The 57,671-nt window shown below is 60.8% G+C and carries 45 protein-coding genes (1 of these 45 only partly in view); 30 read left to right on the forward strand and 15 right to left on the reverse strand.

All coding sequences use genetic code 11. The annotated features are described in order from the left end of the window. From gntA to HPO_RS07575, 5 genes are all read right to left on the reverse strand, one after another. On the reverse strand, positions 1 to 435 hold the 5' portion of the coding sequence (gene gntA, locus HPO_RS20485; RefSeq protein WP_035596498.1) for a guanitoxin biosynthesis heme-dependent pre-guanitoxin N-hydroxylase GntA. 237 nt of this gene lie to the left of the window's left edge; 435 of the gene's 672 nt are visible here — the first part of the coding sequence; the start codon lies at positions 433 to 435; its stop codon lies off the left edge, out of view. A gap of 593 nt (positions 436 to 1,028) precedes the next feature. Then, on the reverse strand, positions 1,029 to 2,255 hold the full coding sequence (locus HPO_RS07560; protein ID WP_051612413.1) for an efflux RND transporter periplasmic adaptor subunit: 1,227 nt from the start codon (positions 2,253 to 2,255) through the stop codon (positions 1,029 to 1,031). An 11-nt stretch (positions 2,256 to 2,266) separates the two neighbouring features. Continuing rightward, positions 2,267 to 4,657 carry an ABC transporter permease gene (locus HPO_RS07565; RefSeq protein WP_051612414.1) on the reverse strand — a complete coding sequence of 797 codons (2,391 nt, stop codon included), beginning with the start codon at positions 4,655 to 4,657 and terminating at the stop codon, positions 2,267 to 2,269. Beyond that, positions 4,654 to 5,391, reverse strand: coding sequence for an ABC transporter ATP-binding protein (locus HPO_RS07570; RefSeq protein ID WP_035596501.1), 738 nt, complete (start codon positions 5,389 to 5,391; stop codon positions 4,654 to 4,656). Before HPO_RS07570 ends, HPO_RS07565 begins: the two co-directional genes overlap by 4 nt. 136 nt (positions 5,392 to 5,527) lie before the next feature. Continuing rightward, the gene (locus HPO_RS07575) at positions 5,528 to 8,257 is read right to left on the reverse strand and encodes a cation-transporting P-type ATPase (protein WP_051612415.1); all 2,730 of its coding nucleotides are present in this window, start codon (positions 8,255 to 8,257) and stop codon (positions 5,528 to 5,530) included. A gap of 630 nt (positions 8,258 to 8,887) precedes the next feature. Here HPO_RS07575 and HPO_RS07580 point away from each other — a divergent pair. The 7 genes from HPO_RS07580 (at position 8,888) to HPO_RS07610 (ending at position 16,447) form a co-directional block, all read left to right on the forward strand. Further along, the gene (locus HPO_RS07580) at positions 8,888 to 10,660 is read left to right on the forward strand and encodes a hypothetical protein (RefSeq protein ID WP_157532723.1); all 1,773 of its coding nucleotides are present in this window, start codon (positions 8,888 to 8,890) and stop codon (positions 10,658 to 10,660) included. Between the two features lie 77 nt (positions 10,661 to 10,737). Further along, a complete protein-coding gene (locus HPO_RS07585; protein WP_035596507.1) occupies positions 10,738 to 11,304 on the forward strand; it encodes a hypothetical protein in 567 nt (188 codons plus the stop codon). Between the two features lie 30 nt (positions 11,305 to 11,334). Then, positions 11,335 to 11,838 (forward strand): tellurite resistance TerB family protein, encoded by a 504-nt coding sequence (locus HPO_RS07590; protein WP_035596510.1) that lies wholly within the window; start codon positions 11,335 to 11,337, stop codon positions 11,836 to 11,838. Positions 11,839 to 12,059: 221 nt separating this feature from the next. Next, a complete protein-coding gene (locus tag HPO_RS07595; protein WP_035596513.1) occupies positions 12,060 to 13,007 on the forward strand; it encodes a bifunctional enoyl-CoA hydratase/phosphate acetyltransferase in 948 nt (315 codons plus the stop codon). Next, positions 13,004 to 14,215: an acetate/propionate family kinase gene (locus HPO_RS07600; RefSeq protein WP_035596518.1), complete on the forward strand. Its 1,212-nt coding sequence runs from the start codon at positions 13,004 to 13,006 to the stop codon at positions 14,213 to 14,215. Before HPO_RS07595 ends, HPO_RS07600 begins: the two co-directional genes overlap by 4 nt. A 104-nt stretch (positions 14,216 to 14,319) precedes the next feature. Further along, positions 14,320 to 14,649, forward strand: a complete 330-nt coding sequence (locus tag HPO_RS07605) for a hypothetical protein (RefSeq protein ID WP_035596521.1) — start codon at positions 14,320 to 14,322, stop codon at positions 14,647 to 14,649. Continuing rightward, positions 14,630 to 16,447 (forward strand): PHA/PHB synthase family protein, encoded by a 1,818-nt coding sequence (locus HPO_RS07610; protein WP_162174024.1) that lies wholly within the window; start codon positions 14,630 to 14,632, stop codon positions 16,445 to 16,447. Before HPO_RS07605 ends, HPO_RS07610 begins: the two co-directional genes overlap by 20 nt. 54 nt (positions 16,448 to 16,501) lie before the next feature. On the opposite strand, the gene HPO_RS07615 is transcribed toward HPO_RS07610, so the two are convergent. From HPO_RS07615 to HPO_RS07630, 4 genes are read right to left on the reverse strand one after another with little or no spacing between them, the layout of a single operon-like run. After that, positions 16,502 to 17,788: a DUF3526 domain-containing protein gene (locus tag HPO_RS07615; protein WP_035596522.1), complete on the reverse strand. Its 1,287-nt coding sequence runs from the start codon at positions 17,786 to 17,788 to the stop codon at positions 16,502 to 16,504. After that, the gene (locus HPO_RS07620; protein ID WP_035596523.1) at positions 17,785 to 19,221 is read right to left on the reverse strand and encodes a DUF3526 domain-containing protein; all 1,437 of its coding nucleotides are present in this window, start codon (positions 19,219 to 19,221) and stop codon (positions 17,785 to 17,787) included. The genes HPO_RS07615 and HPO_RS07620 overlap by 4 nt, the downstream gene beginning before the upstream one ends. After that, complete coding sequence (locus HPO_RS07625) at positions 19,218 to 19,937, reverse strand: ABC transporter ATP-binding protein (RefSeq protein ID WP_035596524.1); 720 nt, start codon at positions 19,935 to 19,937, stop codon at positions 19,218 to 19,220. The genes HPO_RS07620 and HPO_RS07625 overlap by 4 nt, the downstream gene beginning before the upstream one ends. Positions 19,938 to 19,947: 10 nt before the next feature. Then, positions 19,948 to 22,092, reverse strand: coding sequence for a TonB-dependent siderophore receptor (locus HPO_RS07630; RefSeq protein ID WP_035596527.1), 2,145 nt, complete (start codon positions 22,090 to 22,092; stop codon positions 19,948 to 19,950). Positions 22,093 to 22,405: 313 nt separating this feature from the next. On the opposite strand from HPO_RS07630, the gene HPO_RS07635 reads away from it, so the two are divergent. Then, entirely contained in the window at positions 22,406 to 23,455 is a 1,050-nt protein-coding gene (locus HPO_RS07635) for an AI-2E family transporter (RefSeq protein ID WP_035596530.1), read from the forward strand. Positions 23,456 to 23,552: 97 nt separating this feature from the next. Here HPO_RS07635 and HPO_RS07640 read toward each other — a convergent pair whose 3' ends face one another. The 4 genes from HPO_RS07640 to HPO_RS20235 all read right to left on the reverse strand — a co-directional run bounded on the left by HPO_RS07640 (position 23,553) and on the right by HPO_RS20235 (position 28,444). Beyond that, entirely contained in the window at positions 23,553 to 24,935 is a 1,383-nt protein-coding gene (locus HPO_RS07640; protein WP_035596533.1) for an aldehyde dehydrogenase family protein, read from the reverse strand. 43 nt (positions 24,936 to 24,978) lie between these two features. Beyond that, complete coding sequence (locus HPO_RS07645; protein ID WP_035596536.1) at positions 24,979 to 26,634, reverse strand: acetolactate synthase large subunit; 1,656 nt, start codon at positions 26,632 to 26,634, stop codon at positions 24,979 to 24,981. Positions 26,635 to 26,880: 246 nt separating this feature from the next. Beyond that, a complete protein-coding gene (locus HPO_RS19675) occupies positions 26,881 to 27,867 on the reverse strand; it encodes a FecR family protein (protein ID WP_051612417.1) in 987 nt (328 codons plus the stop codon). Beyond that, entirely contained in the window at positions 27,833 to 28,444 is a 612-nt protein-coding gene (locus HPO_RS20235; protein WP_084324222.1) for an RNA polymerase sigma factor, read from the reverse strand. Before HPO_RS20235 ends, HPO_RS19675 begins: the two co-directional genes overlap by 35 nt. A 349-nt stretch (positions 28,445 to 28,793) precedes the next feature. Here HPO_RS20235 and HPO_RS07655 point away from each other — a divergent pair, with 349 nt between their 5' ends. The 3 genes from HPO_RS07655 (at position 28,794) to HPO_RS07665 (ending at position 35,339) form a co-directional block, all read left to right on the forward strand. Continuing rightward, the gene (locus HPO_RS07655; protein WP_035596538.1) at positions 28,794 to 32,171 is read left to right on the forward strand and encodes a TonB-dependent receptor domain-containing protein; all 3,378 of its coding nucleotides are present in this window, start codon (positions 28,794 to 28,796) and stop codon (positions 32,169 to 32,171) included. 65 nt (positions 32,172 to 32,236) lie between these two features. Further along, complete coding sequence (locus HPO_RS07660) at positions 32,237 to 33,781, forward strand: amidohydrolase family protein (RefSeq protein WP_084324223.1); 1,545 nt, start codon at positions 32,237 to 32,239, stop codon at positions 33,779 to 33,781. Between the two features lie 82 nt (positions 33,782 to 33,863). Continuing rightward, positions 33,864 to 35,339 (forward strand): amidohydrolase family protein, encoded by a 1,476-nt coding sequence (locus HPO_RS07665; protein WP_051612419.1) that lies wholly within the window; start codon positions 33,864 to 33,866, stop codon positions 35,337 to 35,339. 107 nt (positions 35,340 to 35,446) lie between these two features. On the opposite strand, the gene HPO_RS07670 is transcribed toward HPO_RS07665, so the two are convergent. Together HPO_RS07670 and HPO_RS07675 are read right to left on the reverse strand one after the other, a co-directional pair. Then, positions 35,447 to 36,829 (reverse strand): MFS transporter, encoded by a 1,383-nt coding sequence (locus HPO_RS07670; protein WP_035596540.1) that lies wholly within the window; start codon positions 36,827 to 36,829, stop codon positions 35,447 to 35,449. After that, positions 36,826 to 39,294, reverse strand: coding sequence for a glycoside hydrolase family 3 C-terminal domain-containing protein (locus tag HPO_RS07675; protein WP_035596543.1), 2,469 nt, complete (start codon positions 39,292 to 39,294; stop codon positions 36,826 to 36,828). Before HPO_RS07675 ends, HPO_RS07670 begins: the two co-directional genes overlap by 4 nt. A 173-nt stretch (positions 39,295 to 39,467) precedes the next feature. Between HPO_RS07675 and HPO_RS07680 the strand changes: the two genes are divergently transcribed. From HPO_RS07680 to HPO_RS07770, 19 genes are all read left to right on the forward strand, one after another. After that, the gene (locus tag HPO_RS07680) at positions 39,468 to 40,136 is read left to right on the forward strand and encodes a TetR/AcrR family transcriptional regulator (RefSeq protein WP_051612420.1); all 669 of its coding nucleotides are present in this window, start codon (positions 39,468 to 39,470) and stop codon (positions 40,134 to 40,136) included. Positions 40,137 to 40,240: 104 nt separating this feature from the next. Beyond that, positions 40,241 to 42,577: a TonB-dependent receptor gene (locus tag HPO_RS07685; RefSeq protein ID WP_035596544.1), complete on the forward strand. Its 2,337-nt coding sequence runs from the start codon at positions 40,241 to 40,243 to the stop codon at positions 42,575 to 42,577. 76 nt (positions 42,578 to 42,653) lie between these two features. Continuing rightward, positions 42,654 to 44,033, forward strand: coding sequence for a sulfatase family protein (locus tag HPO_RS07690; protein WP_051612421.1), 1,380 nt, complete (start codon positions 42,654 to 42,656; stop codon positions 44,031 to 44,033). 645 nt (positions 44,034 to 44,678) lie between these two features. Continuing rightward, the gene (locus tag HPO_RS07695; RefSeq protein WP_035596547.1) at positions 44,679 to 45,134 is read left to right on the forward strand and encodes a (2Fe-2S)-binding protein; all 456 of its coding nucleotides are present in this window, start codon (positions 44,679 to 44,681) and stop codon (positions 45,132 to 45,134) included. Between the two features lie 14 nt (positions 45,135 to 45,148). Continuing rightward, positions 45,149 to 47,332, forward strand: a complete 2,184-nt coding sequence (locus HPO_RS07700; RefSeq protein WP_035596550.1) for a xanthine dehydrogenase family protein molybdopterin-binding subunit — start codon at positions 45,149 to 45,151, stop codon at positions 47,330 to 47,332. A 140-nt stretch (positions 47,333 to 47,472) separates the two neighbouring features. Next, on the forward strand, positions 47,473 to 47,676 hold the full coding sequence (locus tag HPO_RS20490; protein WP_157532725.1) for a c-type cytochrome: 204 nt from the start codon (positions 47,473 to 47,475) through the stop codon (positions 47,674 to 47,676). Beyond that, positions 47,673 to 48,950, forward strand: a complete 1,278-nt coding sequence (locus HPO_RS07710) for an NAD(P)/FAD-dependent oxidoreductase (protein WP_157532727.1) — start codon at positions 47,673 to 47,675, stop codon at positions 48,948 to 48,950. The genes HPO_RS20490 and HPO_RS07710 overlap by 4 nt, the downstream gene beginning before the upstream one ends. Then, positions 48,947 to 49,402 carry a sulfur oxidation c-type cytochrome SoxX gene (gene soxX, locus HPO_RS07715; RefSeq protein WP_035596553.1) on the forward strand — a complete coding sequence of 152 codons (456 nt, stop codon included), beginning with the start codon at positions 48,947 to 48,949 and terminating at the stop codon, positions 49,400 to 49,402. Before HPO_RS07710 ends, soxX begins: the two co-directional genes overlap by 4 nt. Before the next feature lie 7 nt (positions 49,403 to 49,409). Then, positions 49,410 to 49,883: a SoxY-related AACIE arm protein gene (locus tag HPO_RS07720; RefSeq protein ID WP_051612423.1), complete on the forward strand. Its 474-nt coding sequence runs from the start codon at positions 49,410 to 49,412 to the stop codon at positions 49,881 to 49,883. 12 nt (positions 49,884 to 49,895) lie between these two features. After that, positions 49,896 to 50,216 carry a thiosulfate oxidation carrier complex protein SoxZ gene (gene soxZ, locus HPO_RS07725; RefSeq protein WP_035596556.1) on the forward strand — a complete coding sequence of 107 codons (321 nt, stop codon included), beginning with the start codon at positions 49,896 to 49,898 and terminating at the stop codon, positions 50,214 to 50,216. Positions 50,217 to 50,278: 62 nt separating this feature from the next. Then, positions 50,279 to 51,007 carry a sulfur oxidation c-type cytochrome SoxA gene (soxA, locus tag HPO_RS07730; RefSeq protein ID WP_241767880.1) on the forward strand — a complete coding sequence of 243 codons (729 nt, stop codon included), beginning with the start codon at positions 50,279 to 50,281 and terminating at the stop codon, positions 51,005 to 51,007. Positions 51,008 to 51,038: 31 nt separating this feature from the next. After that, on the forward strand, positions 51,039 to 52,556 hold the full coding sequence (locus HPO_RS07735; protein WP_035596562.1) for an NTP transferase domain-containing protein: 1,518 nt from the start codon (positions 51,039 to 51,041) through the stop codon (positions 52,554 to 52,556). Beyond that, entirely contained in the window at positions 52,549 to 53,580 is a 1,032-nt protein-coding gene (gene moaA / locus HPO_RS07740; protein WP_035596565.1) for a GTP 3',8-cyclase MoaA, read from the forward strand. The genes HPO_RS07735 and moaA overlap by 8 nt, the downstream gene beginning before the upstream one ends. A 3-nt stretch (positions 53,581 to 53,583) precedes the next feature. Beyond that, a complete protein-coding gene (locus HPO_RS07745) occupies positions 53,584 to 53,832 on the forward strand; it encodes a MoaD/ThiS family protein (RefSeq protein ID WP_035596566.1) in 249 nt (82 codons plus the stop codon). Between the two features lie 4 nt (positions 53,833 to 53,836). Further along, positions 53,837 to 54,298, forward strand: coding sequence for a molybdenum cofactor biosynthesis protein MoaE (locus HPO_RS07750; protein ID WP_084324230.1), 462 nt, complete (start codon positions 53,837 to 53,839; stop codon positions 54,296 to 54,298). A gap of 6 nt (positions 54,299 to 54,304) precedes the next feature. Next, entirely contained in the window at positions 54,305 to 54,835 is a 531-nt protein-coding gene (gene moaB / locus HPO_RS07755) for a molybdenum cofactor biosynthesis protein B (RefSeq protein ID WP_035596572.1), read from the forward strand. 4 nt (positions 54,836 to 54,839) lie between these two features. Further along, positions 54,840 to 55,322 carry a cyclic pyranopterin monophosphate synthase MoaC gene (gene moaC / locus HPO_RS07760; RefSeq protein ID WP_035596575.1) on the forward strand — a complete coding sequence of 161 codons (483 nt, stop codon included), beginning with the start codon at positions 54,840 to 54,842 and terminating at the stop codon, positions 55,320 to 55,322. Continuing rightward, positions 55,319 to 56,512, forward strand: a complete 1,194-nt coding sequence (locus tag HPO_RS07765) for a molybdopterin molybdotransferase MoeA (RefSeq protein WP_035596578.1) — start codon at positions 55,319 to 55,321, stop codon at positions 56,510 to 56,512. The genes moaC and HPO_RS07765 overlap by 4 nt, the downstream gene beginning before the upstream one ends. Before the next feature lie 15 nt (positions 56,513 to 56,527). Next, complete coding sequence (locus tag HPO_RS07770; RefSeq protein WP_035596580.1) at positions 56,528 to 57,298, forward strand: sulfite exporter TauE/SafE family protein; 771 nt, start codon at positions 56,528 to 56,530, stop codon at positions 57,296 to 57,298. Positions 57,299 to 57,671: the final 373 nt, after the last annotated feature.

Raw genomic sequence — 57,671 nt, forward strand, 5'->3', positions numbered from 1 at the left:
CCGGGAGGCGCCGGGATGAAGACCGATTACGAAAAACGCCTCGCCACATACACTGACGGAGAAATGGGGCGAAGAGGGATCCGGTGAGGTTCCCTCCGCCCAAGGCGCTCCGGTGACAGCGTCCAGATTGTGCAGACACTGCAACCGGTTCCAGAGCGCCTTTTCGAAGGCGGCCTCGGACAATTTGTCCGGCCCTCTGAAGATCGCTGTGAAGGACTGTACAACCGGGCCGGTTTTGTCGAGTTTGCGAATGAAGCCGAGCAGATCTTCCCGCAACTCCACATCATCCGCCGGAGTAGTGATGTCTTCATAAAGGCCCACAACAAGCTCGTTTCGGGCCAGCGCGGATTTGGCGCCGACACAGGGAAAGCTGTCGGACCGGATGAATTCTGTAAGTTCGTCTTTATACTCGTTTGTGTCCGAAAGGGTTATCATGGCAAACCTGATCTGACTTTTACATTGGGTGCACAAAAACGCTGCAGCCCCAAAGAGGTTCCTGATGCTTATCAGACCAGACGATCCTTATCCTGATGAAGTATGAACAGCAGCGAGGGGCGGAGGGAACCATTCCTTCGGGTGTTCGTTGATGCGGAATGCCCAGCGCCTTTCGGCACGAAGGGCTCGTGACGCCCGCTCACCCGCTCAATTGGGATCCCGCTTCCGATCGGACCGCCGCTTCGGCCCTGAACTTTCTTCGCCCTGATCGGTAAGCGTGGGAAATTCCCCCTGGTTTTCGAGCGCCTCGATAGGCTCGGCTTCGGGCTCACTCAGGGATTGAGACAACGGAATGGTCCGGGCGTGGGGAGCTTGCTCAATTGCAACGAGTTGGGCGGCCTCTTCTTCAAAAGCCTCTGCGCCAGCGGCAGGCCGGCCAGCCTCTTCCCAAAGGTGCCGGGCCCTCTCGTGTATCTTTGCGCTTCGCTGTTGGGAACTTTGGGGCTTGGACATGGAGTCTCTCCTTCATGAGGTCCCTTTTGTACCCAAACTCCTGGTTCACCGGCGGGTTCCAGGGCTACGGATATATGTGCTTATTCGCTCTGGCTTTTGCGGGCGCGGATCGACTTCCCCGGCTCAATATCGCGGCCAGGATAGAGGATCACACGGTCACCCTCGGAAAGACCGGACGCCACAACGGCGTAACGCGTATCCTGAGGCCCGATAGCGACCGGGGTGAGCACAGCTTTGCCATTCTCCTCGCGGAAGACGGCCCAGCCGCTGCCCTGCCGCACAAGCGCGGCGACCGGCACGCGCAGCTCATCCCTGCCCGACCAGACAAGCGCGAACACCTCCATCCGGTAGCCATGGCCCAGACGCTGAACCTGCGGATCGGCGCCCGTACCGGAAAAATCGATGATCACATTGACGCGCTGCTCTTCAATGCCGAGGGCCGATACCTTACGGAAGCCAAACGGCTCCACCATCCGTACACGCCCCTCCAGAGGCGCCTCTCCGCCCCAGGCTTCGATACGCACAGGCGCGCCGGGAGCAATGCGCACGGCGTCGTCGGACAAATATTCGGCGACAATCTCAAGGCTGGCCGGGTCACCGATCTCCAGGATAGGCGCGCCTGCGGCGATGACCGCTTCACTTTCCTGCATGACCCGCAGCACCCTTCCCGTGACCGGCGCGCGGATGTCGATGACGTCGGCTGCTCGCTGCCCGTTGCGGGGCGGGGTGAGCCGCAACGCGGCGCCACTTCTCTCCGCCGCCGCACGGGTAACGCCGGCCGCCGCCGCATTGCGCCTGGTCTGCGACGCCTCCAGTTCGGCGCGCGCCCGGTCGAGCGCCGCCTGGGAAGAAATACCCCGGGCGAAAAGTGTTTCTGCGCGTTCTGCTTCCCGCCGGGCAAGCTCAAGCGCAGCTTCGGCTTCCGCCAGACCTGCTTCGGCCGCGCTGTAGGCTGCGGTCGATGCCCTGAGGGCGGCTTCTGCATCGCTCCGGCTGCGCGGGTCCAGCAATGCTGCCTCTCCTGGCAGGAGGACAGCAACAACTGCCCCGGCCTGCACGGTTTCGCCCACAGGATTTCCGATCCGGAGGAGGCGTCCGGCCTGGGGCGCGGAGACAAGATAGATATCGCGAACCCGCGTGCGCCCTTCCTCCCGAGCCTCGACATTGATCTCACCGCGCGAGATGTCGCTGAGCTGAACCTCCAGCGCGCGGGGCATGAAGGCAGAGACCAGCAGCAAGGCCAGAATGATCGCGGCACCGGCCCACAGATAATGCCGGAACACAAGTTGCGGGAGGCGGAAGGGCATTGGTGTCTCCATCACTGAAGGCCCTTGAGGGCTTCGACGAGGTCCAGCCGGTCGATCTGATGACGCACGAGCAGGCTCGACAGAGCCGCCGCGCCCAGGATGATGAGCGTGGCAAAAGCGTAGGTCGCGGGGTTGATGACGAAAGGCAGGCGGAACAGGTCCGAGGCCATGGTGTGTGAGAAGTACACCGACAATCCTGCCCCGGCGATCAGGCCCAAGGGAATGGCCGCAAGGGTCAGCAGCGCCACTTCGCCCAGCAGGATGTAGGAGACGGCGCCGCGCGAGAAACCCAGCACGCGCAAGGACGCCAGTTCCCGCTGACGCTCAATGAAGCTGATCCGCACAGTGTTGTAGACGACGCCCAGCGCAATGACGGCAGCGAAGATAACAAACACGCCGAGTGACACGCCGAGATTTTCGTCCATCAAGTCTGACAAACGGTCCCGCGCCTTATTCTGAAGGGTTACGCCGGTGACGAGCGGCGCGTCGCGAAGCTTGTTGTGGACTGCGGTTTCCTGTTCCGGATCCAGGCGAAGATAGAGCCCGGAGGCTAGCTGGCTTTCGCCCACAAGCCGGGCCAGATCGCCAGCTTCCATCTGGGCGCCTGACCCGAAATAGGTCTCCGCGATCGCAGAAACCGGCAGGGTCCGAACCGGGCGGCGCCCTTCCAGGACACTGATCCGAACCTCTTCGCCTGCCGATATGGAGAGGCGCGCGGCCAGATCAGACGAGAGGACAAGGCCGCCCGGCGGCGGTGTGACGGGGCGCCCCTGGGCGTCCAGAAGACGGGAGAGTTCAGCGCCCTCCACCACGCCCATAATCACAACCCGTTCGCTGCGCTGGGCGGCTTCCAGCTTGACCGGCACGGCCCTGAACGCCTCTGCCAGGGTCACCCCGGGGATACGGGCCACCTCCCGTTCCGCGCGGGCGTCCCGGGCTTCATTGAAGGTAACGGCCGCGTCGTAACGGTTGGCCTCGGCGAAATGGGCCGAGATCATGTAGTGCATGGCATCGGTCATGGTCATGACCGAAATCAGCAGCGCCAGCGAGGCGGTAACGCCGCTGACCGTCAGCGCGGCCCGGCCCGGCCAGCGCACGATCTGGCGCAGGATCATCCGGGTTTGCTGATCAATGAAGTCAAACTTTGTGATCAAGGTCCCGGCGCCGCGCGAAAAATCCGGTGGCGGGGGCGGGTTCATGGCCTCGGCGGGATTCAGCCGGGCGACACGGCGGACAGCGACGAGCCCGCCACCAATCACGGCGACCGCGGACACCGCGCAGACAATCACATAATCTGTCAGGCTGGCCCGGAAGATGAGATACGGAAAATCATAATAGCGGATATACATCGCGGTCAGCCGGTGACCAAACCAGGCGCCGAGCAGAATTCCCATCAGCGCCCCGATGCCGCCTATAATCATCAGCAGGCGGAAATAGTGCATCGTGACCTCAAGGTCACTGTAACCATATGCCTTCAGAAGCCCGATTGCGGGCCGCTGTATCTGAACCAGGCGAGAGACGACCACATAGACAAGGAAGGCGGCAACGGCGAGAAATACGGGCGGCACAACCCGCCCCAGTGTTCGCAGCTGGTCGATCTCGCTGGAGACGAACGCATCGGAAACCTGATCCTTGCGCCCATAGGCGCCCAGACCTCCATAGGGCGCAAGCAGCCGGTCCATCTCGGCAATCGCCGAAGCTTCCTGCGCAAGATCGCGCAGACGGAAAACGGCCTCAGTAAAGCTGCCACGGCGGTCTGTAAGCTGGGCCAGAGGAAGATGGCTCATCCAGAGCACGCCGAACTCGGCTTCATCCGGCACAAGCTGGCCCGGCGCGATGCTGTAGACATGTTCTGCCGACAGAACAAAGCCGGTGATCGTCAGACGAAACTTCGATCCTTGTACGATCACATCCAGACTGTCGCCTGGCGACAAACCGTTCGCGAGCGCAAACCCTTTCAGCACCGCCGCCTCGTTGCGGCGATGGGGATCCGGCAGCCGGCCGAGCTCCAGATACAACCTGTTGACCGATGCTTCCCGGCCTTCCGGCAGAGAGATCAGCTCTCCGGCAGCGAAACCGCTCTTGCCTGGCACCTCAATTCGCGCCGGCATGCGGATGCGGGCTTCAACCGCCTGGACCCCATCAATGGCGGCAAGGGCCGGGGCAATACGATCCGGGGCACGCACAACCGGCGCCCAGATATCCGCCATCAGCGATTGCTCGTAGTAGACACGCCGCGTTTCCTGCAGAGAGGTCATCAGGCCCGCTGACAGGAGCTGAATCGACACACCGCCGGCAATTACAAACGCAATCGCAAGCACCTGCATGCGGATGTTCCAGAGGTCGCGCAGCAGCTTACGATCAAGAATGCCAAGCCAGGCGGGCAGATGAACGAAGCTCACCAGGAAATCTCACCAGGCTCGATCCGCGTCCGGTTCTCTCTCACCTCCCGGACCAATCCATCAGAGAACTCGATCACCCTATGCGCCATTGCCGCGATACCGGCATTGTGTGTGATCAGCAGCGTCGTGGCGTTGAGATTTTCGTTCACCGTCTTGAGCGCTTCGAGCACGCGCACACCCGTCCGGGAGTCGAGCGCGCCCGTCGGTTCATCGCACAGCAGCACATTCGGCTGTTTGGCCACCGCCCGCGCGATGGCAACTCGCTGCTGTTCACCGCCCGAAAGCTGGGCTGGAAAATGGTTCGCCCTCTCTTCCAGCCCCACAAGCGCGAGCGCTTCGTGGGGCGGCATAGGATTCTCCGCGATTTCCGTTACCAGCGCCACATTTTCCCAGGCCGTCAGGCTCGGCATCAGATTGTAGAACTGGAACACGAAACCGACATGACGGCGCCTGTAATCCGTCAGCGCACGATCCGTCGCTTTTGAAATATCCTGCCCCCGGTAGAGGACCGTCCCCCCTGTCGGGCGGTCGAGGCCACCGATAATATTGAGAAACGTGGACTTCCCGCTGCCCGAGGCGCCGAGGACGACGACCAGTTCGCCCTTCGGAAGGTCAAGGTCAATTCCGCGGAGCGCATGGACCGCCGCCGCGCCGGCCCCATAGATGCGCCGAAGTCCGCGGACCTCGAAGCAACTGCCCGCATCAGGAAGGGCGGGGGCGATTGTGTGTGGCATGAAACCCTCGCTCCGGTTTCGGTGGGCGGCCTTTCATCCTGTTCATACTAGGACACAGGCCAGAGCGGCCCTAGGTAATACTCCCTAGGCGGGAAATCCCCCAAGAAAGAAGATAAGCTGTTTTGGCCCCGCGAACCTATGGCCCGGCAGCCTGCTGATGTCCGCCCGCCCGCAATTGGCCCGCGCGCAGCCGGATCTGTTTCTCCGTTTCGATAATTGCAAAGAAGGCTGCGCCCACAGCAATTATCACAGCGCCGTCGAAGAGGGAAACCGGCGCGGTGCCGAAAATCTCCTGCATCGCTGGAATGTAGGTAACGGCAAACTGCGCCGCAGTGACCGTCAGCACCGCGAACCAGACAAACCGAGCGCCCTTTACGGCAGCCCAGGTCAGTGACGTGCCGCATATGTTCCGTATAAAGAACAGATGGAATATCTCGAGTACAACGAGGGTGTTCAGCGCGATGGTACGCGCCACTTCGTTAGAATATCCCCGGTCCACCGCATAGATATACATGCCATAGACTGCCGCCAGGAACAGCATGGACACCAAAACGATATGCCAGACGAGCCCGCCGGTCAGCAGCGGTTCGTTGCGGGGGCGTGGCGGCCGGCTCATGGTGGATTTCTCGGTCGGTTCAAATGCGAGGGCAAGCCCAAGCGTCGTGGCCGTGATCAGGTTTATCCAGAGTATCTGGATCGGCGTCATCGGAAGAGCAAAGCCAAACACCAGCGCGACAAGGATCGTCGCAGCCTCGCCGGCATTGGTCGGCAGGGTCCAGCTGATCACCTTCTTGATATTGTCATAGACGGTGCGGCCTTCCTGAATGCCCGCAACGATGGAGGCGAAATTGTCGTCTGCCAGCACAAGATCGGCTGCCTCTTTGGCCGCTTCCGATCCCTTTCGTCCCATGGCGATGCCTGCATCTGCCCGTTTCAGTGCGGGCGCATCGTTCACGCCGTCGCCGGTCATGGCGACGCTGAGGCCGCGCGCTTGCAAGGCCGTTACGAGACGCAGCTTATGCTCCGGGCTGGTCCGGGCGAAAATGTTGGTGCGCTCGATCAACTCCTGCAGCTGAGCATCGCTGATCATGTCGAGATCAGCGCCGGTCAGCACCGTGTCCGGATTCAGCAAGCCGATCTGGCGTCCGATCGCGGCCGCTGTGCCAGCATGGTCGCCGGTGATCATCTTCACCGCGATGCCCGCCTTGTGACAGGAAGCAACCGCTTCAATCGCTTCGGCCCGCGGAGGATCAATCAGGCCCACCAGTCCGAGAAGAACGAGGCTTTCTCCCAGAACTGCGGGGGCAAAAACATCCGGCGCCGTATCGAGCCGCCGTTCTGCCAGCGCCAGCACCCGCATCCCCTGACCGGCTATGTCGCTGCCCACCTGTTGCCAGAACCTGGCATCGACCGGCTCAGCTGTTCCATTGGCAGCACGCTGATGGGTCGCCATCTCGACAATTCGTTCGGGCGCGCCCTTGACGCAGATCAGGGCGCCGCCACCGTCTGCCCGGTGAAGCGTTGCCATGTAACGTGTGGCAGAATCGAAAGGTATCTCGGCAATACGCGGCGAGATGGCCTCGGCAGCAGCCCGGTCAACTCCAAGCTTTCCGGCAAGCGCGATCAACGCGCCCTCCATCGGATCCCCCTCCACCTGCCAGTCGCCCTCCACCTCGACAAGGCTGGCGTCGTTACAGAGGGCAGCAACCCTGGAGAGAGCCTCCAGTGTGGACGGATCACCCCCCTCGACCTCGCCGCGCGGCGCGTAGCCTTCTCCGCCGATTTTCCAGGCGCCTGCAGAAGTGACGACAGCGCTGACCACCATTTCGTTCCGGGTCAGAGTGCCCGTCTTGTCCGTGCAGATGACCGAGACCGAGCCGACCGTCTCGATCGCGGGCAGCCGCCGGACAATCGCATTTCGCCGCGCCATTGCCTGCACGCCAACCGCCAGCGTGATCGTCAGCACTGCCGGCAAGCCTTCAGGAATGGCGGCCACTGCAAGGCTGACCACCGCCATGAACACGTCGATAAACGCGAAGTGATCGACGAAGTATCCAAAGATGAGCAGTACCAGCGATATCAGCAGGATCATGACCGTCAGCCAGCGCGCGAAACCGGCAATCTGAATCATCAGCGGGGTGCTCAGCGTCTGCACATCGCCCAGCAACCCGCTTATCCGTCCGATCTCGGTATTCTTTCCGGTTGCCGTGACGACGCCGCGCGCTGTGCCGGAGGCAACAAGCGTTCCACTGAACAGCATGGACTTCCGGTCGCCCAGCGGCACATCGGCAGCCACCGGCTCGATCTGCTTGCTCACCGGCAGAGATTCCCCGGTGAGAATCGCTTCCTGAACCTGAAGGTTGTTCGCTTGAATCACGCGCAGGTCAGCGGGCACCTTGTCGCCCGCTTCCAGCAATACAATGTCGCCCGGCACCAGCGCTTCGCCTTCCACCGTCAGCCTGTGCCCGCCGCGCAATACCGAAGCATGAGGCGAGAGCATGTTGCGGATCGCCGCCATCGCCTGTTCGGCGCGCCCTTCCTGAATGTAGCCGATCAGGGCGTTGACGATCACGACGGCAAGGATAACCGCCGTATCGATCCAATGCTGGAGCAGCGCCGTCACCAGTCCGGCGCCGATGAGGACATAGATCAGCACATTGTGGAAATGAGAAAGAAACCGGAGCACGGGATGGCGCCCTTTTGGAGCGGGCAACCGGTTCGGGCCGTACTTCTCCAAGCGGAGGGCGGCTTCTTCATCCGTTAGTCCCAGGACGGCATCGCCTTTTAAAGCTGCAAGGCTCTCTGAGGCAGGGGCGGCGTGATGCGCGGCTGCGCCAACGGTCTGTTCCAAGGACTGGCCGGTCATGGGAGCCTCCAAATTGCCTGCTATGCGCAAGCACGGGCCGCAATCTGTTCCCTTTGAACCGTAGCGAAATTGGCCCTTCGCGTCTTACGCTCTGCATGTGTCGCCAATATTCATGACGCCCCGGGGAGGAGCCCGCAAGTTCGGCTTTTACGTATTCGTTCAGGTCGCAGGCTGCCCGGCACTCACAGAACGGCTTTCGATGCAGATGCAGTTTAACTTCCGCAGACGCACAAATCCAGGTCTCGCCTCTCTGCCGAGCCGCGCAGAGCTTGAAGGCGGTTAGGTAGTTCTCCTAATGGGAAAACTGCGAAGCTGCTTCCAATAATTAACCATAAGGCGGAGACACAGGCGGACCAGAAGATGGGCGTGGGGGAAAATCAATCGAGCAATCCCAAGGGATGGGCAGTTGCCATGCTTCTTGCGTTTTCCGCTGTCGGCTGTGCATCAATGCCCGCTCCTTCAGAAACTGGCTTTGACCATTGGTCGGGCCTACAAGACTGTTTTCGCCGAGATGTGCAGCCGCAGCCTGGCACTGCAGAGCGCATGGCGCTGACCTGTTCCGGAAATCAGGCAGCAGCGGACCCCCGCAAAAGCGGCATTGATCGCGCGAGCGCCTATTTTAATGCGGCCTTGGCTTTCAATTTCCTTGCCGATCAGCAAGCCGATACCCTGGCCTGCGAGACAAGCAGCTGCACCCGTTTTGCCCTCGACCATATCGAGCGGTCTTTCATTCATCAGGAGGCACTCCCGCTTCCGGCTGCCAGCATGGCCGTTGCCGGGGCAGATCGGCGTTTTGATATCCGGCGCCGCCTGGTGCGCGCCGCGGCGCTGAGGGGATCGTCGGAAATGCTGGCCCCTGCCTGCGGCGCGCCGGAAGCGTGCCTCCTGTCCGCGAATGAAGCCCTCGGACCATATAATTGGGAGGGGCTGGCCGCCTCAGAGGACGGTGTTGTTTCCGCACTCGCCTGTCGCGCGCTCAGTCTCCGCTCTCAGGTGAATTTCCTCCGTGGTCCCGCGCAGGAACCCCTGGAGGTGACCGATCTGCGCCACATTGTTCAGCGTTGCCCGGACTTCTCCGCCGCAGCGCTAGAAAGGCTCGCACAGATCGCATTCGGAAGGGCAGAGCAACTGCGCGCGTCCATGCTGAACGCAGGCGGAACACCGCCGGGCAAAGCCGAGGCCATTTCCCTCGGAACGTCCGCCATGGCGAGCTATACGGATGCTCTACAATCTGATGACCTGAAACTGCCTGCCTATCGTAACATGGGCCTGGTCCATCTTAAGCTGGCCGAACTTGACCGGACCAGCGCCTCCTTTCATTTCGAGGCGGCCATAGACGCCTTTAACACAGCTCAGGCGCTGAGCCAGGCCGGGGGAGGCACAGACCACGCAGCCGATCTTGAGCGTCTGGGCGCGAGCTACCTGAGCCTTGCTGATGCCAGAGAGAAGATCACGCCGCTCGAAGAAGAAACGCTGATCAGCAGCGCCATTCGCGCTCTGGAAAAGGCAATCCTGCAGGCACCGGCATATAAGAGCTGGATCACGCTCGGCGGCGCCTATGCGCGCGCAGGCCGCGAAAAAGATGCAGAGGCGGCTTATCGCGCCGCGCTGGCCCTTGCGGGCACGGACAATGGCGAACAAGCGTCTCTATCGCTGGCACGCCTTCTGGAGAAAATGGGCAAACTCGGCGAGGCACTTGCCGCGCTGGAACCTCTGTATACGTCCGGAAAGGCTGGCCCTGGCCTGGAATATACGGTCGCGCGGTTGCGCTTCATCCGGGCAGACCATGCCGGCGCCCTTGAGGCACTTACGCGGGCTATCCCCTGGCTGCAAAGCCCTCTGGACGCCGAAGCGCACTATATGGCCGGTATCTCCGAATCCATCCTTCGCCGTCCCGGCTGGCAGTCCCGTATGCTTGCGCACGGTGACGCTGCGGCCCAGGCCAACAGCTTTGCGGTAAAGTACATCCGGCTCGATTGCCTTGCGCACATACTCAACGGCAGCAAGGATGTGAGAACCGCCGCGTCGCTTCAACGCTGCCCGTCAGGCACCACCCCCGAAAGATTCCTGCTCCGGGGCATGTATTTCCTGAAACAGGCCCAGCTTATGGATGTTTCCGCCTATAATGCGGCATCGCAGGATTATTGGAGAAGCGTTCTTCGTCTTGCCGAGGAATCCTTCCGGGCCGGCCAGCAGGCGGCGAAAGCACAGCCCGGCGCCAGCACCAAGGTCTGGTTCGACGATCTGCAGCGCGAGGTCAATGTCGAAGACATGCTCGCAAGCGGCCTGACCGTTATCAGCCGGTGCCGCCGGGAAGTCACGATCCCACCGGAGTCCGGCACATGGACCGGACTGGACTCCTTCTTCGGTCACTATGGAGTCCTCAAATGCTCCGCATCTTGATTATCCGGCCCGGCATTTCCTCCTCCCGCCAGAAGCAGCTCCTTCGCCCTCTCGCTCTCTTACTGGAAATCTGAACCATGCAGCCGACAAACGACCCTGACCGCACCGAAGGACTCGTCTTCCAGCCTGTGCCGACCCAAGAAGACATGCGCGCCCTTTCCGAAGAAGCCAGCAAGGCCAGAAGCGGCCGGGCGCGCCTGTTTGTTGCCGTGGTCTTCCTTACCGGCGTTATTGTCGCGGCCGGCTTTGGGATGGCGATGGTCAAGCAAAATGCCGCCGCCGCGGCCGAACAGGCAGAAGTTCAGATCAAAAAGCTGACTGAGCAGATCAAGGCGAAGGACACGCAACTCAATTCGCAAGCCGAAACCATCCGGCAGCAGAAGAAAGAAATCGACAGCTATGCGCCCTTTCAAAGCATCGTGACGCTGCAGCAGCAATCTGACCGGCTCGAAGAAGAGATTGCAGCGCTTCTTGCCCAGCCCAGCCGGGCCGGCGCGCCCAAGCATCTCACCGAACTGCCGGCCCAAGTCGAGTGGCTGGACCAGACGGTCAACGCCCTGCGCGCCCGCCGCGACCGCCTGCAGCAGATAAAGACCCAGATTGAAGCCTGGCCGCCCGCTCCGGTTGCTCCGCGTCCGGACTGATTGTCCACCTCCTTACAGGAAGCCCAAACCATGACAGACCTGATCCAAACCCCTGGCGAACTGTTCATCCCTGTTACAGTCGAGGTGAAGCCCGCTTTCAGCCTGAAGGAACTGGTATCGGAGTTTCCGGACCGTCAGACAGACTGGACCATTCCCGAAGCCTTTCTCTGCCTTGTCCTGTCGGCGGCGCTGGCAGACGGCCGTATGGCGCAGCAGGAATCAGAAGAACTGATAGCCCTTGCGCATCGCTCGCGCGTCCTGCGCAATCTTGATCCCAACGAACTCGCCGCTATCAACCGGACGGCTCTCAAGCGCCGGGCCGACCGTCCGGAATGGCAAGCGGAAGCCTGCCGGGCGCTTCCGCACGATATGCACCTATCGGTCTTTCTGCATTGCCTGGATCTCTGCCTGGCAGACGGTGTCATGGTCCCGGCAGAAGCTGAATATCTTGAAACGCTCCTGGCAAATCTCAGCATCACCCCGGAAGATGCACGCCAGGCCGCCCACATCCTGTCGGTCAAAAACCGCTACTAGAAGAAATGCGTCGGCGCTGTCCGTGGACGGCGCACACTCTGACCGGCTCCCTGCTTTCGGCCTTGGCTGAAGGGAACTTTCTGCGCTTCGGTTGCGCTCTGCGTGCTGCTGCGGGAAGGTGGTCGCATTCAACCGGTACTGGCGGTCACCGCTCAAGGCAGTGAGCCATAGGCGTCAAACCGGCCCGGCCCTGGATGCCGAAGCAGTAGGAAGGGAACACAATGCTGAAAGATGTTTCTGATTATAAAGGTGATCCCGAAAACGCTTTCTCGGCCCTTATTGCCAAAGTGGGGCGACCGGGAATCCGGACTGCGGTCGTTCATCCCGTCGATCTCCTGTCCCTTTCGGGCGCCATGGCCGGACGCGAGGCGGGCCTGATCGAACCTGTCCTGATCGGGCCCGCCGCGCGCATCACGCAGGCCGCAAAAACAGCGGGCATAGACCTTTCGGGGATCGAAACCATCAATACGCCGCACAGCCACGCTGCCGCCGCAGAGGCTGTGAGCCTCGCGGCAGCCGGAAATGTTTCGGCACTGATGAAGGGGGCACTCTCCACCAGTGAACTCATGGGGGCCTGCGTTGCGGCCGGCGCCGGCCTGCGCACCGAGCGGCGGATGAGCCATATCTTTGTCATGGAAACGCCCGCCTGGCCGACATGGCTTCTGATTTCCGATGGCGGCCTCAACATTGCGCCAGACCTCATGACAAAACGCTGGATCGTGCAGAACGCCATCGACCTTGCGCGTGCCATCGGCATCGATCCACCGCGTACGGCCATTCTGTCCGCCACCGAAGTCGTCGATCCGCACATGCCTTCGACGATAGACGCTGCCGCCTTGTGCAAAATGGCAGACCGGGGGCAGATAAGAGGTGGCCCCGTCGATGGACCGCTCGCCTTCGATCTGGCGATCTCGAAGGCATCTGCAGAGGCAAAAGGTCTTGTCTCCCCAGTCGCGGGTGCCGCCGATATCCTGATCGTCCCGACCATCGAGGCGGGCAATATGCTGGCCAAACAACTCGACTATCTCGCAGGCGCGGCGGCAGCCGGACTAGTCTTGGGCGCAAAGGTTCCCATCATCCTCACCAGCCGCTCCGACAGCGCGCAAGAGCGCGCGGCTTCCTGCGCGCTGGCAGCCGCATACCTGCATTGGTCTGAGGCGGCAAAATGAGCGGCGTTCTTATTGCTACGCTGAACTCCGGCTCTTCCAGCATCAAGATTGCCGCTTACAGCTTCGAGGGGAATAACCGGGCCGGCGTGGAGTTGTTGCGCGCCAACCTCTCCGGACTGCCCGCCGCGCCGCAGTTGTCGGCAAAATCGGCAAATCCGGAAACCGCCGAACGATTTCTCGCTGCTGCCGATATCTCGAACCTCGACCCGAAAATTTTGGCGCCGCGCCTGCTGGCGGCAACAGAAGCCGCTTTGGGCGTGCCCGTGCATGCGCTTGGTCACCGGGTCGTTCAGGGCGGGGCCGGCATTGTGGACTCGCGCCGCGCCACGCCGGACATGCTGGATCATCTCGAAACATTGTGCCCGCTTGCGCCGGATCACCAGCCCCACAATCTCAGCGCCGTGCGCGCCGTCGCTGCGAAGCGGTCTGACCTGTTCCAGACGCTATCCTTCGACACAGCCTTCCACAGGATGCAGCCGCGGCTTGCGCAACTCTATGCAATCCCGCGTGCCCTGAGCGAAACGGGCATCATTCGCTACGGCTATCATGGCCTGTCTTACGCCAACATCGCGCGGCGGCTGCGGGACCTTTTTCCCGATCGTCCCCATCGCCGGACACTCGCCCTGCACCTGGGCAGCGGTGCCAGCCTTTGCGCGATATTGGACGGCCGCAGTATAGCCACCTCCATGGGGTTCTCCGCGATCTCCGGCGTGCCCATGAGCACGCGCGCGGGCGACATTGATGCGGGCGCCATCCTTTATCTCCTGAGCGAAAGGCAGATGAGCCCGGAGGACGTCTCGATCATGCTGCGCAAGCAGTCAGGATTACTCGGCGTCTCCGGCGTGTCAGGCGATTTGCGAACGGTCGAAGCGAGCGGGACGCCGGAAGCCGAAGAAGCAATCAGCCTCTTTATCTATCGGATCGTGCGGGAATGCGGCTCCCTGATCGCAGCGCTCGGCGGGCTGGACGCCATCGTTTTCACAGCCGGCATTGGAGAAAATTCACACCGGGTGCGGGCAGGCATTGCCGACGGCCTGTCATGGGCCGGCGTCGTTATCGATCCGGCAGCGAATAGGGCCGGCGCGCCCCTCCTGTCACCTCCAGACGCACCGGTCAGTGTCGCTGTCGTGCCCGCAGATGAGGAATCGGAAATCGCTCTCGGCTGCCTGTCCGTATACGAATCTTCCTGCCCGGGATCGTCAATCTGAAGGCGTCATTGCGGCAACTACGTATAGGTTGACTGGGCCTTTGCACGCATATTGAAAAAGGGGGGCAAACTGGAATCCTGACCTGGAAGAAGGAGTGCATCATCATGGCGCGTGCATCCGCCCAAGCCGAAAACGTCAAGGCCACATCGAAAGCATTTTCCGCTGTCGATCCATTTATGTCAGCATGGCCGATGGCCAGTTCGGGCGCCAGCCCGCCAGCAGCCCTGGAAAGTTTCCGCCGGATGAGCGAGATTCAGATGGAAATGACACGGTTCTACGTCGATCGTGCCCGCAAGAATGCAAGTGCGCTTACCGCTTTCATAACCTGCCGCTCGCCGAAGGATTTCCTGGAGATCTGGCGCAATGCCGCCATTGAAGCGGTGACCGATTATGCCGACGAGGCGGCGCGTCTCCTTGACCGCACCCAGAAATAAGCGGCCACGCTCGGCGCCGTTGAAGGTGCATTCGGAAGAGGCCCTCCGGCGCCCGGCGGCGGAAGGGGATGCCGAGGGGTGCGCCCAACCTGATGCGATCCAGGACGTGTTCCGGGATCTTGACCGGCGCTTGCGCGGCCGCTTCGCGCAGGTGACAGGCGGCCAATCGCCCTGGGCGGCCCTTCAGGCATGGGAAGACTGGTATTTTCATCTTTCGGTCTCGCCCGCACGGCAGATCGAGCTTTGGTGGCGCTGGTCCGAAGCCCTTCGGGCGCTGACGCAAAGTGCGCGCGCCATCGAAGGAGAGGAGTGGGCGTTCAAGCCGGAGCCCGGAGACCGGCGGTTCCGCAGTCCCGGCTGGAACCGGGCGCCCTATCGCTTTCTGGCGCAGTCGCATCTCGCAGCCGAGGCACAGTGGCGCGCCGCGACATCGTGCCTGCGCGGTGTCGCCGATCACCATGCCCGCCGTGTGTCATTCATGGGATCTTCGTTCCTGAATGCGCTGGCGCCCGTGAATTTCCCATGGACCAATCCCGATGTGCTGGATGCGACCCTTGCAAGCCACGGGCAGAACTTCATGCGAGGCATGACACATCTCTGGCAGGACATCGGCGCGCAGAGCGGCCGCCTCCGGCGGGACGAAAAGCAAGCCTGGCGGGTTGGTGAAACCATGGCGATCACAGAAGGCCAGGTCGTTTATCGCAACCATCTGTTCGAACTCATCCAGTACGCACCCACGACCGGAAAGGTGCATCCCGAGCCGGTGCTGATCGTGCCCGCGTGGATCATGAAATATTATATCCTGGATATCACGCCGGAAGATTCCTTTGTTCGCTGGCTGGTCTCGCAGGGGTTCACCGTCTTCATGATCTCCTGGAAAAATCCGGGAGCGGATCTACGCGACACGGCTTTCGATGACTATCGCCGCAAGGGTGTGATGGAAGCTCTGGAGGTTGTCCACGCGGCGTGCGGTGGCACCCCGGTCCACGGCGTTGGTTATTGTCTCGGCGGCACGGTCCTGGCAATCGCCGCCGCTGTGATGGGACGCAACGGTGACAACCGGCTGGCCTCGCTGACGCTTCTTGCCGCCCAAACGGATTTTCGGGAAGCCGGTGAACTGCTGCTCTTCATTGATGAAAGCCAGGTCGCGCTGCTCGAAGACATGATGCACATTGACGGCACGCTGGACGCTCGGAACATGGCAGGCGCCTTCTCCGTGCTGCGCGCCCATGAACTCGTGTACTCACGGATCGTAGAGCGCTACATGCTTGGGCACAGTGCCGAGCCGGGCCCCATGGAAGCGTGGCTGGCCGATCCGACCCGTATGCCAGCCCGTATGCACAGCGAATACCTGCGCCAGCTTTTCATGGAAAACAGTTTCACGCATGGCGAACTCTCGATCGAGGGCGAGTTTGTTGCCGTCAAGGATATCCGGGCTCCCATCTTCGCTTTGGGAGCGGAGCGGGATCATATTGCCCCCTGGCGTTCCGTTCACAGGATCGGTCTCCACGGGTCCGCCGAGACGACATTCGTGCTCACCGGCGGCGGGCACAATACAAGTGTCGTCAGCCCGCCCGGAAAGGCCGGGGCCTACTATTATGCAGGTCCGGCGATCGGCGGGACGACTTACCTTGAACCTGATGCCTGGCTGGCCCGCGCCCATCGGAAGGAAGGGTCGTGGTGGCCCGAATGGCTCGGCTGGCTCAATACAAAATCAAGCACCGCGTCCCCCGTAAAACCACCGGTGCCGGGTCACGTCCTCGGCCCCGCGCCGGGGACCTATGTGCTGGAAACCTGATGATCTCCGCCCGCGCCGCTCAAGGCACCCAAGGATGGGGCGGGGACGACACCCCTACAGATCAGCCGCAGCGCTTGCGTTCGCGCCTTGCTTCCCGTCGAAGGCTGGTAATCCCCGGACGGCATCCAGGCTATAATCCTCCTCGCGGAAAAGGCGCGGATAGTAAAATGCTCGCAGCTCTGCATGGAAGTTTCGGATGGATTCCTCATACGCCAGCGTTGCGGCGACATCCGTGCCAGCAAGGGATTGCAGTGTCCTCTCCATAAGCGCAGGCGGCGCAAGCCACGAGATCAGCGAGGCAGCGCGGTCGCGCTGGTGGCGGCCTTCATCATAAGCCCTGGATATGTCCTCCGCTGTCTGATCACCCACCTGCTGGAAAGCATAATACCACTTCCATTCAAAACCTTGCTCGATCTGGCTGTAGGCAGACCATTCCGGATGCCGCTCCAGAAACGCCTTCATCGTCGCTTCTCGCGGGCGATCCCAGCCATCGTTTACCGACTCGCGCTGAACCATCATGATGTCGGCGCCGGCGGGCACGGGGATCGCGCGCTCGACAAGAACCCTGCCTGCCGCCGGAACAAGCACGGCCAGCAGCAGCCAGGTGCCCGCCATCGCGGTAAGAATGGTTGCTGGCGGCATCGCCAGCCGGCCAACGAAAGAGGTGAGCAGGCCCCAGAAAGCCAGGTGCAGAAGCACGGCGAGCCCGGCGCCGGCTATGGCCATGCCGCTGGCTTGCTCCAGAACTGCGCCGATAAGGAATGGAATGAGCAAGCACGCCGCCAAGCAAGCGATCCTGACACCGGCCCGCATCCGCCAAGGCGCTGCGTCCCGGCGTGCCGTCGCTGACAGCAGTTCATACCGGCCAGCAGCGCGCTCGGCAGCCCTGAGATCATATAGCATCAGAACGACAAACAGAGGCGCGAGGAAGGCCGCCACGAATGCAAAGTCCACCCGGCCAATCAGGGCAGCGTCCGGATGCTGCGGATCTGCTTCATGGATCTGGCCTTCGAGCGCCAACATGCGGACGCGATGCTTCCAGGATGCGACGTCGCGCTGACCGAGCGCCGCGAAGGCCAGCTCCGATGGCGGATCATAGGTGAGGTGAAAGGCGTAATATGCCGCCCCGCCCCAGTCCGACTGGTCAGCCAGGGAGGCTTCACGGTCGGCCCGGTCAGCCTCCAGCAATCGCTCAATCGTCTGGCGCTGGGCCCGCACTTCAGCAATCCCCGTCACGACCGAGAAAGCAGAAATCAGCAAGGCAAGGCTCAGCCAGATCATGGCTGCCCTGTCTTTTGACAGGAACCAGGCTTCGCGAAGAAAAGATGTTTTGAAATTCACGGCCTCAGCCTCCCGCCGGCATAGGCGAGCGCGGCTAAAAGCGCGGCAAGCCAGAACGCCAGCATGACCAGAAACGGCGCGGCCTGCAGCAGGCGCTCACCCGCTGGCGCCGGGTGAAAGCGGAACCTGTCCAGAACCTGCCAGTTGCCGGCACTTATTCTTGCCCGGTCAAAAGCCTCTACATCGCGATTGCGGTTGATGTCGTCCGTGTAGGACAGATCATGGGCATGGGCGCGGTTCAGGCCTTGCACAAATTCGTAGCGGACGGTTTCCGCCTCCCTGAGGAACCGGTGATGCGTGCCGAGATCTGTGCCGGAGAGTATCCGGGACGCGGAGCCCGCAGCGATGAAGGGGGAGGCCCAGCCGAACGATCCGATGACCTTCGCCTGGGCCTGTTCCCGCGCCATCTGCGCTTCGGCATATTCATTCAGAAGCTGCGTCAGCCGCTCCTCCGAATAGAGCGCGACCATGCCGCGGAAGTTCACCGGAAGGTCTTCGATCCGCTCGGCATTATGTTCCGAGAGAAGGTTTGCTCTCAACGTATCGTAAGCCGACGCGCCCGCATCATGGCCATCGCCGACATCGCGCATATCGATGGCGAGCGCGAGGTCTGTCTCGATCTTTCCCGGCACCGGTTCCACCATGCCGGCAATATTGACGGCGGCGCGCGGCATTATGATCGCTGCCAACAGCCAGACGGCAAACAGGATGCCGAGGGCCATACCACGTTGATTTACCAGCGCGGACACAAGCAACGCCGCCGCGCCCCAGAGACAGAGATAGAGCGCATAGGTGCCCGTCACGACAAGGCCTGAAAGCAAAGCCTCACCCTGCGCGGCAGCGAAGGCTGACAATCCGCAGATGGGCAACAGCATCACGAGTATGACGCTGCCCAGCGCCGCCGCCTTCCCGGCAATCAGCACGCCGGGGCTGAGCCCTTGCGCGAGGAGCGGCGCGAGCGTTGCGCTTTCGCGCTCACGCACAATCAGCGAATGGCCGAGCACGATCAGCAGTAGCGGCGCAAAAAGCTGGTAGACTAGTGCCGGCGTCAGATCCGCCAGACGGCCAAGGGACGCGCCCCCGCGCGCCTCGGCGAACATGGCCGAGTTCTGCCGGTGGCCTTCGAGAAAGATAGACTGGCCGGTCACCCGGTCCACACCGGGGTCGAGAATGGCGAGCTGTCCCGGAATACGGTGAACATAATGGCCGTAATGCACCATCCGGTGGGGATGGCGGTCAGGCTGGGCGAGGAAACGCTCTTCGGCGGCCTGCTGATGCTCCAGCCGCACGTCGCGCTCATGGCTGACCCGGGCTGCCGTGACAAAGCTCGTCACAACGAGCAGCACGGCCATCACGAGCAGCCCGGCAAGGGCGAGCCGGGAGCGAATCCAGAACCGCCATTCGTCGGCGGCAATTGTCAGAATATGCCTCATGCGGCTTGCCGCCCCACGAAGGCGGCATGGACTACCTCGGTATCAATGCGGCCGTTTTCCGGCGCCGTGAAACGGCCAACCAGCTCGCCCTTCCGCAGGAGTGCAATCCGGTGCGCAACCTGACACGCTCCGTATACGTCATGTGTCACCATCAGGACGGATTTGCCCGCCCCGGCCAGACGGCGCACAAGCGCGTGAAATTCATCAATCGCGACAGGATCAAGACCGGAAGTCGGTTCATCCAGGAGCAGGATCGGTGCCTCCCGAAGCAGAGCCAGCGCAATGGCCACTTTCTGGCGCATGCCCTTTGAATATTCGCTCAGCCGGTTTGCCCGCGCGGCGGTTTCAAGCGACACGCTGTCCAGCGCGGTCTCTATCGCTTCCGCGCTGGACGGCGCGCCGGCGAGCGACAGGAAGTAGCGCAGGTTCTCGCGCGCGCTCAAATGTCCGTAAAGGGCGGCGGCTTCCGGGAGATAGGCTATTGCCGCGCGCGCAGCCGCCACATCATCCTGCACCGCGCGGCCGTTCACACGAACCGTGCCGGCGGCTGGCGCGAGGAAGCCGAGCAGCGTGAGAAGCGTGGTCGACTTGCCTGCCCCGTTGCCACCGAGCAAGGCAAAGGCCTCACCGGCGCGGACATCAAACGTGATATCCTGCAGCACGCGCTTTCCGGATCGCTCCACACACAGCTTTTCAGCTTCAAGCACCAACGTCATGACGTTCTCCTTAGAAACGGTAAGCGGCAGAAACCCGGAAGCTGCGCGGCGTACCGGGCTGCACCCAGAGCTGCGAATACGAGTTCGCATACCAGGTCTCGTCCGTCAGATTGTCGACCTCTGCCCGCAAGGTCAGGCTGGGGGTCAGGTCGTATGCCGCGAAAGCGCGCAGCAGCGTATAATCCGGCAGCTCGAAATTTGTGCCAATTTCGCCAAGGCGCTCGCCTACATAAACCAGCCCGCCCCCAAAATTCAGCGGCCGCCCGGCAAGCTCAGCCTCTTGGGTAACCTGAAGACTGAAGGCATGTTCAGGCACGTTTAGAAGCCGCGAACCCGCCTCCACCGGCAAGGCAAAATCCGGATCGAGCACATCATTCTGCAGGGAAGCATCAACATAGGCATATGACATCCAGACCGACAGCGTCTGTGTCAGGCGCCCCTGGAGATCGATCTCCAGCCCCTTGCTCTCGGCCTCGCCGCCCGCAATCGAGAAGCCTGCATTGGCCGGATCGGAAACGAGGATGTTATCCTGTTCGATCTGGAAAACGCTCACCGTCCCGACAAGATCTTCCCCCGCCAGAAGGAACTTGATGCCTCCCTCGATTGATTTGGACTTGTTGGGGTCAAAAGGATTTCCGGCAAAATCAGAACCAGAGAGCGGCCGGAAGTTTTCTCCGTACACCGCATAGAGCGAGATTGCGTCGCTCGCACTGTAGACAATACCGAATTGTGGGCTGGTCCGGCTGAAAGATTGTGTGCTGATGCTATTGGAAAGGCGGTTTTCAAGCGTCTGCGAATAATCATCATAGCGCAGGCCCACCCGCACCTCGAGCCGGTCTGTCAGGGCGATCTGGTCCTGGATGAAAACACCCGTGGCCTCCTGCGTCTCGACCCGGTCGGTCAGCGGTCCCGGCACCGGCAGCGGGTACTGACCATAAACCGGATTGAAGATGTTGATGGCCTGGAGCTGCGCGAGCGTCGGATTGGAACTCAAAACCGGAGCACGCGCCCTGCCGAACACCTGATCATTCTCGAACCGGTCGGTATCAACCCCCATCAGCAAGCGGTGGCTGACCGGGCCGGTTGTCACCCGTCCGCTGACTTCGCCCCGGACGACATAATAGTTCGCGTCATAGCTGCGATAGCGCCGCTGGCGGGTCAGGGTTTCGCCATCAACCAGCAGGCGCTGGCGCGCAGCAGTCAGTTCCGGCTCGGTGGAGAAGCCCTCAAGCGCCGTATCCCGCCAGTTCGCCCCCAGCATCACGCTCCAATCATCGCTCAGATCATGCTGCAGCTCCAACTGGTGACCGAGCACATCTGCCTCCAGCGGGCCGTCACCCGGCTCGCCCAGAAAGCGGCTTTCGGGAATGCGCCCCAATTCACCCTCGACGGCGACAACGCCGCGATCAAAAGGGATTTCCTGGCGGCTGTACTCAAGCTCATAGGTCAGCAAGGTGCGATCCGTCAGCCGCAGCGCCACAGACGGGGTCGCGCCGTATTTGAGTGTCTCCACCGTGTCGCGGAAACTGCCGGCGTCCTCATAGAAACCGACGAGCCGGATGGCCGCCATATCAGACAGCGGCGCCGTCCAGTCGCCATCCACACGCCATGTGTCGAAGCTGGCCGCCGAAGCGCGCGCTTGCCCGGCAGTTTCAAAGGTGGGGCGCTTGGTAACCAGGTTCACGGTGCCGCCGGGTTCGCCCCGGCCGAACAGGGCAGCACGCGGCCCCTTGAGCACTTCGACGCTTTCGACGCCCGACAGGTCGCGCGGGCCGCCAAAGCCGCGCCCGGCATTGAACCCATTGACGAGGTAATTGCTGGGCAGGTTCTGGTCACCGATGAAACCGCGCACGGCAAAACTATTCCACAGGCCGCCAAAATTATTCTGCCGCGCGACAGAGGCAGACAGATCCAGCGCCTGAGTGAGGTCAATCGCCCCGGCATTGCGCAGCACGTCTTCGCCGATCAGCTGGTCGGCTTGCGGGATCTCCAGTGTGTCGAAATCCCCACGATAGGCCTGGCGGGCCCCCAGAACGACCACCGTCTCCTGGCGCATCGCCTGCTCTTCTGTTTCGGTCTCCGCGAGCGCCGGGGATGCGGCCAGGGCAAAGGAAGAAACCGCCGTCAGAAGCGAGCAGACGGAAAACCTGAACATAGTGAAGAACCCTCAATTCGAGACAAAACCTGGACGGTTGGATGCGAGTATTATGTTATCATATAACGCTCTTACTTCGGTGCCTTGCGCTGTCAATCCAGGCTATGCGCCGCAGGGGCAGATACGCGTCCGGCAGGCACCCCGCCCGCATCTGGCCGTTATCCCTCACCCTTTCGGAGCGCTGACGGGCTGAAGGAAATGGGCCAAGGCAGGAACAATGGGGACGCCGAGGCGTTCTGAGGAGCATCGTTCCTGAACAGGATCGGCTTGATCAACCTATTACTCAGTCAAAGCACGCAGGAGAGGCCCGGCGATGCCAGGAACGGGAAATCTCAAGGCCTTCACCTTGCGCCTCCTCCTTTTCTTCATGGTGCTTGGTTTGGCCATGGCCCTGTGGGTGATCCGCGACGCGATCCTTCTCATCTTCCTCGCGGTCCTGATCGCCACTGCGATTCACGGCATCGCCGATGCCCTCATGCGCCTTTTCCCCCTGCCAAGGCCCGGTGCGGTGGCAGGCGCAGCGCTGATCCTGGTGAGTGGCCTTGGAGGAGTGTTCTGGATTTTCGGATCACAGATCGCCGGCGAGGTGTCCGATGTCTTCAGCCGCCTTCCGGAGGCTTGGACACGCATCAAGGAAATGATGCAGGGTAATACCGTCGGCACCGCCCTGGTTGCGGAGGTCGAAGCGGTTGGTTCAGGCGCGTCGCCAGGCGCCCTTTCAGGTGTTGTCAGCAATGCCGGCGGTTATGCTCTTCCCCTGGCTTCCGGGCTTACTTCGGCCCTTCTGGTGCTCTTTATCGCAGGCTTCCTGACGCGCTCTGCAGCCTCCGTTCGCCGCGGGGTGCTTCTGCTCCTGCCGGCCGGAACGGATGAAAAAGTCGGCGAGGCGCTCGACGCCTCTGCCCGGGCCCTGAAGAAATGGCTGCTGGGCATCACGATCGATATGGTTGTCATCGCCGTGCTGATGGGAATTATTCTATGGGCATTCGGCGTGCCCGCCTTTATCGGCCTGGCTCTGATCGCCGGCCTCTCGCAATTTGTTCCAACTGTCGGCCCACTGATTTCTTCTGTTCCCGGCATCCTCCTCGCCTTCACGGTCAGCCCGATGACAGCCCTGTGGGTGGCGCTGGCCTATGTCGTCGTCTCCCAGCTTGAATCAGCCCTTATCTATCCGCTGATTCAGGAGAAGGCCGCTGCCGTTTCCCCGGCGCTCATCCTGATTTCCATTCTCTGTTTCGGAATGCTGTTCGGTATGCTCGGCGTTCTGCTCGCGACTCCCCTGCTGGTGGTGCTCTCGGTATTCATCGTAAAGCTCTATGTGCAGGACACGCTTGGCAAGCAAGCGTCCTATCCGGGACAGTAACCTCTCATCCGGAGACAGGAAGTTCTCGCCATTCACGAAGCACCTGCGGATCGCAGCAGCGACCGCGGGCGTTATGCTCCTGCGGTGACCGCTCGGTTCAGCTTCTGCGCAGCAGGATCATCTTCTCCTCGGTCATGTCACGCATGGTGTAGGGAATACCTCCGGTGCCGTACCCGGACGTTTTTCGTCCCGCGAAAGGCATCCAGTCAGTCCGGAAGGCAGTGGGATCATTGATCATCACAGCAGAGGCGTCGAGGCGGTTCGCCGCGCGCATCGCAATGTCTATATCCTGGGCAAAAATGCTCGCCTGAAAGGCAGTCGGCAGGGAATTTGACCGCGTGATCGCTTCATCAAGATCAGCATAACGATATACCGCGACCACAGGACCGAACACCTCCTGCGTGGATACTTTTGCCTCGGCAGAAGGGTCGACCAGCACCGCAGGTTCAAGCATGGTCTCCGACAGGCGCCTGCCGCCGGTCGCCAGCATGGCTCCGCCCCTGACGGCCTCGTCAATCCACTGTCCCACACGGTCAGCTTCGCGCGGCAGGATCAATGGTCCGACCTCGGTGTTATCCAGGGAGGGATCGGCGGTGCGCAGTTTTTCGACACGGGCAACCAGCCTTCGCGTAAATTCGCTGGCGATATCGCTGTGCACGAATATGCGCTGCGTCGACACGCAAACCTGCCCGGCATGGTAGTAGCCCCCCTTCACAATAGGCTCGATGACCTTGCCCAGATCGGCGCTGCGGTCGACGATGGCAGGCGCTGCACCGCCATGCTCAAGGGCAGAACGCGTGCCGGGAGCCAGCTTGCTGTGCAAATACCAGCCGACCTTTGCCGAGCCGATAAAACTGAGGAAGGCGACGCGCTGGTCCGTGGCAAGTCTTTCGGCCAGTTCATTGTCATCCGTGATGAAGGTCTGGCACCAGGGCTCCGGCAAACCCGCCTCGTGAACCAGGGCCACAAAGTCGACACAGGACAAGGGCGTTGTGGCAGCCGGCTTGATGATGACGGGGCAGCCGACCGCGATGGCGGGGGCGACCTGATGGACGATCAGGTTCAGCGGATGATTAAAGGCGGAGATCGCCGCGACGACGCCGATCGGTTCCTTCGTGGTGAAGGCCCATCGGTTTTCCGCCGCCGCCGACAGCCCCATCGGGATTTCACGGCCGGCAAAATTGCGCAATTCATCGGCCGCGTTATGAACACCGTCGATGGCGCGGCTGGTTTCGATAATGGCATCGGGCAGAGGCTTGCCGCCTTCCCGCGCAATCTGCATGGCGAAGGCGTCGCGCTTACCTTCCATCAACGTCGCCAGCTTGCGGAGCACCGCAATGCGCTGATGAGGCTGGAGCCAGCCGCCGCGATCCTTAAAAACGCGCTCGGCAGCTTGCAGCTTGCGCTCCAATGCGGCCGCATCGTCGGTCTCGACCTCCGCAATCTGCGCGCGGTCGAAGGCTTGATGGACCTTCAGCATTCTTGGTTTCCTTGCATCTTCTGGCTCGTGACGCGACATGCCCTCACCTGCAATCCACGCTAGGGATGCGATTGCGCAACTCGTCAACGAGGACCCGGGTGTTCTCGGAATAGTCGATCGGGACATCGACCAGATGGACCCCGCCGCCGGCGAAAGCGGCTTCGAGCGTTGGCACGAGGTCTTCCACTGCGGTCACCCGCGAACCCTTTGCGCCATAGGCCTGCGCGTAGGTGACGAAATCGGGATTGCCGAAGCTCATGCCGAAATCCGGAAACCCATCGACCGCCTGCTTCCACCGGATCATCCCGTAGGCGCTGTCGTTGAGAATGAGCACGACGAGGTTGAGCCCAAGACGCACCGCGGTCTCCATCTCCTGCGAGTTCATCATGAAACCGCCATCCCCACAGATCGCAATCACGCGGCGATCAGGATGAAGCATGGCCGCCATCATGGCCGAAGGCAGACCCGCGCCCATCGAAGCGAGCGCGTTGTCCAGAAGCAGCGTGTTGGCAACATGGGTGCGGTAGTTGCGCGCAAACCAGATCTTGTACATGCCGTTGTCGAGGCAGACGATCCCGTCTTCCGGCATCACCTTGCGGACATCATGAACGATGCGCTGGGGCGTGACCGGAAAGCGATCCTCCTCGGCGCGGTCGTTGAGGCGCTCCAGTATTTTCAGGCGCAGTTCCAGCATGGCCTCATTGGAGGCGGTCCGCCCTTCGAGCAGTTCACCGAGCGCTTTGGCAGAAGCGCCAATATCGCCGACCACCTCGAAATCGGGATGATAGACCTGTTCAATGACCGCTGGCTGGTAACTGATATGGATGACCTTCGGTCCTCCTGCGCTTTTCATCAGGAAGGGCGGTTTCTCCACCGTGTCGTGACCGATTGCGACGATCAGGTCGGCGCGCTCGACAGCTTCATGCACATAATCGCCCTCCGAGAGCGCCGCTGTGCCCATGTAAAGGTTGGAGCCGCCGGTGACGGCCCCTTTGCCCATTTGCGTGTTGAAGAAGGGCAGCCGGGCTCGCCGGACAAAATCCGACAATGGCTGCACAAGTGAAGGCCGGTTGCCCGCTGCGCCGATCATCACAATCGGGGACCTTGCGGCGATGATCATTTCCGCAGCTTTTTCAAGCGCCGCCAGGGGGGCAATGGCTCGCTCCGCCGTATGGACGGGAATGACTGAAGCATCTTCAGTCTCCTGGGACGCAACATCCTCAGGCAGCTCAAGGTGCACAGGGCCGGGCCGGTCCTCCATCGCAACGCGGAAAGCTTCCCGGACGGTTGCAGGAATACTCGCTGCGCTGACGATCTGGCGGGTCATCTTCGTCAGCGGTTTCATCGAGGCAACAATGTCAACGATCTGGAAACGGGCCTGCTTGGCACTCATCACCGGTTTTTGGCCCGTGATGAGGATCATCGGCATGGCGCCGAGATGAGCATAAGCAGCGCCGGTCGACAGATTCAGTGCGCCGGGACCCAACGTTGCGAGGCAGACCCCGGGCCTTCCCGTCAGCCGCCCATGCGTGGCGGCCATGAAGGCTGCGGCCTGCTCATGCCGGGTCAGCACGAGTTTGATACTGGAGGTTCGTAGCGATTCCAGAAAGTCGAGGTTCTCCTCGCCCGGCACGCCGAAGATACGCTCCACGCCTTCATTCTCGAGCGCGGCGACAAACAGGTCCGATCCCTTGGGCATTGCTTGAATTCTCCTGCTGTTTGTTTTGAGGGTCCACGAACCCTAATACACGAAAGCGGCAATCGATCCGTTGTGGACGGTTTTATGATGGGGTATTTGCGAAGGCGTGCATAGGGGCGGCCCGTGAAAGCACCGCAATGCTCCCCGACCGGACGTCGCCGGCTGCTGTCCTCAATGGCGGCAATGCATGGGCCGATCTTCGGGGAAATCGGCCGCATTCAAGCGGGATCTATGTCACCCAGCTTTTCAGAAACGATCATCTTTACACGGCTCACTACACGCAAGCGGCTTCAGAATGATGCCGTGGGCCGTAATCTCGATATCCACATCCATCGTTTCGGCAACAACCTTCGCGAACCCGACCGGATCGTTGGCGGAGTACCACCCCACCACTTCGCGCTGGGCCACCTCGGGGGTCACTTCTATCGCAATGTTATTATACCGATTAAAGGCCGCCGCCGCGGCCTCCAGCGTCTCACCCGTCAGGGCAATCTTTCCTTCGCGCCAGGCAAGTTCCTGGGTCAACTGCTCGCCGTCGAGGGTCGTTATACGCGGCGCCAAATCCCTGAGGTTGACTTCAGCCATGGCTCCCGCCTCGAGCCTCAGCGGATCGCCATTCTTCCGGCCGATTTCGACGATCCCCTCCTGCACCACCACCAGCAGGGAGTGCTCCGTCGGCTTACGCACCACAAACGCCGTGCCGATCGCTTTGACCGTGTAATCATCCGCAGAGACAACAAAGGGCCGCGCTGCATCATGCGCAACTTCAAAAAATCCCTCGCCGGAAATCAGGTGGATACTGCGCTGTCCGTTCCGGAAATCCACATCCGCCTTGCTCGCCGTATTCAGCGTCATTACCGACCCGTCTTCCAGAGGCACACGCCGCACCTCTCCCCGGGCGGTTTGGAATGCCGCGTCATCGGCTGAGGGCGATTGAAGAAGCATGAAGGCGAATACAAACGCCGCCACCAATCCGGCGAGACCTGTCAGCCAAGGAGACTTCGCTCGCGGCGAGCGCGTGGACACCACGTCTGGCGAAATATACCTGTCAACGCTCTCGCAAGGCACCAACAGGGCTTGGGCGCGGACGAGCGCCCCTTGATGACGACTGTTCCCGCTGAGCCAGCGATCAAGCGCCCTCTCTTCGGTCTGGTTTAACGGCCCACGATCAATTCGGGCCGCCCAACGAGCGGCCTCCTCATCGATGTCCCCGTACTTCCCGTCGTTTTCCATTTCTTATTTCGCCAGAATTCAATCTATCAGATGCAGCAGGTGGTTCTATTCCGCTACTCTGATAAAAGTCCATTAGCTTCTTTACACCTCGGGCGAGGTGAGTTTCTACCGTGTTTTCGGATATTCCAAGCTGCTCAGCGATCTCGCGCTGGGAATATCCATGCACTTTCCTCAGCACAAAAACGATGCGGCATTTCTTTGGCATCGAATTAATCGCCTTGGACAGAATACGCATCTCCTGCGTCATTTCCAGAACCCGGTCCGGTGACGGCTCCTGAGAGACAAGATCAAGTTCCTCCAGGGATTCTATGGATTCAATAGACACCACGCGGTTTTGCCGGATCTCCTGAAGGAGAATTGAGTAAGCAGTTCTGAAAACATAGGCCCTCGGGTCGCGTATGTGCTCGATTGAGGCCAGCCGAGTAAGCCTTGCATATGTTTCCTGAATAATATCATCCGCAGTCAAACCGATTCTATCAAGCCGTGCGCGCTTCTGAAGCCAGCTCCGCAATGCCGGTTCATGCGGAATGATACTCCGCGCCAACCAAGCAACAAACTCTCCTGATGGTGTGTGCATGGCCGCCAGCAGTATCCAGAAGACCGCGCCGCGACAAACGATTGGTCAATCCGAAAGACCAAAAAGAGCACCGGTGCAAAAAATATAACAAATTCGCCAAACTTGTGGCGGAAATACAGTCAGAGTGCATCTGTCCCCATGAAAGCTGGAGAAAAGCTCCTCCCTGAAGAGGTGCGCAGGCTTTCCGTATGAGGGGTGAAACGATCAGAACGCGTTGCAGCCAACGGGGACACCGGGGGCGCAGCGGGGATACTGGATGAACGCACAGGACACTGCAGTCCTGTGAGGCCAACTCCTCTGTGCTTGCCTGCCTCACAAGAGAGATGACGAGCATCAATTGGAGACCGCAATGAAAAAACGAGGCCTGCGCTATACAACCGTATTGGGGATGGGTGTATATCTGTCCACCCTTCTGGTTGCGCATGCGGAAGTCCGGGAGTTCAATCTTCCGGAGGGGGATGCCACCAAAACAATTCCCAGTTTCGCTCGCCAGAGCGGCGTCCAGATTGTTGTTCCCGCTGATCGGCTTCGCGGCAAAAAGACGCGCGAAATCAAAGGGAAGATGGACACCAAGATTGCGCTCGAAAAGCTGCTTGAAGGAACGGACCTGAAAGTCGTTCTAACCGAGGACGGAAAGACATTCAGCCTACGGCAGGATCTTTCCGAATTCCGCTCCCCCGCACAAACGATACAGGTCAGCAGCTTTCAGCTGGCGGATAATGCGCCGCAATCAGCCCCTTCGGCACCCGCAGCGGAACAAACTCCGGAGATCGTCCCGCAAGCGCCGGTGGAAGACGCGGTGAACACGCTCGACAAGGTCGTGATCGTTGGTTCCCAGATTGCTGGCGCGCGGCCTACCGGGGTTGTGCCCGTCACGGTGATGGGAGAAGACGAGATCGCCTCGCTCGGCATTTCTTCGGGAGAAGATCTTTTCCGCTCGCTTCCCATTGCAGGTGATGTATCTTTCAACACCCAGACGCTGAGCGGCGGCAGCCAGGGCGCAGCGCGCGGCGATGTCTCCTCGATCAATTTGCGGGGCCTGGGCTCAAGCTACACGCTCCTCCTGCTCAATGGCCGCCGGACCGTTCCCTACGGATTGACGCAGGGGCGTCAGGAATCCAGCTACAATGCCAACGCAATACCAGTGTTCGGGCTTCAGCGTCTCGAAATCCTGCGGGACGGCGCCGCTGCGCTTTACGGATCAGATGCCATCGCGGGCGTCGTCAACAATGTTCTGCTCTCGAATTATAATGGGCTGAAAGCCCAGGTGCAGTATGGCGGCGCCGAAGGCACAAACCTCCGCCAGTTTCAGGCAAACCTTCTCTGGGGGAGCGACTTCGCTGACGGGCGAGGCAACTTCACTACGTATCTGAACTATGGCGGCGACACAAAGCTCTACACATCAGATCAGGAGTTCACTGCATCACTGGATCTTCGCCCGCTGATCGCGAATACCAGCTTCGCCGGCAACACGGCGTTCGACACCCGGGGGACCTCCTCGCCCTGGGGCGGTTTTCAGGTGTTGGGGGCAAACTCAGCCATCAGAGCGAACGGCGTTGCAATCACCGACTCCGTGGGCAGGTTCCACATACAGCCTGTCACCAACGCAGGGTGCCTGTATCAACTCGGAAATGGTCTGTGCATTGACGATGGCGTGGTGACCGGCGCCGCGGACCGTAACCTGCGGTTCGATTCTGCCGCCGCCATCCCCGGCATGACGGTCACGCCGTCGATTGACCGGATCAATATCTTCAATACCCTCACCTACGAACTCCCCAACAATATGGAAATCTTCGCCGAGGCCGGCATCTACTATGCCAAATCCGAGTCGATGACGACGGCTGTCGGCCCGCTGGCCCACACACCGATCACCATTCCGGCTGACAGCTACTATAACCCCTTCGGACCGGTCGGCTCGCCCAACCGTATCGACGGGCTGGATATTCCCGCTGAAGGCGTGGATATCACGGTACTGAGTTATCTTCTGGCAGATGTCGGCGGGCGTCTTGCTCAGGTGGAGAGCAAACAGCACCGGCTGCTACTGGGGCTGAAAGGTGAGACCGCCGGCTGGAACTGGGAAACTGCGGGTCTCTATTCAGACTCGTCGGCAGAAGACATCGCCACCAATGTTCAAAACTCGCTGTGGCATGCGTCCCTCGCCGGAACAACGCCAGCCGCCTACAATCCCTTCAATGGCGGCAATGTCGCCAACCCAAATCTTGCTGACACAACGCTGAGCACAGATCTCAGTTCCTTCCTGATTGATGCCCGCCGGTATGGCCGCGCTTCTTTGGGTCTTGTGGACTTCAAACTTTCCCGCGGGGATATCCTCAATTTGCCCGCCGGCGGTCTTGGCGTTGCCGCCGGCGTCGAAGTTCGTTGGGAAACCTCCGAAGATGACCGCGACTCCACCGGCGATTTCACGACCAATTACTACGACACAGTAACCGGTATTACCTATCCCAGCGATACGCTCGGCGCTTCCGCGGCCTGGGATGTCAGGGGCAACCGCACGGTTTATTCGGCATTCGCCGAACTGGCTGTGCCGATCATCTCGCCGGAAATGAACATCCCCCTGGCTCGCGCGATCGACCTGCAGTTTGCCGGACGGTATGAAGACTATAGCGATGTGGGCAGCGTTGCTAAGCCGAAGGTCGCCGGATCCTGGGATGTGTTTGACGGGCTTCGTCTGAGATCATCCTGGCAGCAAGGCTTTGTTGCGCCAACCCTTCAGCAGCTTGTTCCTGTTGACCGTCCGACCTCGCAGACCCGTCTCGACGATGTGCTCTGCGAAGCGGACCTGCGCGCCGGCCGCATCGCGGCCTGGGGTCTGTGCTCCCAACGTCCGCAGGTGCAGGTGCAGACAACCGGTAACGCGAACCTGAAACCGGAGGAGTCCGAAAGCCTCTCCTACGGATTGGTGATCGACTCGAATTTCATTCCTGAAAAATTCGGCCATTTCACATTCACCTACGACAACTGGAAGATCGATCAGGAAAACAAGGTGGGGGCCCTGAGCGCAGAAAACGCGCTTACACTCGACTACCTTCTGCGCGTCCGCGGATCTTCCAATCCGAACGTCGTGCGCGCGGCGCCCACCCCCGCCGACATTGCCTTTGTTCAGGGCACGGGCCTCGCGCCGATTGGCGAGATTCTCTATGTTGTCACCAGCTATGACAACCTCGATTCCCGGACGATCGAAGGCTACGATATTGGATTGACCTACGAAGCGCCCGAAAGCTTCCTCGGAAGGATCAACGCTTACGCGAATATCAGTGTGCTTACTGATTACTTCCAGAATCCATCTGCCGTTCAGCAGGAAATGCTGGATGCTCAGGACGCGAACGAAATCAACGCCGGTGCAAACGTGGGGGGCGCGGCCAGCCTGCTGCAATCCAGCGGCAGCCCCGAACTCAAATGGAATGCCGGTCTCAACTGGCGACGTGAGGGCCTCGCGGCAGGTCTCACAGCCAGCTACACGGGTGAAGTCTACCAGTATAACGTGGTCAACGCAGCAAGCGAACCGTGGGAGGTTTCTGACCAGCTCACCTTCGGCCTTTGGGGCGAATATGGTTTCGAAGACCCGTTTGGCGGTGAAAGCTCCGTTCGCCTTGGGGTGCGAAACCTGACCGACGAAGCGCCTCCGCTCTCCACGAACGGATACCTCGGCAATCTGTACCAGCCCTATGGCCGCTACTGGTATGCCCGCCTCCAAAAAACCTTCTGAACCGACCCCTCCAGCCAGCCTCTCAGCGAGAGGCTGGCACCCCATATCAACTAGGATTTCCCAAGATGAGCAAAATTACCCGCAAGGACTTTCTCAACCTTTCAACAGCGCTGGTGGCAACCGCAGGGCTCAGTGCCTGCGCCACTTCCCAGACCGCCGCAGCAGCAGCGCCAACCACCACGGCCGCCCCATCTTCCTCCGGCAAACTTCTGATCAGGAACGCTGATATTCTCACCATGAATGCTCAGCGCGAAGAGTTTACAGCGACCGACGTTCTCGTCGAGGGTGGCAAGATCACCGCCATCGGCAAGGGCCTGGTTGCCGCAGATGCTGAAGTCATCGATGCGGGCGGCATGATCCTTATGCCCGGCATGGTGGACGGTCACCGTCACGTCTGGGAATGCATGGAAGCTGGAAGGCTCACCAAGTTTCACCCCGGTGAATACTCCAAATACCAACAATGGAAAATGCGCACCATCGTCAGCATGAATGCAGACGAGATGTATATCTCGGGCCTCATCGGTGGCCTTCTGGCGATTGATTCCGGCGTCACCACGATGCTCGACTATGCCCATGGCCAGATCAACCAGGAGATGGCGATTGCGGCCGCCAAAGGCCTGCAGGATTCGGGCGTTGGCGGGTTCTTTGCTTTCCAGCTGGGCGTTTCTTCCTCCTACAAGCCCGGCGACACGGTAGACCTTGCGCGCGCCGATTCCGAACGGATTGCGACAACCACCGAAGCACATTGGGCAATTGCGGACACTCTGCACAAGGAAGTCTTCAACGACCCGGACGCCCTGCTCCAGTTCGGCCTTTGCCCGGCTTCAGGGATGGGCAACGAGCTTGCTCTGATCAAGGAGGAATGGGAGCGCGCCCGCAGCTACGACCTACAGATTCTGGCTGCACATATTCACAAACCGGCGACCCCACACCCCGCCGGTTACATGGGCTATCGTGACTCCGGCATGCTGGATCTTGCAGATGCTGGCTTGCTGGGCCCGGACTACCACATCTCTCACGCCAACCGTCTGACGGATGACGAATTCCGGGTTCTTCGGGAGACTGGGGGTATGGTCTGCGCCACTGCCATGGGCGAATTTCCCTATATGACAGCAGCTTTCCGCGGGCCCTCCTGCCACGGCCGCGCCCGTGCCGCCGGGGTAGCCGCCGGCATCGGGATCGACGTATCACTCGCTCTGACGCATGATTACTTCGAACATGTCCGCGCCGGTTTCTGGAACCTCTATCTGGAGCCTGCGGGCGTAAAAATCGCCAATTCCTACAAATCCTATGACGCGCTGGATTTTGCCACCAATACCGGCGCAAAAGCCGTTCGGCTCGATAAGGTCGTCGGCAGCATCGAAACAGGAAAGCGCGCAGATTTTGTTCTTCTGAAGACAGATCGTCCGGGCTTTGGCCGTCTCGGTACGTTGGCAGACCGCGTGGTCACCTTCGCTGCACGCGAAGACATTGACAGCGTGTGGATCGCCGGCAAGGCACGCAAGCGCAATGGCGAAATGGTCGGGGTCGACCTGAAAGAGATCATGCAGAAAGTCTATGCAGCTCAGGATCGCTACGGTCCGCTGGCCGCCAGCATCAATTTCGTCTGATTCCTCCTTTTCCGGTCCGGTTTGCTGTGCCCGCAAGCGCGATTGCGGCAAACCGGATTGGCCACCTGAAGGCTGGCGGCATATGAAACTTACCCGAAAAGACTTCCTCAAGCTCGCCGCGTCAACATCTGCGGTTTCCGTGGCCGGCTGCGCTACCGTCGGCGCAACTTCTGCCAATCGGACCCTTATCAGGGGCGCCGATATACTCTCGATGTCTGATCCTGATGCTGAGTATATGAATACCGATGTCCTGATCGAAAGCGGCATCATCAAGGAAATCGGAAAAGGCCTCCCGGCTGATGGAGCAACAGTCATCAGTGCCAGAGGTATGATCCTCATGCCGGGCATGATTGATGGGCACCGTCATGTCTGGCAAACCCTGCTGAACGGAGCCCTCCCGAAAATTTCAAGGCGGTACGCCGAGTACGACCGTACCACAAACATGATCTACGCTCTGGCCTATGAGCCGGAGGATATGTTTATCGCGCAATTAATGGGCGGCCTCGCCTGCCTGGATTCTGGCGTCACCTCAGTGATCGACCAGATGCATGCCGCCAATGGTGATGCAATGGAACAGGCGGCCGCACGTGGCCTGATGGCCTCGGGCGTGGCCGGCGTCTTTTGCTACCAGATGCGCAACGGCCCCTACTACACCGTAGGCGATACCTATACCCGCGAGAAAGCCCTGGCGGACCGCAACCAGCCACCTGATGAACGGCACTGGGCGACCGCCGAAAAAATCCGGGATCTTTACTTCGGCGGAAAGGACAAGGTTCTGCATTTCGGTATCGGGTTGTCTGGGTCCGTTGGTACACAGACCGTCGAGCAGGCAGCTCTTGAGTTCCAGCGCGCGCGATCCCTGTCCGCACGCACCTTGACCCAGCACATGAACCAGCGTCCGGGCGTGGAGCCCCCCATCCTGCGCGGAGTGGGGGACCTGCACGAAGCTGGTCTCCTCGGGCCGGATTACCTGATTTCCCATGGCGTTGATGTCACGGACGAAGAACTCGTCTTTCTGCGTGAGGCGGGTTCGGGTGTTTGCTCAACCGTGATGGGCGAATTTCCCTATGCGAAGCCGTCCATTCATGGCCGCGCACACGAAGCGGGCGTCAACGTATCCATCGGTATCGACGTCTCCATCGCGCTGACCCATGATTATTTCGAGCATGTCCGGAGCGCCTACTGGAACCTGTTCCGGTCTGATCGCGGAGCAAACCTGGCCAAGACCCTGGACACGTTCGATGTGTTGGATTTTGCCACGCGTTCAGGCGCCCGCGCGATCGGCTTCGGGGATGAACTCGGCACCGTCGAGAAGGGAAAGCGCGCAGATCTTGTTCTGCTTAAAACGGACCGCCTGGGTTTCAGCAAACTCGGATCGCTCGCCGACAGGGTCGTGACCAGTGCGACTCAAGCCGATGTCGACACTGTGCTCGTCGCCGGCAAGACCCTGAAATCTGGCGGAAAGCTCCTGAAGTTCAGCCAGACCTCGCTCGCAGCCGACGCGGCGGCCTCCAGGACGAATGTGCTCGAACGCGCGAGCAGAATTAATCTCCTGTGAGGCGCGGTCGGGCGGATGCGACCTTAGTCCCCGCTGTTCGCGCCCGCCCGCACGCCAGACACCGAGAAGGCCACTCCATCAGATGATGGCTTCCTTCTATACCGGTCCTAACCGGCGGCGGCCGCGCGGCGCGCCTCAAGCTGTGCAACAAGCTCTCGGTGGCGGGCATGGTCGAGCGTGTATCCGCGCAGAATAAGCAGGATGCCGACGGCGCCGGCCGCAGGGATGAGCGCCATGATGGCCTTCATGCCAAGCAGTGTTTCAGGAGACAGCGCCGCATTTGCCTGAAATCCGGCAACACCGAGCAGAGCGCCAAGCAGTACGGCATTGATGCCGGTGGCGGCTTTCTGGGCAAAGGTGGCGAAACCGAAGGTTTTCGCCTCGGCGCGCACCCCTGTTTTGACCTCTCCGTACTCGACCGTATCCGGAAGCATGGCCCAGAACATGACGGCGAGAGACGATGAACCGGCCCCGATGACGAGGATCGAGCTGAAAGTGAGCCATAGCCAGTTCTGAAAGTTGACGAAGAACAACAGATATCCGGCAAGCGACACGAATGTGCCAAGCGCCAGCGAGAAGCGCTTGGAACTGAGCTTTGATATCCAGACCCAGAACGGCACAGTCAGCACTAGGAGGATTGCCGGCAAAACCAGCGCGATGACCGTCAACTCCGGGCGCTGCAGATCGTATTTGAAATGATAGAGCATATTCTTGCCGAACATGCCGAGGCAAACCGACCCCAGAATGATGATGCTGAAAACCCGGATGAGCGGCGGGTTTGCCAGGAACATCGGGAAGATGGATTTGAGGTCGCCGAGCAGGCTTTCCGACCGGGTGGGTACCGCTTCGGGCTCGCGCATCGAGAAGAAGCAGTAGAGCAATGCCAGCGTGGCCAATCCGCCGCTGATACAGGCAGAGACAAAATATGCCTGCGCTTCGCGCCCCTCGCCAAAGACCTGTACGACGACCGGGGTAAGAAATACCACTGCTAGGCCGCCCGTTGCCGCGCCCACCATACGGAAGCCTGCAAGGACTGAACGTTCTCCGCCATCGCTTGTGAGGCGCGCCTGCAAAGAGTTGAAGGGCATGGAAACGACCGTATAGGCCGTACGCAGAAGAATGTGCGTAACGAGCGCCCACATCACCGGATCTATGGGCAGACTGCCGGGGCCGGAGAAGGCAAGCGGATAGGCAATACCGAAGGGCACAGCGCCAAAAAGCAGCCAGGGCCGGTACATCCCAAATCGTGACCGGGTGCGGTCCGCCAAGGCCGCGAAGACTGGATCGGTCACCGCGTCCCAGATCATGGCGATCATATAGATCATACCGGCAATGGCTGGGGAAATGCCCAGCACATCGGTATAGAAATACATCAGGAACATGGCCGTTCCCTGCCAAACGAGCAGGAAGCCAAAATCCCCTACACCGAAGCCAATGCGAGCCTTCAGGGGAACCTGCCTGGCTTTTTGCGCCGCGCTGGCCTCAGTCATGACACGATCTCAAAACCAGCATGAGCGCGCAGATCACGCGAAGAAAATCCGGCATGGGCAATGTAGCTGCCCGGAGTGACCGTCCAGGCGCCGCCATGCATGTCGAACCAGGCAAAATCCTCACGGCCAAGCGAGAAGGCAATGCGGGCTGTTTCGCCCGGCTTCAGCGCGACCTTGCGGAAGGCGCGCAGCTGGCGCAGAGGCATCGCTTCCTGGGTGGCCCGGTCTTCTAGATATATCTGGACAGTTTCTGCCGCCTCCGCCGAACCTGTATTGGTCAGGTCCAGCGTGAGCTCGACTGCGGGACCGGAGGTCGCCGCCTTTGCCTGAAGATTGGCGATCTCGAACCGGGAATAGGTCAGTCCGTGCCCGAACGGAAACAAGACGTCCCGGCCGGCCTTGTCGTAATAACGATAACCGACGAAAATTCCCTCGCCATACTCGGCGGACTTGTGACCCGGATAGAAAGGATAAGTGGGATTATCTTCATACCGATGGGGGAACGTGACAGGGAGTTTTCCCGAAGGAGACACCTTACCCGAGAGCAGATCTTCAAGGGCTGAGCCGCCCTCGCCTCCTGGCAGCCACATCTGCAGGATAGCCGGAACCTCACCCGCCCAGGGCATTTCCACCGGCGCGCCGGTGTTGACGATAACGGCTGTCTTTGGATTGGCGGCGAGCACATCACGGACAAGATCATCCTGCCCGGCAGACAGCTTCATGCTGCGCCGGTCCTTCCCCTCGGTTTCGTCCGTTGTTCCGGAACCGACGAAAAGCAGGACCATGTCCGCCTCTTTTGCGGCGCGAAGGGCTGGCTCCCGGCTGGGCGCAGGCGCGCGCATGGAGACATTGAAGATGTTGAAGGCGCGGATAGCCCGCTCGGTCGGCTGGGAGTACCGCAGGCGAATGGGATAGGTTCGGCCTGCCTGGAGGCGCATGCGCGCTTCGCGGCGGTTGAGCGGCAGGATCATGAACAGAAGTTCGCGCTCGGAAGGCGTGCCCTCGCCGACCAAGACCTCGTTGCCGATGCTGAGCTCCACATCATCATTGGAATGGGAGATGACGAAATCATAGTCGCCATCCTGTTCCGGCCGGAAATAGCCTGTCCATTCGACAGAGAAGGAAAGATCGTCCTCCGTCTGCACTTTGCCACCGAAGCCGAGCTTGGAGAAATGCCAGTCGATTTCCTCATGCGCCACCTGCCCCGCGAAATCAGGCTTTGCATAATAGCGCGCCACAAGACCATGACGGGTAAACGTTTCGTCCGGCGACAGAAGACGCCAATCTATCTGCGGCGGCGCCGGTTCGTGATCGAGACCTCGTTCGAAGACGATCTCCACCCTGTCGCCAAGTGCGGCCTTGAGACCTTCCAGCGGGCTGACGATCCTGTCCGGGCTGACCTGCGAGCTGCCACCGCCCTGAATGGCGGGCATATAGGCAGGCTGGCCAATAATGGCGAGGCGCTTCACATCCGGCGAAACGGGCAACAAGCCGCCCTCATTCTTCAGGAGCACCATGGACTGACGCGCCGCATCGCGGGCGCACGCGCGATGACGGTCGCTGGCCAACTCGCCTCTGCTGGACTTCGGATTCCCATCGAGAAGGCCGCAGCGAATGATAAGGCGCAGCAGCCGGCCTGCATGATCGTCGATGACCGCTTCGCTGACTTCCCCATTGCGCACAGCGTCCACGAGCTTGGCGCCGAAATGACGCGCGGGGCCGGGCATTTCCAGATCGAGTCCGCTGTTGGCAGCGTCAGCCGTGGTTTTCGTGGCGCCCCAGTCGGAAACGACCACGCCATCATAACCCCACTCGCCCTTGAGCACGTCTTCAAGCAGGAAAGAATTTTCGCAGGCAAAAACACCGTTCACCTTGTTGTAGGCGCCCATGACCGTCCACGGATTGGCGCGGCGGATGACAGGCTCATAAACAGCAAGATAAATTTCCCGCAGCGTGCGTTCCGACATATCGGAGCTTCCGCTCATGCGTTCGTGTTCCTGATTGTTGGCAGCATAATGCTTCAGCGATGTGCCGACCCCTTCGGACTGAACCCCGGCGACATAGGCGGTGGCGATTTCTGCGGCCAGGCGCGGATCTTCCGAATAGGTTTCGAAGTTACGCCCCCCCAGCGGCGTGCGCTGGATGTTCACGGCAGGCGCAAGCAGGACGTCCACATCATGCGCAATTGCCTCGCGCCCGATGGCGGCCCCAACTTCTCCGATCAGCGTTTCGTTCCAGGTGGCCGCGAGCGCGACCCCCACGGGAAATACCGTTGCCGCCTCTGAGTTGACCGAACGCAGGCCCGTGGGGCCGTCGGATACACGCAGGCTGGGAATACCCAAACGCTCAATGGCCGGCAGGGTCCAGAAGTCGCGGCCCGCCATCAGCGAAACCTTCTCTTCCACCGTCATCTCGCCCAACAGTGCCTTGATCCGTGCGTCAAGTTCCGGTGCTTGTGATGCCATTGTCGCCTCCCAGGCAGGTTTTTTCCATATGACAACGTTGCTTTCCATATGGAAAGTTTTTTCGCAATAGCCGAGCGGAAAGAAATCTCCGATAAGATGGCTTGAGTATTGTTGTATAAGGAATTCCCGATGTCTGCTGGAGCAAAAAGCCTGTCGAGCCGGCCAAGAAATCTTTGCGGACTCCCCAGCAAGCCCGCTCCGAGGAAAGCCGCGCGAGTATTCTGGACGCCGCGCGGAAGGCCTTTGCGGAAAAGGGGTTTGAAGCGGCCAATATCCGCGACATCGCCGCCGATGCCGGGGTAACGCATACGCTCATCCGCTACCATTTCGGCAGCAAGGAAGAGCTGTGGAAAGAGGTCGTTACCAACATGTTCCAGCGCCTGTCGCAGGAATTGCGGGAGGGCATGAAGTCTACCAAGGGCGCCTCTCCGCAGGATAATATGCGCAACTTCATGCGCCATTACATCCGCTACTGCGCGAACAATCCCGAACATGTTCGTATCATGATCATGGAGTCGGTTCAGGGCGGAAACCGCATCGACTGGATGATCGGCTACATTCGGGAAAGCCACAAGAATCAGGCCCCTTTCATGCGCCACCTCATGAAAGAAGGTGACGTTCCGGAAGTCTGGCTGGTGTCATTGTTCTATTCGATCTCTGCAATTTGCCAGATGCCGTTCGTGCTCGCCGAGTCGATCAAGGGCGTTTATGGCGTGAACATTCTTTCGGAAGAAGCCATTGAGGCGCACACGGACACGGTGCTCGCCCTGCTTCTGCGCGACAAACCCAAAAGCCGGAAACACTGGCCCGCCCTGCCCGACTGGGCGAAAGGCAAAGCTTGAATTCGATTTTCTAAACGGAGTTATTAACCGCCCCCATTGACAAACTTTCCATTTGTCGAAATTTTCCGGCCGGAAAGCCACCAGGCTTCCGGGAGGATAAATTCATGCAACCTAAGCACCGCATACTTTTCACAGCGTCCGCGCTCACCATTGCCATGGCCAGCTTCGCGCCAATCGTTCAGGCACAGGAAGACGCCGTCGAGGATGACAATCGCCGCCTCGGCACAATTACGGTTACGGCTCAACGTGTTGAGCAGAACATCCAGCAGGTTCCGATCTCCGTGACGGCCATCGGCGGGGACGCCCTTGCGGCGCGCCAGATCGACGGCTTTGACCAACTGCAGTATGTGGCGCCGGGCGTTACCTTCAACTCCGGCGTCAATGCGCGCCAGTCTGCGACCACGATTCGCGGCATCGGCACCGGTCTTTTCAATATCGGCATTGAAGGCAGCGTTGCCATTGCCGTTGATGGCGTCATCATGGGCCGCGAAGGCGCCGGTATCTTCGACTTCGAAGATGTCGAGCGCGTGGAAGTGCTGCGCGGGCCGCAAGGCACGCTGTTCGGCAAGAACGCCTCGGCCGGCGTGATTTCGATCGTCACCAAGAAACCAACCGAAACCCTTACCGCAGAAATGAACCTCGGCTACGGCTCTTACGACGAGATCAATGCCTATGGCGCAATTTCAGGGCCGATCGCCGACGGTATAACGGCACGTATCTCAGCCTACTCCAATACCCGCGACGGCTACATCAAGAACGTGAACCCGAACTCCCCGCAGAAGCGCGTGAACGAGCGCAACGAGCAGGGCGTGCGCGCAAAGGTGAACTTCGCGCTTTCTGACGAGTCCGATCTGCTTCTGAGTGCAGACTATGTGACGCGCGATCAGGCGGCCGGCGCCCTGACATACCGGCAGGCATCCGCTGGCGGGCCGGGAACGGGTCTTCTTGGATATGGTGTTCCCGCCATCCGGAACCAGTCAGCAGCCCTGGGTATTGTTCCGAGCCCAGACAACCTGAACATCGGATCGGAAGTGCCCTTCTCTTCCAAGATGGACGCATGGGGCCTTGCCGCCGAATACAGCCGCAGCCTGGGCGAGTTCGAGTTCGTCTCGCTGACATCATACCGCGAATGGGACAGCGTTGATAACAACGACTCCGATCTCACCCCGCTTCCCATTCTGGAAATCAATTCCGGAGACCTTGGCCAGAGCCAGTTCAGCCAGGAATTCCGCATCGTTTCCCCCCGCGACCGTGCCTTCACCTACACGCTGGGTGCCTATTACTTCACGCAGGACATCGACCAGAACAACATTCAGGCAGGCACCGCTGGTCTCAACCTGCTGGGGGCGCTGCCGGCCGGTGCGCGCGTTGGAACGCGGCTCGAATCGGAATTCAGCGAAACCAACTATGCCCTGTTCGGACAGGGCGAGTATGCTGTGACGGAAAAACTGTCGCTGATTGGCGGCCTGCGGATCCTCAATTCGGAAGTGGAAGGCAGTCAGGAAAAGTTCATCGCAAATGGCGCCGTGGCGCCTTTCGCTGGCCAGGCTGTTTCCAATGGCGTGCAGAGCGCCGGGGATGATGATACTGCCGTCGTCTGGCGCCTTGGCGCGCAATACTTCGTGGATGACAATACCAACCTCTTCACAACAGTGACGCGCGGCTACAAATCCGCCGGCGTGGTCCAGGGGCTTACGATCAACCCGGTCAGCGGCAACACATTGCCGACGGTTGAAGCAGAAATCCCGACACAGTTTGAAGCGGGGATCCGCCGGTCCTCACCGGGTGGCCGCCTCATCACCAATCTCACGGGATTCTATGGCCAGATCGAAGACTTCCAGGCCCAGACGCTGGTGCCAGGCCCCTCTGGTACTTCGGTCTTCGCCGTGTCGAACGCCGGCAAGGCCGAAACCTATGGCTTCGAGAGCGAGATCACCGCGCTGCCAACCGATAACCTCACCCTGTCGGCGGCCATCGCGTACACAAAAGCGACCTTCGACGAATTCACCGGCGCGCCCTGCTATCAGCTGCAGACAGCCGCGCAGGGATGTACCGGAACTCCGGCTTCGCAGGATCTCTCGGGCAAGCGTTTGCCGAACTCCCCGGAATGGGTGATCAACGCGCTGGCCCGTTATGACTTCGACCTGACCGCGCAGAACACGGCATTCGTGCAACTCGGCGCCCAGTATCGCAGCGACACGATGTCTGGCCTTGCCAATGATCCGAACACGATCATTGACGCCTATACGTTGCTGGATATGCAGATTGGCGTGAACTTCTGGGACGATCGGGCCACCTTCACCGTGTTCGGGCGCAACCTGACAGATGAGAACTTTGCCGAAGCCATCGTCGGCATGCCGTTCGATACCGGCGGCTACGCACAGTTCGTGACACTGGAAGCCCAGCGCACCTGGGGCGCAAAGCTCACCTTGCGCTACTGACACCTCCCTCGACTGTAAGGCTGGGCGGCTATCAGTTGCCCAGCCTCCCCCATTCAGCAACGGGAAGGACCCCGTCATGCCTTTCAGATTTGTCCGCTGGACTGCGGTATTCCTGCTCGCCGCCGCCTGCGCAGCATCGCCCACCACCAGTATCGCGGCTTCGGAAACCTCGCACGCGAACGCTCAGCCTCCCAACATCATCATTATCCTGACGGATGATCTCGGATGGGGTGATATCAGCCTCAATGGTTCCCGGCTGATCAAGACCCCCAATATCGACAGGATCGGTCAGGAAGGCATTCAGCTTACGGACTTCTATGCCGGATCAAACGTCTGTTCTCCCTCCCGGGCAGCGCTGCTGACGGGCCGGTATCCCATCCGCTCGGGGATGCAGCATGTGATCTTTCCCCATTCTCAGGACGGGCTTCCCACCGACGAGATCACGATTTCCGAAATGCTGCGCGATGCGGGCTACAGGACCGGCATGATCGGCAAATGGCACCTCGGCCATACCGATGAATTCTGGCCCACCAATCACGGATTCGATTGGTTTTATGGGGTGGCGTATTCAAACGACATGGCTCCCTTTGACCTTTATGAAGGCAAGCAAATCATCCAGAGCCCGGCCGATCAGAGCCAGCTTAGCTTGAGCTATGCAAAGGCAGCGAAAGCCTTCATCAATGAAGCAGATGGCCAACCTTTCTTCCTTTATTACGCCGAAACTTTCCCCCACATCCCGCTCTTTGTTTCCGACGACCGGAGCGGGAAATCAGAAGCCGGCCTTTATGGCGACGTGGTGGAAACCCTCGATGCCGGAATCGGAATTCTTCTTGATGCACTGGACGAAGCGGGCGTGGCGGACAACACCCTGATCGTGTTCACAAGCGACAACGGCCCCTGGTTTGAGGGCAGCGCCGGAGATTTCAGGGGCCGCAAGGGAGAAACGCATGAAGGCGGTTTCCGCGTGCCCTTCCTGGCGCGTTGGCCCGGCCGCATTCCGGCGGGCACTGTCAGCCATGAAATGGCGATGAACATTGACCTTCTCCCCACGGCAGCAGCCATTTCCGGCGCTCATCTGCCCGATGACCGCGTGATCGACGGCAAGAACCTGACAGGTCTACTGACCTCCGGCGCGCCCACACCGCACGATCTTCTCTTCTTCTTTGATGGCAATGATATTGTTGCTGCACGCGACAAGCGGTTCCGGCTGGTGCTCAATACATTCTACCGTACAATGAGCGTTCCGTTTGAATATTTCGGCTCTGCCCTCCTGTTTGATCTGGAGAAAGACCCGCAGGAATCCTTCAGTTTCATGCGGGAGTATCCAGAAGATGCCGACCGGCTGAAAGCGGCGGTGCAAACCCTGCGCAAGGAAGTCGCCGGAAACGTGAAAGAGGCAACCAGCCACCTTCCACCAACTGACGGCACGCCCATCGGTCCCCAACTGAACGACTAAAAAATACCCCGGCCCGGAGACGGGCCGGGGCGACGTGAACTTGACACGGCTTGCGGGGGGCGACACCCAATCGGCGTTGCCGTCACCCCTCCTGTACGAGCAGCTTTGGCGCCGCTGCGGCCATATCGTCCGGGTGTCCCCGATTTCCAATTTTCCCATCAGGCGGGGCCGGCCAGCGCTAATCAGGTCCAGGAAACTGGACCCTGGGAATTCACGAAGCGGCTGCGCTCGTCCCCCCACCTGCAAATTCCATCCGAACCGCGCTAGGGAGCTCAGAGGACAGCAAGTCTGTTGCCCCCCAATTTTGGATAATCAGGCAAGTTTTTGAGAGAATTGTGCATGGCACAGATTGCCTGAACTCTTCACATTGGCCTGGGAATAAACGCGGGCGGAGCGCAAACTGTGAAGATAGCCAACCCATCGGACCCGCTGCGCATCCCGATGATCGCTTCACGTCCTACTCGTTATCCGGGCACTCTCTCTTCCCATGAACCTGCACAGCAGAGCGCTTTCCCGGAGAGGAATGCGGAGCTGGATTCTGGACTCATTTCTGGCGCGTGGGCCGAATTGGCCGTGCATCCCAAAGTTAATTAAATTACTGTGACGCAATTGGCCATCAGTCATGGCTGAAGACGGAGACCCAAAATGGCGCAACTCAAAGTGAATGGTAAGGCGATTACGGTCGAGGCCGACGAGGCGACGCCTCTGCTCTGGGTTCTCAGAGAACAGCTCGGGCTGACGGGGACAAAATATGGGTGCGGGATTGCGCAATGCGGTGCCTGCACAATTCACATTGATGGCGCGCCGGTACGCGCCTGCGTTTATCCGATCGGCGCACTTTCCGGAGAAGAAGAGATAACAACCATCGAGGGCCTCTCTCCGGATGGCAGCCACCCCGTGCAGCAGGCCTGGGTCGAGCTGGATGTTCCGCAATGCGGCTACTGCCAGCCCGGCATGATCATGGCCGTGGCCGGCCTGCTGAACAGCAATCCCAATCCGACCGATGAAGACATCGACCTGGAGATCACGAATATTTGCCGGTGCGGAACGTTCTCCCGCGTGCGCAAGGGCGTGCATCTGGCCAAGACCAAGAAAGCCTGAGGGGAGCGACGACCATGACTGAAGGTATCAACCTTTCCCGCCGCGGCTTCATCATTGCAACCGGCGCAACCGGCCTCACGCTTGGCGTTCTTGCCGCCTGCGCGCCTTCTGTCCGGCAGAGCGCCCAGGAAGGCCCGCCTCCGCCGGAGGTCAACGCCTGGGTCCACATCGGCACCGACGATATCGTGACCATCCGGATCGCCCGTTCCGAGATGGGCCAGGGCACGCTAACCGGCCTCGCTCAGCTCGTTGCCGAGGAGCTTGAATGCGACTGGACGAAAGTCAGAACCGAATACCCAACACCGGGGCAGAACCTTGCGCGGGACCGTGTGTGGGGCGACTTCCTGACAGGTGGCAGCCGGGGTATCCGGGCAAGCCATGACTATGTCCGCGAAGGCGGCGCTGCGGCCCGTATCATGCTGGTCCAGGCGGCTGCCAGCCGCTGGGGCGTCCCCCCGGAAGAATGTACCGTGGCCAACAGCGTGATTACGCATACGCCGTCAGGCAAGACACTGCGCTATGGCGAGGTGGCCGCAGACGCCGCCGCGCTCACCCCTCCGGAATCGGTCACCCTCAAAGATCCCTCCGAGTGGAAAATCATCGGCAAGGCCGTCCAACGCCTGGACACGGTCGGCAAGGTCACCGGCGAGCAGCTTTACGCGACAGACCTGAAGTTCGATGGCATGCTGAACGCAGCGATCAAGGCGGCGCCAAAGCGTGGCGGGACCGTAGCTTCCTTCGATGCTTCGGCAGTGTCCGGCATGCCGGGCGTGAAGAAGGTCGTGCAGGTCGATGAGACCGCTGTGGCCGTGGTGGCTGACAGCTGGTGGCAGGCGAAAACCGCTCTGGATGCCCTGCAGATTGAATGGACCCCTGGTGAGGGATCTGACTATTCCAGCGCCGCCTTTGAGGCTGAGCTGGATGCCGGCCTGACGGCGCCCGATGCGTTTGTCGGCAATCAGACCGGCGATGTGGACGCCGCCTTCCGGCGGGCCGCAAAGGTCGTGGAAGCGCGCTACAACGCGCCTCACCAGAACCATGCCTGCATGGAACCGATGAACGCCACGGCGGTGTGGACCCCGGAGAAATGCGAAGTCTGGTGCCCGACTCAAAACGGTGAAGCAGCGCTTGCGGCAGCATCTGAAGCCGCCGAACTCCCCATCGAACAGTGCGAAGTCTACAAGCAGCTTCTGGGCGGCGGGTTCGGTCGCAAGGGCGCGACGGATTATGTGTCTCAGGCCGTGAAAATCGCCAAACAGATGCCGGGCACACACATCAAGCTGCTCTGGTCGCGCGAAGAAGATATGGAACAGGGTTTCTACCACCCGATTTCCAAAGGCCGGTGCCAGGGGGCGCTGGACGCTGATGGCAACCTGATCGGGCTGAAGATCCGGATCTCGGGTCAGTCGATCCTCGCTGGCATCATGCCCCAGGCCCTGGTCAACGGAATGGATTTCGCGACCTTCCAGGGCCTCCTGCCCTCAGGCTCCGATCCGCGTGTCGAAGACCAGACGCTGAAATACACCTTCCCTGCCCTGCGCGTCGACCACGCCATGCGCAATCCTCCCGTGCGCCCCGGCTTCTGGCGCGGTGTGAATGCTAACCAGAATGCGATTTACCTGGAATGCTTCATGGATGAGTTGGCCTATGCGGCTGGGCGCGATCCGCTGGAATTCCGTCTGGCCCACCTCCAGAACAGCCCGCAGATGGCAGCTGTGTTGCAGGCGGTCGCGGATAAGTCCGGCTGGGGCTCCAATGACGGGATGCATCGCGGCCTCTGCTGTTACTATTCTTTCGGCAGCTATACTGCCGCCTGCGCGGAAGTTACCGTTTCAGATGCCGGAGAGCTCAAGATACATCGCATCGTCGCCGCGACAGATCCGGGTTATGGCGTCAACCCGCAGCAGATCGACGCTCAGGTGGCAGGATCCTTCGTGTACGGCCTGTCTGCAATGATCCACCAGGAAGTGACCTTCGTGGACGGTGAAGCGCAACAGAAGAACTTCGACACTTACGATTCAATGCGGATTGCCGAGATGCCGGAAGTCGAGACGCTCCTTATGCCGTCGGGCGGGTTCTGGGGCGGGGTCGGCGAGCCGACGATTGCCGTGGCGCCGCCTGCCGTGCTCAACGCCATCTTCGCTGCGACGGGCAAACGGATTCGCAAGCTTCCACTCAAGGATCAGGCCCTGCGTTGATCATGGGCCGGGCGCGACCTGCCGCCTTGGTGATCGGCTTGCTGCTGCACGGGATAACAGCGTGCGGCAGCGCCCCCGCGCCGCCGGCAGACATACCTGAAAGCGCGCGCGCAGAGTTTCCTTTGGGGGCCGCGCTCGCAATGAGCTGCTCGGGATGCCACAACCCGGCCGGCGGGACGATATCCAGCCTTGAAGGAAGGCCGGCAGAAAATATCCGCAATGCTCTTCTGTATTATTATCAGGATACGGAAGGTACAACCGTCATGCACCGGATGATCCGGGGATACAGCGAAGCCGATATCGACGCCATCAGCGCCTATCTTGGCGAGGAGGCAGAGCCATGACCCGCTCCGGCCCCGCCCGCCGCGCGGTGCTGGCCGGCCTCGGCGCGGCAACGCTCGCAGCCGCGCTCCCGGGCGCAGCAAGCGCTCGGACCCGCGCACGGATTGTTATCCTGGGCGGCGGGTTTGGCGGCGCAACGGCAGCCCGCTTCATCAAGACCTTCCTCCCCGAAGCTTCGGTCACGTTGATCGAAGCCAATTCCGCTTACATCGCCTGCCCGTTCAGCAATCTGGTGGTCGGAGGTGAGCGGGACATTGCGGAGCAGACGTTCGGTTATGATCAGACCGCTGCGGCAGGAATAACGGTCGTTCACGACACCGCCATTGCTGTTGACGCTACGCGCCATACGGTAACCGGCCAGTCCGGCGCCATTTGGGGCTATGACAGGCTGATCATGTCGCCGGGCATCGATTTCAGATGGGACGCTATTGAGGGCTATGGGGAGGAGGCCGCCACAGTCTTTCCCCATGCCTGGAAAGCGGGACAGCAAACCCTGCTTTTGCGCCGGCAACTCGAAGCCATGCAGGACGGCGGAACGGTTGTCATGTCTGTGCCGCCAGCACCGTTCCGATGCCCACCGGGCCCCTATGAGCGCGCGAGCCTGATTGCGCAGTATCTGAAGACCCATAAACCAAGATCGAAGCTGCTGATCCTCGATGCACAGGACCAATTTTCGAAACAGCCGCTGTTCGAAGAAGCCTGGGCCGAACTTTATCCCGGCATAGTCGAACGCCGGGGAGCGCAGGATTTTGGCCGGGTGATCTCTGTTGATCCCGCCGTGCGGAGCCTTGCAACAGAATTTGAGACCGTGACAGCGGATGTTGCCAATGTCATTCCACCCCAGAAAGCCGGGAGCATTGCACACAATGCGGGCGTAGCGGACGCGACCGGCTGGTGCCCGGTAGATCCGGTAACCTTTGCCTCCCTCCTGCAGCCGGACATTCATGTCATCGGCGACGCCATCATCGCAGCGCCGATGCCCAAATCTGCCTTTGCGGCCAATCTTCAGGCAAAGCTCTGTGCCCTGCAGGTTTCGCGCCTTCTGGCGGGCCTTCCCCCGCAACCTGTCCCGCTGACAAACACCTGCTACTCCTTCACGTCCAGCAATACGGCCATCTCGATTACTGGGGTCTACAGCGCAGGCGAGAGCGGCTTCCGCTCAATTGAAGGCTCAGGGGGCCTCAGCCCCATGAACGCCGACAGCTATGTGCGTGAGAATGAGGCAATGCAGGCAAAGACCTGGTTTGACACCATTACACGGCAGGCATTCGGATGAGACGGCAGAGCGCGCTGGCTGCAGCGGTCACGATATTCTGCAGCGGCTGCGGGCAAGCCGATGGCGCTGCCCTCGCCGCCCGGGTGGAGATCCGGGGCGACGCCATTCCCACCTCTTTGACCGGCGAGGCGGGCCGCGTGGCAGACGGCCAAGCAGAATTCGTTTCCCGCGAGGGCGGCCATTGCGTTCTTTGCCACCGCATAGAGGGACTGCAAGCTGAGTTTCAGGGGAATGTCGGGCCGGATCTGACCGGCGTTGGCGCCCGGCTCACCGAGGGCCAGATCCGTCTCCGGATAGTTGACGCCCAGCGGATTTGGCCAGACACTGTCATGCCGTCCTACTACCGCACCGGTGGTTTGCGGCAGGTGGGGCGGGAATATGAAGGCCAACCAGCCCTCACCGCCAGGCAGATTGAAGACCTGGTCGCCTATTTGAGCTCACAGGGAAACTGACTGCGCCATGTCTCGTTCTCATGCCCCCGCACTGCTATGGCACCGCCGCACATTCCTTGCCGCTGCTGGCGCAGCTGTATCGCTGTCCTTGTTGCCCCTGCGCGCTATGGCGGAGCCGGAAGACGCCGAAGATGCCGTTCGCAAACTCTTTGGCAACCGGCCCATTCGGGAAGGTAAGGTCACCCTCAAGCTGCCTCCGATTGCCGAAAACGGTAACTCCGTGCAGATGACTGTTTCAGTCGAAAGTCCGATGACGGAAAAAGATCATGTACGCCGGATCGCCATCATATCGCCCCGTAACCCGATACCTGAGATAGCGATCTTCAGCCTGAGCCCCGCTTCCGGCCGGGCGGAAATCTCCACCCGCGTGCGCCTCGCCGGAACCCAGTCGGTGCGGGTGGTCGCGGAAATGAGTGATGGGTCACTCTGGTCTGGCAAGGCCAGCACATATGTCACGCTCGCCGCGTGCATCATCGGATAGGGAGAGGCAGGCATGGCTGTAATCCGCATCTCTAATCCTGAAACCGCGAGGCGGGGCGAGATTATCGAAATCAAGGCGATGATCCAGCATCCGATGGAAACAGGCTATCGCCGCAACGAACAGGGCAAGATCATACCACGGGATATTATCACGCGCTTCCGCTGCACCTATAACACTGCGCTGGTGTGCGAAGCGGAATTCTCTCCCGGCACAGCCGCCAACCCCTTCGTGTCATTTCATGCGCGCGCCGCAGAAACCGGCACGTTGGAATTCACCTGGACCGATCAGGACGGAAAAACCTGGTCCGAGCGCCGTACCCTGACGGTTACATGATCAGGAGCGTCCTCTTCACCCTGATTTTTCTTCCTGGCTGCAGTCAGCCGCTGCCGCCCGCAATGGCGTCAGACAGCGCCCTTGCGCCGTCTGAAATCCGCTCCGGCCTGACCTTTCTTCAGCCGGAAACCCAGGCGCTGCAGGCAGATGACTTTTCAAACCCTTCCTATCTCTGGGTCGATCATGGCGCGGAGCTGTTCTCCCGAACGCCCCCGTCCGGCGGTGAGGCCTGCGCCACATGCCACACCGCCACAAATCACCCGCAGGAAGGCGCCGCCGCGCATTATCCGGCCTATGACGAAGCCTCAAAATCGCTCGTCAATCTTGAAGGCCGGATCAATCTTTGCCGCGAACGGCATCAATCCCTGCCGCCGCTTGCCTATGAGAGCGAAGACCTGCTTGCGCTCACGGGTTATGTCGCCAGCCTCTCCCGGGGAGTGCCGGTTTCTGTCTCGATTGAGGGTCAGGCAGCCCCCTATTACGAGATGGGCCGCGCCTATTTTTTCCAGCGCAAGGGACAGCTCAATCTCGCCTGCAGCCAATGCCACAATGAACATTGGGGCCGGCAGTTGCGGGGGGATACAATCAGCCAGGGTCATGGTAACGCCTTCCCTGCCTACCGGCTGGAGTGGCAGGCCTTTGGCTCTCTGCAACGGCGCCTGCGTGATTGCGATGCCGGGATCAGGGCAGAGCCTCTGGACTATGGTTCGGAACTCTACACCGCCGTGGAACTTTATCTCGGCAGCCGCGCATCCGGCCTGCCAATGGAATCCCCGGGGGTCCGCCGATGAGCCCTTTCGACCGCCTGCCGGAGGATAGCCAATGACGCAGGCAATCCACTCCTTCACCCACCGTCAGTATCAGGAACACCCGGAAGACGTTCTGTCGACCTGGATCAGCTGGCGCGCCGCCATGCCGGTAGCCCTTGTTATTATTATCCGGACGACCGGCGGCGCGGTGCGCCGGCCAGGCGCGCTGATGGCCGTCGCGGCAGACGGACGCGCCGCAGGCTATATTTCCGGCGGATGCATTGATGCAGACGTGATCCTTCAGGCCCAGCGCTGCCTCGCCGAAGGGAAGCCTGCCCAGTTGACATATGGAGCCGGCTCTCCCTTTCTCGATCTTCCACTGCCCTGCGGCGGCGCCATTGAAGTCTGCATTCTTCCGGAGCCTGACGAATCTCTGTTCGCAAACTGCCATGCCCGCCTCCTGGCCCGGAAACCGGCGATGCTCTCTCTGACGGAAACAGGTCAGGACTTCATCTACCACCCCAAGCTCCGCCTGCGCATTGCCGGCCGGGGCGCCGATCCTCTTGCCCTGGCGAGACTGGCACGTGCCAGCGGGATTGAAACCACCCTTTATCTGCCGGGCGGTCCCGATATGCGCATTGCTGAAAACGACGGGCATGAAAACCTGATCGCCTTGGGCTCGGCCAGCGAACTGCCGCCGGTCCGGGACGATGCCTGGTCAGCGTTCGTCATGATGTTTCACGATGCCGACCGGGAAGACGGTTTGCTGGAAGACGCTCTGGCAGGCGATGCCTTCTTCGTCGGCGCCGTCGGCAGCGCACGCACCCATTCCGCCCGCTGCGACCGGTTGCGCCAGCGCGGCATCTCGGAGGCACGCATTCAGCGGATTCACGGCCCTGTCGGCCTTGTCCCATCCATGCGCGACGCCTCGATGCTGGCCGTCTCCGTTCTCAGTCAGGTCGTGGCCGAATACCATAAGAGACACGCCTCCCTCTTTACCCGGACGGCGTTGGTCCTCCTGGCGGCGGGCAAGTCCAGCCGGTTTGCCCGGGGCGACAAGCTGCTGAGTGACTTTCAGGGACGTAAACTCATTGATCACGCAGCCAGCAGCTTGCCGGATGATACGGCCGCTGCCCGCATCGCCATTGTGCCGGCTCCGTCAGGCGATCGCGGAGCCAGACTTGCCGAGGCCGGCTGGACGGTCATCCCCAATCCCGACGCCGCAACCGGCCTCGCCAGTTCCCTCCGGTGCGGGGTCCGCGCCATTACCGCTTCTCCCGACATAGACCATGTCATGATCCTCCTGGCCGATATGCCCGCCATTCCTGCCGCGCACCTCCGCAGGCTCCAGATGGCAGTGCTTTCCGGTCATCCTGCGGCGATGACGTTGTCCGGCGGGCGCCTCAGCCCGCCCGCCATTTTCAGCCGCTCCGCCTTTGAAAGCCTCACAGCCCTGCAGGGCGATTCCGGGGGCCGGGATCTCTTCCAATCCTTACAGGACGGCGCGAGTATTTCCCTCGATCCGGCCTATGCTTTCGATATTGATACAGTGACAGATCTTCAGCTTGCGGAGGAGTCCGCCCATGTTTGACAGTCAGGAACATAGCGTCGCCGCGCCGTTGACGGACACTTTTGGCCGCCGGGTCAGCTATCTCCGCCTTTCGGTGACAGACCGGTGTGATCTGCGATGCACTTATTGCATGGCAGAGCAGATGACGTTCCTCCCGAAGAAGGAGCTGCTCTCCCTGGAGGAGCTGGAACAGATCGCAGATGCGTTCATCCGCCGGGGCGTCACCAAAATCCGTATCACTGGCGGTGAGCCTCTTGTGCGCCGTGACATTGGCGACCTGTTTGATCGCCTGGGCCGCCGCCTCGGCAACGGACTGGAAGAACTCACCCTCACGACGAACGCGACCCTGTTGACCCTGCATGCTGCACGCCTTTACACTGCCGGGGTCCGGCGCGTGAACATCTCGCTGGACACGCTGAACCCGGAGACCTTCAAGGCCGTTACACGGCGCGGGGATCTCGCGCAGACCCTGGCAGGTATTACCGCGGCAAAAGCGGCCGGGCTGAAGGTCAAGATAAATACGGTCGCGCTGAAGAACCAGAACGTTCACGAAATCCCGGAAATGATCAGCTGGGCCCATGACCAGGGTTTTGACATCACGCTTATCGAAGTCATGCCCCTCGGGCTGACCGGCGAAGACCGCTATGACCAATATATACCCTTGCTCGAAATCCGGGACCGGCTGGAGCAGCAATGGACGCTGACTGAGGAGAGCGCCCGTTTTGCCGATGCCGGCCCTTCCCGCTATGTCCGGGTGGCGCAGACCGGCGGCCGATTGGGTTTCATTACTCCGCTTACCAACAATTTCTGCGCCGGTTGCAACCGGGTCCGGGTCACCTGCACAGGCCGCATCTATATGTGCCTCGGTCAGGATGATCATGTCGATCTGCGGGCGGCGTTGCGCGAAGCGTCAAATCCCGAAATGGCCCTTGACGCGGCGCTGAGCCGCGCGCTCCTCGGAAAACCCGAAAAGCACGCCTTCGGTATCCGCGCCCGCGCCGAAAGTCCTGCCCTGCCCCGCCACATGTCAGTTACGGGAGGCTAATCCATGGCGCAGCTCCTTTTCTTTGGCCGTCTGGCCGACATCGTGGATCGCCCCAACCAGGTGCTGGACCTGCCCGCCGGCATCAGTGACACGACGGCCCTGCGCGCCTGGCTTGATGCGCGTCAATCTGCCGGCGGGGCCCTTATGGAAAAAACCGTCCGTATCGCAATCAATAGCGAGATTGTTGTTGATCCGGCACCGGTTTCAAATTCCGATGAAATCGCTTTCATGCCACCGGTAGGGGGCGGCTGATTTGATGATACGATTGCTGGACGCCCCCTTCGACCCGGGAGAAGAACTCACGCGTTTCTCTACCGCCGCGGCAGGCAGTGGCGGGATCGTCAGCTTTACCGGTCTTGTGCGGGCGCAAGCCAAAGGCAGCGCCGTTCGGTCGCTATTCCTTCAGGCCTATTCCCCGATGACCGAACGAGGCATCGAACAGGCAGCCCAGGAAGCCCGCAGGCGTTGGGCCCTAACGGCTCTTTCCATCATTCACCGAACGGGAAGCATGGCGCCTGGAGAGCCGATCGTCTTCGTCGCCACCGCAGCCGCCCACCGGCGCGCAGCCTTTGAAGCGGCTGACTTCCTGATGGACTATCTCAAAACCGAAGCCGTATTCTGGAAGAAAGAAGTGACCGAGGCGGGCGATCAATGGATCGAGCCTCGCCCGGAAGATTATCGAGACGCTGCCCGCTGGGCAGGTCCGCAGGAAAGTTGAAGACGCATGCATGGCATCAATGAAAGCCTCCCCTTCAAACCGGTCCGGATTGCCATCCTGATCGTCAGCGATACACGCACCCATGAGACAGATACGTCCGGCCACACGCTGGCTGAACGTATCCGTGCGGCGGGCCATGAGGTTGCTCACCATTTGATCGTGCCGGATGACAAGGCCGCCATCCGCAATACGGTATCAGGCTGGATTGCCGCGGCCGATGTCGATGTGGTGATCACCAGCGGCGGCACCGGCCTGACGGGCCGCGATGTAACGCCAGAGGCCGTCACGCCCCTGTTTGAGAAAACCATCGAAGGCTTTTCAGTCATCTTCCACATGGTCAGCTATCAGAGCGTTGGCCTCTCCACGCTCCAATCGCGCGCCGTCGCGGGCCTTGCCAACAGCACCTTCATCTTCTGTCTCCCCGGCTCTACAGGCGCCGTCAAGGATGGCTGGGACAAGGTCATTTCCTTCCAGCTCGACAGCCGGCACAAGCCCTGCAATCTGGTTGAGCTGATGCCGCGTCTGACGGAGCATTGAGAGAATGACGGAGCTGACGCATATCGGCCCGGATGGCCGCGCCCGCATGGTAGACATTTCCGGCAAGACCGATTCCGAACGGCAGGCTTTGGCAACAGGCCGTATACGGATGGCGCCGGAAACGCTCGCCCGCGCCCTGTCCCGCGATACCAAGAAGGGCGACCCGCTCGCCATCGCCGAACTCGCGGGCATAATGGGCGCCAAGCGGACTGCCGACCTCATTCCCCTCTGCCACCCTCTGCCCTTGACCGGCCTGAAAGTGGAAATCACTGAAGCCGCGGAAGGCAGCGCCCTTCAGGTCAGCGCCACAGCCCGCACCACCAGCAAGACCGGCGTTGAAATGGAGGCCCTCACGGCAGTCACAGTGGCCTGCCTCACCCTCTATGACATGCTGAAAGCCATCGACAAATCCATGGTGATCGAAGGGATCGAGCTTGTGGAAAAGTCGGGCGGCGCCTCAGGCGACTACCGGAAAGCAAAGCCATGAACCGCCCCATTCCGGTGGAACAGGCCCTTGGCCTGCTTCAGGAAAATGCATTGACGCTGCCCTCCCGGCAGGTGCCCCTTTCCGAAGCGGCCGGCTGCCGGCTCGCAGAGCCCGTCATATCCCGGGTGACGCAGCCTCCAGCGGCTGTCTCGGCAATGGATGGCTTTGCCGTCCGGCTGGCCGATGTGCGCGCGCCGGGCGCAACGTTGGCAGTGATCGGAACCGCCCCAGCGGGCACGCCCTTCACCGGCCTGTTAAAGCCCGGCCAAGCCGTCCGGATATTCACCGGCGGGCATCTTCCGCCCGGCGCAGACCATATCGTGATCCAGGAAGATGCGGAGATTTCCGGCGATCAGGTCCGCTGCCTGCGAGGGTATGCAGCCTCTGAGTTCGTGCGGGCGGCGGGCATCGACTTTTCAGAAGGGGAACGCCTTCTGAATACCGGCGCGATCCTCACTCCCGCCGCGCTTTCATTGGTGGCAGCCGCCAATCACGGCCATCTGCAGGTTACCCGCCGTCCGCGCGTGGGCATCCTCGCGAATGGAGACGAGCTGCGTCCTCCCGGATCAGAGCTTCGGCCCGGTCAGGTCATCAATGCCAATGCCGCTGGCCTCTCCGCGCTCATCGCCTCCTGGGGCGGAGACCCGGTCGACCTTGGAATTGCGTCAGACAGTATGGCATCCATTCTTGATCATGTTCAGTCAGCTGATGTTGATCTTTTTGTCCCCGTTGGGGGCGCTTCCGTGGGCGATCATGACCATATGCGCGCCGCTTTCCGGGAATCGGGGTTTGAGCCCATATTCGAAAAGATTGCGGTGAAGCCGGGAAAACCCACCTGGTTTTCACGGCGGGGCGCTCAGCGCGTCCTCGGCCTGCCAGGCAATCCGGCATCCGCCTTTGTCTGCGCCCACCTGTTTGTCAGGCCGCTGCTGACCGGCCACTTCGTCCTGCCTTCCCTGACTGCTACGCTGGCTGCGCCTCTGCCCGCCAATGGCGCCCGTGAAGAATTTCTGCGCGCACGCGTTCACGTTTCCCCCCAGGGTTTGCTTCTGGCTGACGCGGCGCCCAATCAGGACAGTTCGCTTCTGAAACCTTTCCTCACAGCCAATGGGCTGATCCGCCGCCCCGCGCATGCCCCAGCCGGGATGACCGGCGCCGCCGTGCCGGTCCTGCTGATTGGCCAACTCTGAAGACCGTCACAAAAGATGACGATCGCTCTGGGCTTCTTTTTCTTTCTGACAGCGGCGCTCTACGCGGCCGTCGGTTTCGGTGGCGGATCCACCTACAACGCACTGCTTGTCCTTCACGGTACGGATTACCGCATTCTTCCGGCCATTGCCCTTGTCTGCAATATCCTTGTCGTCGCTGGCGGCGTTGTCCGCTTTCATCTGGCTGGGCAGCTTGCCTTCCGGCGGCTGGTTCCGTTTCTGGTCACGTCCATCCCGGCGGCGTGGCTGGGCGGCCGCCTGCCGGTCTCGGAAACCCTGTTTGTAAACCTGCTCGGCGCCGCCCTTCTGATCTCCGGCCTCTATCTGGCGTTCGAACGGCCGCAGGAAGCTCTGCCCGAGACTAGCGCCCCCCGATCCGCAGGCCTCACTCCCTTCATGGTCGGCGGGGGCATTGGTCTCCTTTCAGGACTGGTGGGTGTTGGCGGCGGTATCTTCCTCGCGCCGGTGCTCTACTTCATGAAATGGGGCACTCCCCAGCAGATTGCTGCCGCAAGCAGTCTGTTCATTCTTGTGAACTCGGTTTCCGGGCTCACCGGCCAAATGATGAAACTGCAGGATACGGATATCCTGCATCTGGCCGCGCCCTACTGGATACTCTTTCCCCTGGTTATCGCCGGCGGCCAGATCGGCAGCTGGATGGCCAGCCGCAAGCTCCAACCGCAGATCGTCAAGCGCCTCACAGCCATTCTGCTGCTCTATGTAGCGGCGCGGCTGCTTTATGACGGCCTATCCAGGCTGCTCACCTGACTAGAGGCGCTCCAGCCGCAATCAGGCTCTGGCCTCTTCGATCTGGAGCTTACCCTTATTCGCCCGATCCCCCCGCCCGCCAAACGTAGCTCCCAGAAAAATGGCCTGTTCCCAAATAAAATATCTTCCGTTTACGGATTTAATGCAATTATAGCTGGAAAGATTGCTACCGCGCCGGTACGCAGAAAAATGTGAGCGAGCCCTGCTCTCCCGCTAGGCATCTTCCCGTTCCCAGCGCGAGGAACACCCGCAGACACCTGGATAGCAATAACACTCCTTCTGGAGATTTAGGCAAATTGGCGCCAATATCTGCCTTTCCCGAAATCGCCGATACGGCCGATCGAGAGCCTCTCTAGGCGGCCGGCCAAAACCT

This window comes from Hyphomonas polymorpha PS728 (assembly GCF_000685315.1).
In the GTDB taxonomy this organism is placed as follows: Bacteria; Pseudomonadota; Alphaproteobacteria; order Caulobacterales; family Hyphomonadaceae; genus Hyphomonas; species Hyphomonas polymorpha.

Bases quoted from the DNA above. Each gene is read 5' to 3' on its own strand.
- HPO_RS07560 (WP_051612413.1), bottom strand. From the start codon at position 2,255: ATGCCCTTCCGCCTCCCGCAACTTGTGTTCCGGCATTATCTGTGGGCC.
- HPO_RS07570 (WP_035596501.1), bottom strand. From the start codon at position 5,391: ATGCCACACACAATCGCCCCCGCCCTTCCTGATGCGGGCAGTTGCTTC.
- HPO_RS07575 (WP_051612415.1), bottom strand. From the start codon at position 8,257: ATGACCGGCCAGTCCTTGGAACAGACCGTTGGCGCAGCCGCGCATCAC.
- HPO_RS07585 (WP_035596507.1), top strand. From the start codon at position 10,738: ATGCAGCCGACAAACGACCCTGACCGCACCGAAGGACTCGTCTTCCAG.
- HPO_RS07590 (WP_035596510.1), top strand. From the start codon at position 11,335: ATGACAGACCTGATCCAAACCCCTGGCGAACTGTTCATCCCTGTTACA.
- HPO_RS07595 (WP_035596513.1), top strand. From the start codon at position 12,060: ATGCTGAAAGATGTTTCTGATTATAAAGGTGATCCCGAAAACGCTTTC.
- HPO_RS07600 (WP_035596518.1), top strand. From the start codon at position 13,004: ATGAGCGGCGTTCTTATTGCTACGCTGAACTCCGGCTCTTCCAGCATC.
- HPO_RS07605 (WP_035596521.1), top strand. From the start codon at position 14,320: ATGGCGCGTGCATCCGCCCAAGCCGAAAACGTCAAGGCCACATCGAAA.
- HPO_RS07620 (WP_035596523.1), bottom strand. From the start codon at position 19,221: ATGAGGCATATTCTGACAATTGCCGCCGACGAATGGCGGTTCTGGATT.
- HPO_RS07625 (WP_035596524.1), bottom strand. From the start codon at position 19,937: ATGACGTTGGTGCTTGAAGCTGAAAAGCTGTGTGTGGAGCGATCCGGA.
- HPO_RS07630 (WP_035596527.1), bottom strand. From the start codon at position 22,092: ATGTTCAGGTTTTCCGTCTGCTCGCTTCTGACGGCGGTTTCTTCCTTT.
- HPO_RS07635 (WP_035596530.1), top strand. From the start codon at position 22,406: ATGCCAGGAACGGGAAATCTCAAGGCCTTCACCTTGCGCCTCCTCCTT.
- HPO_RS07640 (WP_035596533.1), bottom strand. From the start codon at position 24,935: ATGCTGAAGGTCCATCAAGCCTTCGACCGCGCGCAGATTGCGGAGGTC.
- HPO_RS07645 (WP_035596536.1), bottom strand. From the start codon at position 26,634: ATGCCCAAGGGATCGGACCTGTTTGTCGCCGCGCTCGAGAATGAAGGC.
- HPO_RS19675 (WP_051612417.1), bottom strand. From the start codon at position 27,867: ATGGAAAACGACGGGAAGTACGGGGACATCGATGAGGAGGCCGCTCGT.
- HPO_RS20235 (WP_084324222.1), bottom strand. From the start codon at position 28,444: ATGCACACACCATCAGGAGAGTTTGTTGCTTGGTTGGCGCGGAGTATC.
- HPO_RS07655 (WP_035596538.1), top strand. From the start codon at position 28,794: ATGAAAAAACGAGGCCTGCGCTATACAACCGTATTGGGGATGGGTGTA.
- HPO_RS07660 (WP_084324223.1), top strand. From the start codon at position 32,237: ATGAGCAAAATTACCCGCAAGGACTTTCTCAACCTTTCAACAGCGCTG.
- HPO_RS07665 (WP_051612419.1), top strand. From the start codon at position 33,864: ATGAAACTTACCCGAAAAGACTTCCTCAAGCTCGCCGCGTCAACATCT.
- HPO_RS07670 (WP_035596540.1), bottom strand. From the start codon at position 36,829: ATGACTGAGGCCAGCGCGGCGCAAAAAGCCAGGCAGGTTCCCCTGAAG.
- HPO_RS07675 (WP_035596543.1), bottom strand. From the start codon at position 39,294: ATGGCATCACAAGCACCGGAACTTGACGCACGGATCAAGGCACTGTTG.
- HPO_RS07685 (WP_035596544.1), top strand. From the start codon at position 40,241: ATGCAACCTAAGCACCGCATACTTTTCACAGCGTCCGCGCTCACCATT.
- HPO_RS07690 (WP_051612421.1), top strand. From the start codon at position 42,654: ATGCCTTTCAGATTTGTCCGCTGGACTGCGGTATTCCTGCTCGCCGCC.
- HPO_RS07695 (WP_035596547.1), top strand. From the start codon at position 44,679: ATGGCGCAACTCAAAGTGAATGGTAAGGCGATTACGGTCGAGGCCGAC.
- HPO_RS07700 (WP_035596550.1), top strand. From the start codon at position 45,149: ATGACTGAAGGTATCAACCTTTCCCGCCGCGGCTTCATCATTGCAACC.
- HPO_RS20490 (WP_157532725.1), top strand. From the start codon at position 47,473: ATGAGCTGCTCGGGATGCCACAACCCGGCCGGCGGGACGATATCCAGC.
- HPO_RS07710 (WP_157532727.1), top strand. From the start codon at position 47,673: ATGACCCGCTCCGGCCCCGCCCGCCGCGCGGTGCTGGCCGGCCTCGGC.
- soxX (WP_035596553.1), top strand. From the start codon at position 48,947: ATGAGACGGCAGAGCGCGCTGGCTGCAGCGGTCACGATATTCTGCAGC.
- HPO_RS07720 (WP_051612423.1), top strand. From the start codon at position 49,410: ATGTCTCGTTCTCATGCCCCCGCACTGCTATGGCACCGCCGCACATTC.
- soxZ (WP_035596556.1), top strand. From the start codon at position 49,896: ATGGCTGTAATCCGCATCTCTAATCCTGAAACCGCGAGGCGGGGCGAG.
- soxA (WP_241767880.1), top strand. From the start codon at position 50,279: ATGGCGTCAGACAGCGCCCTTGCGCCGTCTGAAATCCGCTCCGGCCTG.
- HPO_RS07735 (WP_035596562.1), top strand. From the start codon at position 51,039: ATGACGCAGGCAATCCACTCCTTCACCCACCGTCAGTATCAGGAACAC.
- moaA (WP_035596565.1), top strand. From the start codon at position 52,549: ATGTTTGACAGTCAGGAACATAGCGTCGCCGCGCCGTTGACGGACACT.
- HPO_RS07745 (WP_035596566.1), top strand. From the start codon at position 53,584: ATGGCGCAGCTCCTTTTCTTTGGCCGTCTGGCCGACATCGTGGATCGC.
- HPO_RS07750 (WP_084324230.1), top strand. From the start codon at position 53,837: ATGATACGATTGCTGGACGCCCCCTTCGACCCGGGAGAAGAACTCACG.
- moaB (WP_035596572.1), top strand. From the start codon at position 54,305: ATGCATGGCATCAATGAAAGCCTCCCCTTCAAACCGGTCCGGATTGCC.
- moaC (WP_035596575.1), top strand. From the start codon at position 54,840: ATGACGGAGCTGACGCATATCGGCCCGGATGGCCGCGCCCGCATGGTA.
- HPO_RS07765 (WP_035596578.1), top strand. From the start codon at position 55,319: ATGAACCGCCCCATTCCGGTGGAACAGGCCCTTGGCCTGCTTCAGGAA.
- HPO_RS07770 (WP_035596580.1), top strand. From the start codon at position 56,528: ATGACGATCGCTCTGGGCTTCTTTTTCTTTCTGACAGCGGCGCTCTAC.